The sequence below is a fragment of the Methylobacterium sp. UNC378MF genome (genome assembly GCF_900103195.1).
Taxonomy (GTDB): Bacteria; Pseudomonadota; Alphaproteobacteria; order Rhizobiales; family Beijerinckiaceae; genus Methylobacterium.
The window spans coordinates 1-56,024 of the sequence record NZ_FMWU01000010.1; the positions used below are offsets into that span (position 1 = coordinate 1).

Here is a 56,024-nt window from a genome sequence, read left to right on the forward strand (position 1 = left end):
GAGTTCGTTCTCGATGAGCGCCTGGACGTCCTGGGTGCGGCGGCCGGCGACCTTGATGCGGCCGGCATAGGGCACCGAGATGGCGCCGTCGCGCCCGACGGGCTGCTCGGGGATCAGGGCGGATTTGGACCCGGCCGAGAAGCGGTCGGCCACCAGCGGCCCGGAGAACAGGCCGCCGGACCCGGCTTCCCAGATGGAGACCGAGACCATGTCGCCGATGCCGATGACCGGCTCCGAGGAGGGACGATGGTCGCCGAAGGAGGCGAGCAGGCTGTCGAGCGGGCGGCCGCGCAGGGCCTCGACCACCGAGGGCGTGACGTCGATGATCTCGTAGCGGGCGAGAAGGCCGCCATCGGCCGTGGCCACCTCAGCCCCAGCCTGGATCGCACTCGCCGTCGGACCCGCCGCGGGCAGGTACGTGCAGCCACCGGCAGATCCGGCCGCAAGGGCGGCCATCAGGGCGGCGCACGCCGTCTTACGCAGCATCACAAAGATTTCTCCTCGCCGACCCCGCGCCATCTCTGGCCCGGGCCGGGACATCCAGTTTGACCGCCAAACGCTGCGATCGCTTTAACGGCCGCGCCGGAGCGGCGGCCGCCGCGCGGACGATCGCGCTATCCGTGCGCAATGCGTCACCAGCGTGGCACGGCTACGCTTATGGCGCGCAAGCTTAACCTTATCATGGCGGCGCAGCTTTGTCCGCAGGCACGGTGGCGAGCGTCCCGCGCAGCAGCCGACCGAGTTCGTCGGCGGCGATGTCGGACCGGCGCGGGGCGTCCGGCGGACGGCCGAAGCGGAACAGGGCGTATTCGGTCGTCCGTCCCCCGAATCCCGGCTTGCAGCTCGGCAGCGATGGCGCGTGGTCTCCGAAGGCGCAGAGCGTGATGGTCTGTTTCCGCTCGCGGGCGATGGCGTCGAGACCCGCGACGAGATCCTCCACCATCTGCCCGGTATGGGCGACGTGGTGAAGATACTGCGCCTGCGGGTCGTCGATGCCCGGCAGCCGCCCGGGCTTCCAGGGACCGTGATTCTCCATGGTCACGCAGAACAGGAACAGCGGCGTCTGCCGGGCCCGGACCTCCGCCAGAAGGCGCGCGCCGAGGGCAATGTCCCCGACATAGGGTCCGACGCGCGGCGCCTCTGCGAAGGCCTCGCCCATCACGAGGTCGGCGAAGCCGAAGGCCTCCATCACCTGCGCCCGCCGGAAGAAGTCCCGGTGAAAGGGGTGCAGGAACAGAGTCCCGTAGCCCCGTCTGTGGGCGAGGCGGGCGAGGCTCGTCGGCTCGTCGCCGCTGCGGGCCGTGTAGGGGTCGTACCGGCCGAAGCCGAGGCTGTCGGACGGCCGGCCTGTGAGCACCGCGTGCTCGCTGCGCATCGTGTAGGCGCCGTGCGCCGGCACCCGAAGGCGTCCGTATTGCGTGGCCCGGGTGCGGAACAGGTCCATCACCGGCAGCTTCGCGCCGCCGAGCCGCTCCGGATCGACGAAGGATTCGAGTTGGATCACCACGACGACGTCGTCGCCGGGCCCGTCGGGCAGCACGGGCGCCTCGGGCACCGGTTCGCCGCCCGCCATCGCCCGCGCGGTGTAGCCCAGAAGACTTGCCGGCAGGCCGACACGGGTCACGTCCGCCTCCAGAGCGGGCTGAGGAAACCAGCGGGCGATCAGCGCGGCGAGCGGCGGGTGCGGCGCAGCCTTGACCAGAAGCCAGAGCGCGAGCGGGAGACCGAGCAGGGCCAGGAGGCGCGGCAGGGTGGCCGCAGGCAGGATGGTCGGTTCGGTCCAGTACCACAGGGCGGTGGCCGCCAGGGTGAGCAGGACCGGCACGGCGATGCGCGGATCCCACAGCGGCGGGATATAGTAGAGTTGCGGATGCCGCGGCACCTGGGGCAGCAGGGCGAAATCGCTGAACAGCAGCGGCTCGCCGATCACCGAGCGCTTGGCGCGGCTGACGATGATGAGGATCGCCACCGTGATCACGCAGGTCAGCGCCGCGAGCCAGGGGCGCCAGGAGAATTCGAACCAGAACAGCAGGATCAACAGGTAGCCGAGCATCCGCAGGCCGAGATCGCGCGGTGCGAGGCTGGCCCGGGTGATCGAGTCGCCCGCGAAGACCTCCAGGGCGAGGCAGATGGCGAGCGCGAGACCGGTGGCGATGAGGAACGTCGTCAAGACTCGGACACTCGGATTGGAACGGACCTGCTCTCCGCCGGAATCCGGTCCGGCGGGAAACAGCGCGCAGGAGCAAGGGCTTGCGAGCCGTTCCTGATCCGGGATGGTCGGGATCGGCCCCGCGGCGTGCTGCTGACGGACGACTCTAGCAGCGCGGGCTATCGCTTTGGTGTCACATCAGAGTCTCGCGAAACCGGATTCCGCGCCGCCTCCGCTCTAGCGCGGGCCGCCTCCGGCCTCACGGCCGACGCCGCGCCGGCTACGCAGGGCCCGCACGACTGGATTGAGGAGGCCGTAGCGCGCGCGCATCACCAGATGGGCCGTCCGGCCGAGGGAGAGGGCGTTGCGTGGTGCCGCCGCCCGGGCCGCGCTGAGGCGGTCGAGGAGCTGCTCAGGGCTGCACGGCTTCATCGCTACGGGATCGAGGTAGCGCGAATAGAGAATCATGGCGCCTGCCACCAGCTCGTCGAGGCTCAGCCGGCGGCCGCGGTCGGCGCCCGGCGCGAGATCCTCCGACAGGCCCCAGCCCGAGTAGAACGGCCGGCCGTGGGTCGCCACGCTGAGCCCGCGGATCAGCGCCTCGAACCCGGCGAGCGACGTCATGGTCTCGACGTGATGCACCCGGTCGAGGAGGTCGACGATGCTGATGCCAGCCACGATCCGGTCGGCCAGGGTCAGGGCCTCCGCCTCCGGGATGATGCCGGGGCGGAACCCCGCCTCCACGTCGGGATGCGGCTTGTAGAGCAGGAACGCGTCCGGGTTGCGCCGCCGTGCGGCCTCCAGCAGCGCCCGGTTCGAGCGGACCAGCGGCGAGCCGTGACGCACCGAGGCGTCGTCCTCCACCTGTCCGGGCACCAGCACGATCCGCCGCCCGGCCGGCCAGTCGAGCGAAGCGGCGTCGAGGCCGACATTGTACTTGCTGAGCCGGCGGGCGACGACTTCCTCACGCAGGCGCCGCGCCCGGGCGACGAGGTCCGGGGTGAAGTTGGCCTCCGCCAGCAGCCGCTGCAGGCGGCTCTCCCGGCGCGGGTCGTAGTAGATGCCGAGATCGTCCACCACGATGGAGGCGCCGGGCTGAAGGCTGGCGCCCAGTCCGACGGAGCGCAGGAAGCCGTCCTCCACCCGGGCGAGGGGCAGGCCAGCCCGCGCGCAGGCCTCCTCGAGCTGGCCCGGTGCACGGGTCGCCCAGGCGAGGATGCGGCCCCCGTGCCGCTGCCCCGCGGCGATCGCCGCCTCGGTGGTCATGGTGTGGATCGGCCGGCCGGCGGGACCGGCGCCGAGGACGTCGAGGGCGGGCCGCTTCCAGCGCGACATCCCGACATAGATCACCCGCCGGTCGTTCTCGGCGAAACGTGCGGCGAGCCACGCCACCTGCTCGGCGCAGGTCGCGCGGTCGATCGGCGCTCGGGTCCAGGAGTCGAGGTAATGGACGCCGCCCTCCCCGCCGAGCGGCGCGCCGTCGAGGCTGATCCGCAGGGACGCAAAGCCGGCTTCCGGCGAGTCATACGGGCTCAGCAGCGGCCCGGCTGCGACCACGAGGCAGCGTCGGCCCGCCAGGCCCAGCAGCCGCCCGGCCAGGCTGCCCCTGCCCCAGGTCGCGCCGATGGCGCCGGGGCGCGCCGGCGCGAAGGCGAGGCCCGTCACGGTCTCGATCTCCGCCCGCAGGTGGCGGATCGTGCGGCCGGTCGCGTAGAGCGACGGGATCGGGTCAGCGGGCATGGTCGGCGCGTCCGGCTCCGGTCGGGTGAGGTGCGGAACCCGCCTGTAGCGCATTTTCGCCGGCATGGGATGGTGATGCAACGCGGGGACAACCTGAGCGCGCGTCGCCCTCGCCACGTCCTGGAAAGGATTTGGACATATCGTCGCCGCGATTGCCCGCCTAATCCGGAGGCTGAGCCGCAGAGGCGTGACCGTTGCAGACGGGCCACGCCGACGCGGAAATGCCATGCCTCGGCATGACTTCGGATTGCGGGCCCTCCGGGCGCCGTGTCACCTCAAGAGTCTCTCGTTGGCTCGGTTCATCCGGCCCAGGGTCAAGGACAGAAGCGCCGCGGAATGCAACAGACCGCCCACGACGCCCTCCGCGACCGCCCCGCGACCTTCCTCTTCCTGCAGGGCATCGCGACGCCGTTCTTCTCCGATCTCGGAACGGCGCTGCGCAGTCGGGGACACAACGTCCGGCGCATCAATCTCTGCCCTGGCGACTGGCTGTTCTGGAGCGGCGCCGCCGACAATTACCGCGGCCGCCGGGAGGCCTGGGGCGAGTATCTCGAGGCCTATGTCGACCGCGAGGCGGTGACCGACATCGTGCTGTTCGGCGATTGCCGGCCGTTCCATAAGGCGGCCCGCATGATCGCCGAGTATCGCGGCCTGCGGGTGCACGTGTTCGAGGAGGGCTATATCCGCCCGAACTGGATCACCTGCGAACTTGGCGGCGTGAACGGCTTCTCGTCCCTCCCCCGGACGGCCGCCGAGATCCGGGCCCTGGCGCGGCGCCTGCCGCAGCCCGGCCGGGCCATGCCCTCGACCGGCGACATGGCCCGCCGGAGCGTCTGGGATGTCGGCTACAACCTCGCCAACGTCCTGTTCCCCTATCTCTTCCCGCACTTCCGCAGCCACAGGCCGACCCATATCGCGGCCGAGTATGCCGGCTGGATCAAGAAGTTCGCCCGGCGCGCCCATACCCGTCGCGAGGCGGCGCGCTGCGACGAGATCTACCGGGCGGTCGGCTGCGACTACTTCCTGCTCCCGCTCCAGCTCGACAGCGACTACCAGATCCGGGTCCACTCGCCGTTCCTCGGCGTCGAGGGCTTCATGGATCGGGTGATCAAGTCCTTCGCGGACGCCTCGTCGGCGCCGACCCGGCTCCTCGTGAAGCTGCACCCGCTGGACAGCGGCCTGATCAACTGGCGCAAGTTCGCCCGCGCCTCGGCACGCCGCCACGGCGTCAGCGACCGTCTCGACTTCATCGACGGCGGCGACCTCCCGGCTCTGATCAAGGGCGCTCGCGGTGTGGTCATCGTGAATTCGACGGTGGGGATGCTGTCCCTGGAGATGGGCTGCCCGACCCATGCGGTCGGCACCGCGATCTACAACATGGCCGGCCTGACCCATCAGGGCGATCTCGACGGATTCTGGAAGAACCCGACGCCGCCGGAGATGGACCTGATGGCGGATTTCCGCCGCGTGGTCCTGCACCGGACCCAGGTCAACGGCGGCTTCTTCTCCAAGGAGGCGATCGACCGGGCGGTCGCCGGCTCGGTGCCGCGGATGGAAGCGGCCCTGCCCGATTCGATGTTGGCGGCTGCGCGGGAGGCCGTCGAGGCGGCCGAGCGGGACGGCGAACTGGCGCCGGTCTACTGACCGGGCGCGCCCAGGCGTCGTCATTCGGCGGTCGTTGATACGGCTTTCGCCGCCGGTGAGCCCTTCCCGGCCTTGATCTTTGCCTGCGCGGCGGCGTAACCCGCCGCATGCCCCGCATTCTGATCACCGGCGCGTCGAGCGGCATCGGCGCCGCGCTGGCGCGCCACTACGCGCAAACCGGCGTGAGCCTCATTCTCGTCGGCCGCGATGCCGAGCGGCTGGAGACGGTCGCCCGGGATTGCCGCGCCAGCGGCGCCACCGCCGAGACCGCCCGCCTCGACACCCGCGACAGGGCCGCCGCCATAGCGCTGGTGCACCGGTCGGATGCCGAAGCACCCCTCGACCTCGTCATCGCCAACGCGGCGGTGAACGGCGGCAACCAGGAGGGGCAGGTCGAGGCCGAGGACGTGGCCTTCGAGACCGCCGACATCAACTACACCGGTACGCTCAACGTGATGCTGCCCGCCCTGACGCTGATGCTCCAGCGCGGGCGCGGTCAGATCGTGCTGCTGTCGTCGCTGGCGGCCTACGCGCCGCTCCAGGACGCGCCCGCCTATAGTGGCGCCAAGGCCGCGCTCGTCGCCCACGGCCTCGCCCTGCGCCAGAAGGTCGGGCCCCGGGGCGTGAAGGTCAACGTCGTCACGCCCGGCTACGTGAAGACGCCGATGGGCGGCGAACTCAAGGGCTGGCGCCCCCTTGAGATCAGCGCCGAGGAGGCGGCCGTGCGCATCGCCAAGGGCATCGCGGCCAACCGCGACCTGATCGCCTTCCCGTACATCCTCACGGCGCTCGCCCGCACCGTGCTGCTCCTGCCCGAGAGCGTCCGCAAGGCCGGCCTCTACGCCTTCCGGTTCCAGCGCCGGAAGCGGCGCTGATGAGCCGGCCCCGGATCGCGCTCTTCGTCCTGGAGGCGCTGCCGAATGCCCGCGTGGTGCGCCGGCTCGTCGCCGATCACCGGGCCGACATCGCTCTCGTGGGGCTCTCCAACGCCGAGCGGCCGTCGAGCGGCGGTCTCACCGGTCAGATCCGGCGGCACCTCGCGCGCTCGGGCACCGGGATCCTGCCGTATCTGGCGGTCAATTTCGGCCTGCCGGACCTGTTGCGTCCCCTGGCGCCCCTGACCCAGGCGGCGTCTGGCAGCGGCGACGCGCCGGAGGCGACGCCGCTCAAGACCCTGTGCCGCCGCCTCGGCATCCCGACCGTGACGGTAGACGACGTCAACGGTCCGGAAATCGCGCAGACCCTGCGGGACACGGCGCCGGACCTGATCCTGACCTACCATTTCGACCAGATCCTCAAGCCCGAGACCATCGGTCTGGCGCGGCTCGGCGGCATCAATGGGCATCCCGGCCTGCTGCCGCGCCACCGCGGCCCTGTGCCGACGATCCACGCTCTCGCCGACGGGCCCGGCAGCTTCGGCATGACCCTGCACCGGCTGGCGGCCACGATCGACACCGGGGCGATCCTCGCCCAGGAGGCCGTGCCGCTGCCCGCCGGCACCACCGCCACCCGGGCCGCCGTAGCGCTGCACGCCCATGGCCGCGGAATGCTGGACGGGCTGCTCGACACGATCGCCCGCAGCGGTGCCCTGCCGGAAGGTCGAACCGAACCGGTGCTGCCCTACTGCCCCTTCCCGGACCGTGCGATGCTGGCCTCCATGCGCCGTCGCGGGTTGCGGCTGACCGACGGGCAGGATCTCCGCGAGGCGCTGAGCCTCTCCGCCCGGGCGGCTTAACCGCCGGTTAAGGCTGTTCGGCAAGGACTCGTTCAGTCCCTCGCAGCCGACAGGGTACGCGCATGCCCGACACCAGCGCCCTCCATTCGGCCTCCGACGCACTGGCCGCCGGCCGGCAGGTGCAGAGCGGGAGGATCCGCGCGATCTCCGAGAACCTTGCCAACGCCGATTCGGTCCCGGATACCCCCGGCGGCACACCCTATGCCCGCAAGATCGCGGTCTTCGCCCCCGTGGTTGCCGACAGCCCGGGCGACCCCGTCGGCCGGATCGTCCGCGACACCAGCGACTTCAAGAGCCGCTACGACCCGACCAGTCCCGGCGCCGACCTCAAGGGCTATGTCCGCCTGCCGAACGTGAACATCGCGGTGGAATCGGCCGATCTGCAGCAGGTGATCCGGAACTACGAGCTGAGCATGAGCGCCTCGGCCTCGATCAGCACGCTCACGCAGGCGACGATCAACCTGATCAGCTGAGCCGCGCGTGCCGCCGGCCGTAGCCGGCGTAGATCGCGAGGCCGAGTACCAACCAGATCGCGAGGCGGATCCAGGTATCGGCCGGAAGCGCGGCCATCAGCGTCACGCAGGACAGGATCCCGAGTCCCGCCGTCAGCGTCGCCATTGGGACGCGGAACGGGCGCGCCCGATCCGGGTCGGTCCGGCGCAGGATCAGCACCGTGGCGCAGACGAGGCAGAACGCCAGGAGCGTGCCGATGCTGACGATCTCGCCCAGGATCTCGATGGGCACGAGCCCCGCCACAGCCGCGGTGAACAGGCCGATCACCAGCTGGCTCGCCACGGGGGTCCGCGTCACCGGATGAACCCGACAGAAGATCCTCGGAAGGAGGCCGTCGCGGGCGATGGCGAAGAAGATCCGGCTCTGCCCGTAGAGGGCGGTCAGCGCCGAGGTGGTCAGACCGATCAGGGCGCCGACCTTGATGAGCGTCGAGAAGCCCGGAAGCCCGATGGCGTCGACCGCCTTGGCCACCGGGTCGGCGACGTTCAGGTCGCGGTAGGGTACGAGGCCGGTGAGGACGGCTGCCATCGCCACGTACAGGATTGTGGTGATCAGCAGCGACCCGATCAGTCCCACCGGCGCGTCGCGCTGCGGCGCACGGCACTCGCCCGCGGCTGTCGCCACGGTCTCGAAACCCACGAAGGCGAAGAACACCACGGCGGCCCCGCGGAACACCCCGCTCCAGCCGTAGGCGCCGAACGTCCCCGCATTCTCGGGCACGAAGGGGTGCCAGAGTTCCGGCCGGAGATGGGCGGTGCCGACGCCCACGAAGGCCAGGATGATCGCGACCTTGCAGGCGACCAGCAGTCCGTTGATCAGGGAGGCGTCCTTCGTGGGACGCATCAGGAGGGCGCTGAGCAGCAGCACGATGCCGGCGGCCGGCAGGTTGACGAGGCCGCCGTCGCCGGGCGCCCCGGCCAGTGCCGGGGGCAGATGCAGTCCGAATTCCGCAGCGAGGGATTGCGCGTAGCCCGACCAGCCTACCGCGACGGTCGCCGCCGCGACGGCGAATTCGAGGACGAGGTCCCAGCCGATGATCCAGGCGGGGAAGCGGCCGAGGCTGGCGCGGGTGTAGGTGTAGGTGGATCCCGCCTCCGGGATCATGGCGGCCAGCTCGGCGTAGCACAGGCCGACGAGGCCGCAGGCGATGCCGCCGATCACGAAGGAGAGGCTGAGCGCCGGGCCCGCATACTGCGCCGCCGCCGTTCCGGTGAGCACGAAGATGCCGGCGCCGATGGTTGCGCCCAGGCCGATGGCGACGAGGCCTGGAGCGGTGAGGCTCCGGGCGAGGTCGCGGCCCTGCCCCGCCTCCCCGCGATGCCCAGTCGTCACCGCCGAATCCGCCATCGTGTCCTTCTCCCTCGCCCGGAGCGTCACCCGGCACATTCCATGCCCGGAATCGGATCGTGGCCGGAACGGCCTAACGCCGCACCGCGCCGGCGGGCTCGTCTGGAGGATTCCGATCGCCCCGAGTGGATGGAACCGGCGCGGCGGCCGTACCGTCGATCAGCCGGGTATCCGTTCGGAACACCCTGGCGACGAGCGCGCAGAAGCGGATGAAGGCGCTGCCCTGCGGGGTGATGACGTAACCGTCGGCCATCCGCGCGACGTTGCCGGACGCCTGCTGCTCGGCCAAGCGCCGATCCATCTGCCGGAACGCGCCGAGATAGACCGTCTCGAACACCCTGCGCGCGCGCTCCGGTGTGAAGCGTTCCTCAGGATGGGCAGCCATCTGCCCGAGCAGGAACACGCTGATCGAGCGATCGACCGTCACCGGTAGGATCACGAAGACGCTCAGGTTCAGCGATAGCGACAGGATGCAGGCCCCGAGGGCGTCCCGGCGGCGCAGCCCCCAGGCCCGACCGAGGCCGGCCAGCCCTGCCATCGCCGCCAGGGTCAGCAGGAAGGCGACACCGAGCAGGATCAGGCCGCGGTAGAACAGGATCGTCACGCCGGACCAGAGATCCGTTTGGAACAGCAGCACGAAACAGCCGAAGCCGAGAAGGACGGCGCCGGCCTGGAGCAGCGCCTGGGCGCAGAGCCAGCGCAGGACCTGCGCCGCGCGGCGGCCTGGCGGGGGCGCGGAGCCGGGCTCAGCCATCGAGGTCCTCGATCCGCAGGATCCGGACGAGCGGATCGGCATAGACGGCGTGACTGCGCCAGACCCAGGAATCCGGTCTGCTCCAGGGGGCGTCCTGCGCGGTCACGACCAGGGCGCCGATCCCGGCCGCGGCGGCGCGGCGGCGCACCTCAACCCCGTCCAGCTGCGCGCTGAAGATCGGCGCGACCGCGGCGAGGCGCGCCGCCACGGCCTCGGGCGGGGCACCGAACAGCCGCGCCTCGGCGTCGGCCACTCCCGTCGGCTGCAGGCCGTAGAGCCCGAAATCGAACACCCGCTTCGGCCGGGGCGATTGCTGCAGGACCAGATCCCGGGGCAACTGCGTGCCGGCCCAGGCATAGGCCGCGCGCAGCGACCGATCGATGTCGGGGCGGCCGTTCAGGAACGCGAAGGCGGGTCGCCCGGAGACGGCATAGGCGCGCATCCCGACGAAGCCGTAGAGGGTCGTCGCGTAGCCGAGGACCAGGAGCACGGCGAGCACGCCGGGGAACCGGAGCCGCCGCGCCTCCGCCAGCCCGGTCAGGGCCACCACGGTCCAGACGAGGGCGGCGACCTGCGCGAGCAGGACCACGCGCGCGCCGAGATCGTTGTTGAGGATCGCCGAGCGCAGGAAGCCGCCGAGGAGCAGGCCTGCGGTCGCGCAGAGGGTGAGCAACCGCCCCGCCTCCCGGCCGTGCGCGACGCGGCGCGGCACGCGGCGCCAGAACAACAGTGCCCCGGCCGCGAGCACGCCCAGAGCCACGTAATAGTTGAGCGGAAGCAGGATCAGCCGGAGCACGCTCAGGGCCGGCTCGTCGACGAGCCCGTCCAGGGGACCGAATCGCCGGACGGCGAACCGGATCGGCGCGCCACCATCGGTCCGGTTGGCCAGGAGGCTCAGCAGATACGGCGCCGCCAGGACGGTGCTGAGCAGGCCGGCGGCCGCCAGCCGGCCCGCGGCGCGCCAGCGGCGCTCCAGCCCGAGCAGCGCAAGCCAGACCGCCGCCGCGCTCGCCGTGCCGAGGCAGACCCAGACCGACAGGCTCGCGCAGGCCGCGAAGGCCAGACCCGCGACGCCGACCGCCGCGGCCTCCGCGCGCGGGTCCGGCCGCGTCCGGTCTGCGAGTTCGGCCAGCGCCAGAAGGCCGAGCCATCCCGCCAGGGCGCCGGCCACGTGGTGCGGCACCCAGACCAGGGAGGCGGGCCAGTTGACGACCTGCTCGTTCAACCATTCCGGAATGGGTAGCCAGGTTCCGGAGGTTGCCCGGTCCCCCAGGGCCAGCAGGATGTCGAGGCCGCCGGCCGGCAGCAGCAGCAGGACCGCGCGACGCACGAGTCGGGGCGCGGCGTCGCCGATGAGGCCGGTCGCGGCCAGCAGCCGGTCCAGCAGGCCGAAGAGCGCGAGACCGGTCCAGAATGCCAGACCCGCGAAGGCGGTCCGGCCGTCGACCAGCCGTCCCCCGGCCCAGTCGACCAGGGCGGTGAGCGCGTAGAATCCATAATAGTAGCCCGCCCGCTCGGGCCGGGCGAAGAACGGGTCGACGGGCGGCAGCCCGTGCTCGACGATCGCGCGGGTTAGGGCGGCGTGCTTGACAAGGTCGATCACCGTCACGGGCTGGTAGAGGGCGGTGCCGGTGTCGATGTCGATCAGCGCGTAGGCAACGACGCAGAGCCACAGGGCGGCGAGCGCCAGGGTTGTTCGATCGAGGGATGCCTGCAGGCTCCGCCGGGCCGACCGCAGCCCGGCGAGGCCCAGGGCGCCGGTCGCGAGCGCCGCGACCGGGACGCCGGCGCCCTGGATCAGCAGGCTGTCGAGAGCGGGCAGGAGTCCGAGTCCGAGGAGCGCCGCACACAGGAGACGGTCGCCGGGTGCGAGCGTGCGGAAGCCGAGGATGCCGGTCAGTCCGCCCAGGGCGTAGCCCGGCAGGAGGACGAGGGGGATGCCGAGCAGCGTCGCGACCACGACGCCGCACGCATCCGAGAAGGTGCCGTTCATCGCCGAGCCGCGTTTCGTGCGCGATCCCGGGTAGCACGGGGGCGTTAACCGTTCCCTCGCAGGCACTGGAAGGCCGTCAGCGGCGAGGGTTCGCGGCTTGTTCGGGCACCGGATCCTGGACTGCGTGCCTGACGCGCGGCGTCGCCTCCCGGCCGCAAGCCGCGCTGGCGGGATGCGATCCGGGATCCGCCACGACACGGCCGTGATGCGGTTCGACCGCGACCCGGCCACCTCGGGACTGGCATAACCGGCGGTTTCGTGTATGGATCGCGCGGCCTCGACCCGGGTTACCGGGCGGGGCTTGAACCGCTTGGCGCTGTGACCGTGCTGGACGACATCCCGGCACCGGCCGAACGCCGAGCCCGCGCGCGCCCGGATGGGGCGCCGCATCCGACCAGCACAACCCGAAAGGCATGCGATGTCGATTACGGCAGAGCGCAAGACCGCGCTCATCAAGGAACACCGCAAGGACGCCAAGGACACCGGGTCCCCCGAGGTCCAGGTGGCGATCCTCACCGAGCGGATCACCAACCTGACCGGCCACTTCAAGACCCACGCCAAGGACAACCATTCCCGGCGCGGCCTCCTGAAGCTGGTCTCGCAGCGCCGCTCGCTGCTCGACTACGTCAAGCGCAAGGACGAGGCCCGCTACCGCGCCCTCATCGAGCGTCTCGGCATCCGCCGCTAAGGCGCGTTTCACGCGGTTCCGGGCCCGGCCCGGGGCCGCGTTTCACCATCGCGGGCTGCCGGAATGGGTCCGGCCTCCCGACAACGGGCCGCTTCGAGGCGCCGGCATCGGGGCAGGATCGCGAGACACTCACGCTGCGGAGTGTCTCGCCGTCTTGCCCCCGGGCGGCGCCGGGCTGGGCCCGCCGCAGGCAAGGAAGAGATTGAGAATGTTCGACGTACAACGCGAAGAGCTGATGTGGGGCGACCGCAAGCTCGTCCTCGAGACCGGCAAGGTCGCCCGGCAGGCCGACGGCGCCGTGGTCGCCACCTACGGCGAGACCTCGGTGCTCGCCACCGTGGTCGCCACGAAGGAGCCGAAGCCCGGCATCGACTTCATGCCGCTCACCGTGAACTACCAGGAGCGCGCCTACGCGGCCGGCCGCATCCCGGGCGGCTACTTCAAGCGCGAGGGCCGTCCCTCCGAGAAGGAGACCCTGGTCTCCCGCCTGATCGACCGCCCGATCCGCCCGCTCTTCGTCGAGGGCTGGCGCAACGACACCCAGGTCGTCGTCACCGTTCTGACCCACGATCTTGAGAACGATCCCGACATCGTCGCGATGGTGGCCGCTTCCGCCGCCCTGACCCTGTCGGGCGTGCCGTTCATGGGCCCGATCGGTGGCGCCCGCGTCGGCTACATCAACGGCGGCTACCGGCTGAACCCGCTGGTCACCGAGACCAAGGAAGAGTCGAGCCTCGACCTCGTCGTCGCCGGCACGCAGGACGCGGTGCTGATGGTCGAGTCGGAGGCCAAGGAGCTGTCCGAGGACGTGATGCTCGGCGCCGTGATGTTCGGCCACAAGCATTTCCAGCCGGTGATCGAGGCGATCATCCGCCTGGCCGAGAAGGCCGCCAAGGAGCCGCGCGACTTCAAGGCGCCCGAGAACGCCGAGGTCGAGAAGGCCGTCCTCGAGGTCTGCGAGACCGAGCTGCGCGCCGCCTACACCAAGACCGTCAAGCAGGAGCGCTACGCCGCCGTCGACGCCGTCAAGGCGAAGGTGATGGAAGCCCTCTGCCCCGAGGGTGCCGAGAAGTATCCGGCCGAGAAGGTCAAGGCCGCCTTCAAGGAGGCCCAGTCGAAGGTCGTGCGCTGGAACGTGCTCGACACCGGTTCGCGCATCGACGGCCGCGACCTGAAGACGGTCCGCCCGATCGTCTCCGAGGTCGGCGTCCTGCCCCGCGCCCACGGCTCGTCGCTGTTCACCCGCGGCGAGACCCAGGCCCTCGTGGTCGCCACGCTCGGCACCGGCGAGGACGAGCAGTTCATCGACTCGCTCGACGGCACCTACAAGGAGCGCTTCCTGCTCCACTACAACTTCCCTCCCTATTCCGTCGGTGAGACCGGACGGATGGGCTCCCCGGGTCGTCGCGAGATCGGCCACGGTAAGCTGGCGTGGCGGGCGATCCGCCCGGTCCTGCCGCCGGCCCATGAGTTCCCCTACACGATCCGCGTCGTGTCGGAGATCACCGAGTCCAACGGCTCGTCCTCGATGGCCTCGGTCTGCGGCGGCTCGCTGTCGCTGATGGATGCCGGCGTGCCCCTGCGCCGTCCGGTGGCCGGCATCGCCATGGGCCTCATCCTCGAGGGTGAGCGCTACGCGGTCCTGTCCGACATCCTGGGCGACGAGGATCACCTCGGCGACATGGACTTCAAGGTGGCCGGCACGGACGAGGGCGTGACCTCGCTCCAGATGGACATCAAGATCGCCGGCATCACCGAGGAGATCATGCGGGTCGCCCTCGATCAGGCGAAGGAGGGGCGTGCCCACATCCTCGTCGAGATGGCCAAGGCCCTCACGGCGGCCCGTCCGGAACTCGGCGAGTACGCGCCGCGCATCGAGACGATGCAGATCCCGACCGACAAGATCCGCGACGTGATCGGCACCGGCGGCAAGGTGATCCGCGAGATCGTCGAGAAGACCGGCGCCAAGATCAACATCGAGGATACCGGCGTCGTGAAGATCGCCTCGGCCGACGGCAAGGCGATCAAGGCGGCCTACAACTGGATCCGCTCGATCGTGGCGGAGCCGGAGGTCGGCGTGATCTACGACGGCACGATCGTGAAGTGCATGGAGTTCGGCGCCTTCGTGAACTTCTTCGGCGCCAAGGACGGCCTCGTCCACATCTCGGAACTCGCCGCCCAGCGGGTCGCCAAGGTGCAGGACGTCGTCAAGGAAGGCGACAAGGTCAAGGTGAAGTTCCTCGGCCAGGACGACCGCGGCAAGATCCGCCTGTCCATGAAGGTCGTCGACCAGCAGACCGGCGAGGACATCACCGAGAAGGTGAAGGCCCAGCGGGACGCCGACCGGTCCGAGCGTGGTGACGAGCCGCGCGAGCCCCGCGAGGGCGGTCGCCATCGTGGCGAGCGCCGCCGCGAGGCGGGCGAGTAAGGGCGCCCACAGCCCCGGCGTCGCCTCCGGCCGGCGCGGGCTTGGCACGACAGGCGCGGTCCCCATGGGGCCGCGCCTTTTTCTTTGCGCCTGCGCGGGCGACCGCGTGGTCCGGGAACGGGGCGCCGGATGCCGCGTTCCTCCGCGACTTCCCAACCGGAGACACACATGGCCAACGACATGATGCACGACATCTTCAGCGGACAGCCGAACCTGTCGACGACGGAGCGCGCCGTCTCGGTGGCTTTGGGCCTCGGCATCGCCGCCGCTGCCGCGCAACCCCGTCCCAACAAGCTCCTGAGCCTGCTCGCGCTCGTGGTCGGCGTCGGCCTTGCGGTGCGCGGCGCGACTGGCCACTGCGCCGTGAAGGCCGCCTCCGAGCATTTCTGACGCCGGCCGCTTCGGTGGCCGGGCGATGCCGTCTTGGCGTGCGAAGCGTAGCAATCCAGGCAGCGCTACGCTTACCGACCACGGTTAGCCCTGGGTCACTTCGCGTCGCTCGTGATGACGGGATTTTGCTGTGACCCGCGCCATGGAACGCAAAAAAGGGGCGCCCCTCGGGGCGCCCCTTGTCGTTTCCGGACTTGCCGGAAGGATCAGTAGGTGGTGGTGCGGCGGCCGGCGATCAGGCCGTAGATGAACAGCACGACCACGGCGCCCACGATGGCGCCAATGAAGCCCGCGCCCTGGTTCGGTCCGTACCAGCCGATGGCTTGGCCCAGGAAGGTCGCCACGAAGGCGCCGACAATGCCGAGGATCGTGGTCAGGATGAAGCCGGCGGGCTCGTTCGGGCCTGGCATGAGAAACTTGGCGATGACGCCGGCAACAAACCCGATAATGATGGTCCAGAGGATACCCATGACAAACCCCAAGGCGTGACTGTCGATGGCGGCAGAACGCTTCGAGGCCCGCGACGGTTGCCCGCACCCTGCCCTGTGATGACGATTTTCCTCGGGTTCCCGCGTCGCGTGCGCGCGTGGCCCTTTACGGCTAAGCCGGTGCGGCGGCAGATACGCCGATTCTCAAGGGTATGGAGACCGGTATGGACATTCAGCGGATCGAGCCGGGCAAGCGGATGTCGCAGGCCGTCACCTTCGGCGACATGGTCTATCTCGCCGGGCAGGTCGCCGCGGACACGGTCGGCACCGGGGTCACGATCCAGACCCAGCAGATCCTGTCGGAGATCGACCGGCTCCTGGCCGCCGCCGGCAGCGACAAGGCGCGCATCCTCTCGGCCACGGTCTATCTCGCCGATATCGCCACCTTCGCGGAGATGAATGCTGCCTGGGACGCCTGGGTTTCCCCGGAGAACCCGCCGGCCCGCGCCACCGTCGAGGCCAAGCTCGCGGCGCCCGAGTATCTCGTCGAGATCGTGGTCGTGGCTGCGAGGAGCCGGTGAGCGGCCGCCGTCGCTCGATGTTGGCGGCGGTCGCGGCCGCCCTTCTGGCCAGCGTCATCGGGAGCGCCCTGGCGGCCCTCCCCCTCGCGCGGCCGGCCTCGGCCGCCGAGGAGCGGGTCCTCAACATCTACAACTGGTCGGATTATATCGACCCGAAGGTGCTCGAGGCCTTCACCCGCGAGACCGGGATCAAGGTCGTCTACGACACCTACGACAACAACGAGATCCTGGAGACCAAGCTGTTGGCCGGCCGGTCGGGCTACGACATCGTCGTGCCGTCGGGGCCCTACCTGCAGCGGCTGATCCGCGCCGGCGCCTTCCTCCCCCTCGACAAGTCCAAGCTGAAGAACCTCGGCAACCTCTGGCCCGAGGTGACCAGCCGGCTCGCGGCCTACGATCCCGGCAACACCTACGCCGTCGACTACATGTGGGGCACGACCGGCATCGGTTACAACGTCGCCGCATTGCGCGAGCGCCTGGGCGCCAACGCGACGGTGAATTCCTGGAATGTGGTCCTCAATCCCACCTCGGCGAACAAGCTGAAGGAATGCGGGATGATGATGCTCGACAGCCCCGAGGACCTGATCCCCAGCATGCTCCCGGCCTTCGGCGCCAAGGCGGATTCCAGGCGCTGGGACGACATCACCCTGGTGACCGATGCCCTCTACAAGGTGCGCGGCGCCGTGCGGAAGTTCCACTCGTCGGAATACATCCAGGCACTGGCCAACGGCGATATCTGCCTGGCCGTCGGCTATTCCGGCGACATCATGCAGGCCAAGCGCCGTGCCGAGGAGGCCAAGAACGGGATCGACATCGCTTACGTGGTCCCGAAGGAGGGCGCGCTGATGTGGTTCGACACCTTCGCGATCCCGAAGGATGCCGCCCACCCGGCCGAGGCGCTGGCCTTCATCGATTACATGATGCGGCCCGAGGTAGCGGCGGCCAACACCAATTTCGTATCCTATGCCAGCGGAAACCTCGCGGCGAAGAAGTTCGTGAAGCCCGAGATCCTGAGCAATCCCGGTATCTACCCGGACGAGGCGACGATGCAGCGCTTGTCCATCAACACCGCCTGGGACGACCGCACGCAGCGCTACGTCACCCGGCTCTGGACTCGGGTCCGCACCGGGCGCTGACGCAGCTTCCCGCCGGGGCCTGTCAGCGCCCCGCATCCGTGGGGATGCCGAGGCCGTCGGGCCAAGCGGCGGCCCGCCGCCCGGGTCTGCCGCGCCGCGTCGTTGACCAGGCGATCGGGGGGTGAAGCAATACGGCTGGAGGATCTTCTGCTGCGTGGTGCGTAAGGTCGGATCGGGTCCGCCTCGAGCAGTCTCGGAGCCCACGGCTTGGCCGCGCGGACCTGCGCTGGCGCGTGCAGCAGCGCGTTACCGGTGTTATCGACCCGGCTCCGCGCTTGCCTGCAGCGGCAGCGTGATCTGCGTCTCCCGGCGATTCTGGACGGGGCGCCACAGCGGCGTCCGATGACTGCGGATGCTGGCCGGGTCAACCAGCGCGCCGTTCCGCAGCAGGATCTCAAGATCGTCGGCCGTATAGGTCAAGACATCGCCGCGAAGGCCGGTGAAGACCTTTGCGGCGATGCTCCGAGAAGATCCGACGGATGTTCTAGTGCTTCAGATCGTCCGGAACCTTGCCGCCATTCTCGGCGAGTTTCTGCATGACCTGCTTGTGCAGCCAGATGTTCATGCTCGCCGAATCCTCCTTGTCGCCGGTGTAGTGCAGCTCGTCGGCGAGCTGCTTGCGTGAGGCGAGGCCGGAATCGAGACCCAGAAGCTTCATCAGGTCGACGATCGAGTGGCGCCAGTCGAGCTTCTGCGGGGTCTTCTCGGCGAGGCTGGTGAGGACCGCGGCCACGTCTACGGGCTCGCTGCCGCCGGCGGTTCCGGGGGCGGCCGGGGTGGACGGGGTGCTCGTGCCGGCCGGGCCGCCGGAGCCGGCGCTGGGCGCGGGGGCGGCGTCCGCGGTCCCTCCGCCGAACGGATGGAGGATCTTGCTGACGATGCTGCCGAGGAGGCTCATGGATCCGCTCCGAAATTCGAGGCCCGATCTCCGCGTCGGGCGGCCATTCAACTGGCTGTGAGGCGGGGCGTTCCGAGATCAGCACGCCGTCGGGCGGTCGGCCCCGCGCTGGCATGGACGTTCAGGAGGATGTCCAGAGGGCGGCGATGAGCGCCATCCGCTCCTCCGCGGGCGTGCCAAGCGGCCCAGGGCGGCCGGCGCGCCCGTACCAGTAGCGCGCATTGCCGTCGTCACCCTCGATCCGGTGGAGATGGGCATGCACCCAGGCGGCGTCGGGACCGACAGCGTTCTGAACGAGGTGGTGCGCCCGGTCCCAGGCCACGGAGTCTGATTGGGACGTATCCCGGGCGAGCCACCAGAGCGCGGCGAGCGAGGCGGGCCAGCCGGCCGGCGGCTCGGGTGCGGTGAGTGTCGTGGCGAAGGCGGCGGGCAGGCTCTCGGTCACGGCTGTCTCTCCTTCCACGGCTCCTTCTTCAGCGTCCGGCGGCGCGCTCCAATTGCCAGCGGCCGCGGCGCTGCCGGGCGGACCACGCGTAGCGGGCATCACCGTCGAGGCAGTCGAGATGGTCGGAGAGGCGGTTGCGTTCAAGCCAGGACAAGGCCGCTTCCAGTTCGGGCAGGGTCATGGTCGCGCGGCCCTTGCCGAGCACGCGTTTGAGCACGGCGTTGTAGCGGTGGGCGAGATTGCCGCCGCGGGGCACGCGCAGGGAGGTCTCGTCCTCGACCGCCTGGGCCGCGACCGCCGCGGCGAGCCGCTGGCGCAAACTCCGCTCGGTGACGGATGGCGGTTCGGGCGCAGGCGCCGTCGGGACGGGTTCGGGAAGGCGTGGACGCAGCAGGGCGTAGCGCAGCCCGATCGCATTGCTCTCCAGGGGCGTGATTCCGGCCGGCTCGTCGTCGCGCCAGCGGGTCCGCTCGGGCACGACGGCGCTCGCCGGCCGCTCCCGAGGTGGCCGGACACTGCTGCCCTGCTCGGTCTCGAGTTCCAGGCGGAACCGGGCGAAGAGCGGGTCGTCGGGGTGGAAGATCAGCGCCTGCTGCCCGTCATAGGAGCCCGCATGCGGATCGACCCGGGTGGCCCGGGCGAGCATCTGCTCCAGCCAGGGCCGGGACCGGATATGGGTCAGGGCCGCGACCACCGCGACCTCCGGGGCGTCGAGGCCCTCGTAAGCCATGGCCACCGTCACCAGCACCGCCGGCTCCGGCGTGAGGCGGAACGCCGCCAATGCCGCGTGGGCGTCGCCCTGGCCGGAGGTCGCGAGGCGGACGTCGCGCTCGCCCTGCCCGGCCGGCATCCATTCCCGAAGGGTCGTCAGGTACGCGCGTGCGCTCGCTTGGTCGGGGGCTACCACGAGGAGCTTCCCGAGTCCCCGCGCCGGCTCGCCCGGCGGGACGTTCCGCTCGGCCCGGCGCCGGGCGCGCAGGCGCTTGGTGGCGAAGAAGGCCTCGCTCAGCAGGTCGCGGGCGAAACCGGTCCGCAGGGCGGTGAACAGCGCCGGCCGCGTGGTGATCCGGACCGAGCCCGCGCCGAGCCGGTGCGGCCCGACCCGCGGGCTGTCGCCGGCGATCCGGCCGCCTTCCAGCCAGCTCGCCTCGCCGTCGATGGCGCCGAACGTCACCGGCAGCACCGCCCGTTCGGCCAGCGCCTGCGCCCGCGAGTAGCCGATCACCGCGAGGCCGGGAGCGTCGAGGTCGAGTTCCGGCCCGCGGCCCGGCAGGGCGGGCCGATAGGGCAATCCGAGGATGCGCCGCCCGTCGGCCCGCTCCAGCGTCCCGGAGAGGTAGAGTCGAAAGGCGGCCGCCTCCATGACGGGCAGCATCGCGCGGGACCACGCTCCCGCCTCCGCGTCCTCGGCGGCGGTCTCGTCCGCTCCCGGGCGTCCGGGCACCGGCAGGTGATGGACCTCGTCGACGACCAGCAGGGTCCGGTGCGCCTGGGCTTCGGCGAGGTGGAGCGCCGGGGCGGCGGCCACCGCCTGATAGGTGGTGATGTAGCCGGCCAAGCCCCGCGCGGGGTCGCGCTCGTTGTCGGCGGCCCGCACGCTGAGGGCGTGCCCGAAGGTGGCGCGCCACAGCGGATCCGCGAAAGCCTCCTCGGCCTGCAGCCGGAGAGAATCCCGCGGCACCACCCAGACCACGCGTTCGACGAGCCCTGCGGCGATCAACCGGTGCGCGGCAATCACCGGCAGCAGCGACTTGCCGCCGCCGGGCGTGACCGCGGCCAGGATCTTCCGGACATGGGCCGCCTCTCCGCTCGCCATGGCCGAGACCAGGGCCATCAGCGTGCGCTGGTGCGACCGCAGGGACGGGGCGGGGCGGGTCAAAGGCCGGCGAAGCAGGGTGACATCCGCGCACCGTGGCCGATCCGGATTCCTTTGTGAATCCCCGGAGTCGCGGAACGTTCGCGTTTTCGTCCTGGCGCCGGACGGTAGAGGTTGTCCAGCTGAGCGGCTCGGCTCACCATAAGCGTTGACACCCGGCCGCCCCCTCACCATAAGGGCGCCGCGGGTGACAAACCCGCCTTGGGGGAATGTCCCGAGCGGCAAAGGGGGCGGACTGTAAATCCGCTGCGTAAGCTTCGTAGGTTCGAGTCCTACTTCCCCCACCAAGTTCTTCCCGATCCCGTCAGCCCTGTTTCGCCAGCGCGGCCTCGATGCGCGCGGCGGCGGCCGCTGAGAAGCCCTTTCCTTCGAGACCCTGTCCCGCAGCCGCCTGGCCGGTGAGCGAACGGCGCTTGCCTCCCGGCACGTGCGCCTGTCGCAGGGCATGGGCGTCCCGGTGGCTGGCATGGGTGATCGCGATGGCCAGCGCGTCGGCCGCATCGGCGACCCGGAATTCGGCCTTCGGCAGCAGGAAGCGCACCATCGCCTGGATCTGCACCTTCTCGGCATGGCCGGAGCCCGCCACGGTCTTCTTGATCAGGTTCGCGGCGTATTCGAACACCGGCAGCCCGGCGAGGGCCGGCACCACCAGCGCCATCGCCCGGGCATGGCCGAGCTTGAGCGTCGCCTGCGCGTCCTTGTTGACGAAGGTCTCTTCCACAGCGACCTCGTCGGGCCGCACGGTTTCGACGATGCGGCTGATGCCCTCGAACAGCTCGCGCAGGCGCAACGCCAGCGGCAGGTCGCCGTCGGAGGTCACGACCCCGCAATCGCCGTAGGTGAGCTTGGTACCCTGCGCGGTGATCAGGCCCCAGCCGGTGCGGCGGAGCCCGGGATCGATGCCGAGGATACGGATGGGGCTGGTCATGACGCTCCGCGGCTCGGTGAATGGCCCGACGCTGCCGTACGTATCGTGAACGCCCGGTTACACCAAGGTGCCCGAAGCCGATGGATCGGCGCGCCGGACGCGCCTGCGCCAGGGACTGCCGTGCCGGGCTTAGCCCCGGCGGCCGAGGAGGATGAGCGCCGTTCCGATCAGGCAGACCACGCTGCCCGCGAGGTCCCAGCGGTCGGGCCGCTGACCCTCAGCAAGCCACAGCCACAGGACGGAGGCCGCGACGTAGACCCCGCCATAGGCCGCGAAGGCACGTCCGGCCGCCGGGCTGTCCACCAGGGTCAGGAGGACCGCAAACGCCGCCAGGGACGCAAGCCCCGGCAGTACCCAGAAGGACGACCATCCGAGGCGCAGCCACGCCCAGAACGCGAAGCAGCCGGCGATCTCGGCGAGGGCGGCGGCCGCGTAAGCGAGGAGGCTCATCGGATCAGCTTGGCACGGCGTGCCGCGCCGGACGAGCCCGACCAACGGCGCGGCACTGGGAACCGCATTAAGCTCCCGGCAAGGATCATCCGGTCGATTGGTGCCATGAGCACGCATGCGAGCACGCACGAGGCCGAAGGCGACCGGTTGCTGGTTCCGGGCGATGCCTGCCTTCATGATGCCGTCCGGGCCTGGACCGAGGGACTGGCGCGCGAGCGGCGGATGTCGCCCAACACCGTCGAGGCCTATGGGCGCGACCTCCGCCAGTTTCTCCACCACCTCGCGTCGCGGCAGGGCACGCCGACGATTCCGATGCTCGTCGGATTGAAGGTGCGGGACATCCGCGCCTTCATGGCGGCACGTCGGGCCGACGAGGTCTCGGGGCGCTCGCTGATGCGCATGCTCGCGGGCCTGCGCTCCTTCGCGCGCTTCCTCGAACGGGAGGGCTTCGGTACCGTCTCGGCGCTCGGCGGCGTGCGCTCGCCAAAAGTCCCGCGGCGCCTTCCGCGCCCCCTGCCCGTCTCCGCCGCCGTGGCGCTGACCGATACCGCGATCCGCGCCGGCGAGGAGCGCGAGCCCTGGATTCTCGCCCGGGATGCCGCCGTGCTGGCCCTCCTCTACGGCGCGGGCCTGCGCATTTCCGAAGCCCTGGGCCTGACCCGCCGCGACGCGCCCTTGCCTGGGATCGATCAGGTCACCGTGCTCGGCAAGGGTGGCAAGCAGCGCATGGTGCCGATCCTGCCCGTGGTGGCGCAGGCGGTGGCCGACTACGTCGCCGCCTGTCCGCTGCCGCTGATGGCGGAGGGGCCGCTCTTCCTCGGCGCCCGCGGCGGCCCGCTCTCGCCGCGGATCATCCAGTACACGGTGGCCCGCGCCCGCGGTGCCCTCGGCCTGCCCGAGAGCGCAACGCCACACGCCCTGCGGCACTCCTTCGCCACGCATCTTCTGGCCCGCCAGGGGGAATTGCGCGCGATCCAGGAACTCCTCGGCCACGCCTCCCTGTCGACGACCCAGCTCTACACGCAGGTCGACGCCGCCCGTCTCATGAGCGCCTACGCGGCGGCACATCCCCGGGCGGGTCGCTGATCACATTTGCTGGAAACTTCTGCTTCGAGGCAGCTCAACACCGGCAATAGGCGCATAGTCCGATTGCCGCAGTGCACTGACGTGATCTTTAAGAGCTTCGTCACGATCTCCGGCCAATATCTACGTCGGACATGGGATCGGCTGGGCGGGCGTCATGGAGCTTGAGGTCGGGAGGGCGCCGGCACGTGTCGTGATTGCCGATTGCGATTCGGCCCGCCGCAGCTCTCTGAGAGAGATCGTCCTGCGCTTTGATCCCCATGCCGTGATCGACGAGGCGACGTCCGGTCAGGCTCTCTGTGACATCCTGCTCCGCCACCGCCCGACTCTGGCCTTCGTCGGGCTTCAGCTCGACGACCTCAGCGGACCCGAAGCGGTCGCGGTGGCGCGCCGGGCGGGCGCCGAGCCTCCCTGCCTGGTGCTGGTCGCGACCCGCGTCCTGCCGCACTGGCAGGACATCGCAACAAGCCTCGGGGCCTACGAGGTTCTGAAGACGCCCCTCGATCCGAGTCATATCGAGCAATTGCTGCATGCCGATGCCCGCCGCCGTGCACCGACCCGGGCCTTGCTCGCCTGCTCGACGCCGGCGGGGCGCTCGGCCATCAGCCGCGTCGTGGCGCGCAGCGGTTTCGCCATCGAACTCGACGAGACGGATGACGGCCGCCACGCCCTCAAGCAGCTGAAGCTCGCCGCCTACGACTTCGCCTTCATCGACGTGAAGCTCGCCGGCATCGACGGGATGGAACTCGCCTGCCAGATCCAGCCGCTGGGTTTGTCCACGCGGATCACTCTGCTGACCACGTCCGAGCTGGAGCCGATCGCCCAGGCCGGGCGCTATTTCGGGGTTGATGCGGTGCTGCGGATGCCGTTCTACGCCCGCGATATCGACCTCGCCCTTCACAATGCCTTGGGCTTGCGCAGGCCGTATCTGCTCAACGCCCTGACGGCCCCGCCGGCGCCGAGCGCGCTCCTGCGGATCGCCGACCTGCCGAACGCCCGGCGCAAGATCGCGTGATCCTGCGCCGGGACGGGGTGCCCGTCAGACGTGGATCGCGCGCTTGTTCACCGCCAGCGCGGCTTCCTTCACCGCCTCGGTGAGGGTCGGGTGTGCGTGGCAGGTGCGGGCGATGTCCTCCGACGACGCGCCGAACTCCATCGCCACCGCCACCTCGGCGATCAGGTTGCCGGCATCGGCGCCGACGATGTGGACGCCGAGCACCCGGTCGGTCTGGGCGTCGGCGAGCACCTTCACGAAGCCGTCAGTGGTGCCGTTGGCCTTGGCCCGGCCGTTGGCCGTGAAGGGGAACTTGCCGGCATTGTAAGCGATGCCGTCCTTCTTCAGTTCCTCCTCGGTCTTGCCGACCGAGGCGACCTCCGGGAACGTGTAGACCACGTTCGGAATCACGCCGTAATTCACGTGGCCGGACTGACCGGCCAGCATCTCGGCGACCGCCACGCCCTCATCCTCGGCCTTGTGGGCCAGCATCGGACCGGCGATCACGTCGCCGATGGCGTAGATGCCGGTGACGTTGGTGGCATAATGCGAATCCGTCAGGATTCGGCCCTTGTCATCCCGCTGGACGCCGACCGTGTCCAGGCCCAGGCCCTCGGTGTAGGGCACCCGGCCGATCGCCACGAGAACCACGTCGGCCTGCAGGGTCTCGGCCTCGCCGCCCGCGGCCGGCTCGACCGTTACGGTCGCGCCGCCCTTCTTGCCGACCTCGACGCCCGTCACCTTGGTGGACAACTTGAAGGCGATGCCCTGCTTGGTCAGGATCCGCTGGAACTGCTTGCCAACCTCGCCGTCCATGCCGGGCAGCACCCGGTCGAGGTACTCGACCACGGTGACCTCGGCGCCGAGCCGGCGCCAGACGGAGCCCAGCTCCAGCCCGATCACGCCGGCGCCGATCACCAGGAGCTTCCTCGGCACCCGGTCGAGCTCGAGGGCACCCGTGGAGGAGACCACGACCTTCTCGTCGATGGTCACGCCGGGCAGGCGCGTCACGTCCGAGCCGGTGGCGATGACGATGCTCTTGGTCTCGAGCATCTGGTTGCCGCCATCCTCCGCGATGACCTCGACGCGGCCGGCGCCGGCGATCCGGCCGGTGCCGTGGAAGGTGTCGACCTTGTTCTTCTTGAGCAGGAACTCGACGCCCTTGGTGTTGCCGGCCACACCCTCGGCCTTGAAGGCCATCATCTTCTTCAGGTCGAGCTTCGGGGTGCCGACATCGATCCCGAGATCGGCGAAGTGCTTGTTGGCCTCCTCGAACGCCTCCGAGGCGTGGAGCAGCGCCTTCGACGGGATGCAGCCGATGTTGAGGCAGGTGCCGCCGTGCGTCGCGCGCTTCTCGACGACGGCGGTCCGCAGGCCGAGCTGCGCCGCGCGGATGGCGCAGACGTAGCCGCCGGGGCCGGTGCCGATGACGACGAGATCGTAGGACATGGAGGTTCGCTTCCGCTCGGTCGTGCCGCGTGCGAGACGGGCAGGGAATGTCAGATGGGGCTTGGCCTCAGCGGCCGCCGCCGATGTCGAGGATGGCGCCCGTGGTGTAGGAGGCCTCGTCCGAGAGGAGCCACACGATCGGCGCGGCGACCTCCTCGGCGGTGCCGGCCCGGCCCATGGGGACGCCGGGTCCCAGGCGCTCCACCCGGTCGGGCTCGCCGCCGCTGGCGTGAATCTCGGTGGCGATGATGCCGGGCGCCACCGCGTTGACCCGGATGCCCTCGCCGGCGACCTCACGGGCGAGCCCGATCGTCAGCGAGTCGATGGCGCCCTTGGAGGCGGCGTAGTCGACGAACTGGCAGGGTCCGCCGAGGCGCGCCGCCACCGAGGACAGGTTGACGATGGCGCCGCCGGCGCCGCCGCGCTTGGTCGACATGCGCCGGACCGCCTCGCGGGCGCACAGGAAGCTGCCGACCACGTTGGTGGTCATCATCCGCTGCAGGCGCGCGACGCTCATGTCGGCGACGTCGGACTTCACGTCGACCACGCCGGCATTGTTGACGAGCGCCGTCAGGCGGCCGAGCCCGTCGGCCGCCTTGAACAGGGCGAGGACATCGGCCTCGCTGCCGACGTCGCCCTTCACGGCGAGCGCCTGTCCGCCCTTGACCGCGATCGCGTCCACCACGCCCTGCGCCGCGGCGGCGTCCGACACGTAGCTCAGGCAGACCGCGTAGCCGCGCTCCGCCAGGAGCAGCGCCACCGCGCGGCCGATGCCGCGGCCGCCGCCGGTGACGATCGCGACCCTGTTCTCAGCGCCCGACATGACAGCCTCAGAGGTCCAGCACGAGGCGCGCCGGATCCTCCAGCGCCTCCTTGACCCGCACCAGGAAGGTCACGGCCTCCTTACCGTCGACGATGCGATGGTCGTACGACAGAGCGAGGTACATCATCGGCCGCGCCTCGATCTTGCCGGCGCGGACCACCGGGCGCTCCTCGATGCGGTGCATGCCGAGGATGCCCGATTGCGGCGCGTTGAGGATCGGCGTCGACATCAGCGAGCCGTAGATGCCGCCGTTGGTGATCGTGAAGGTGCCGCCCTGCATGTCCTCGATGGAGAGCTTGCCGTCGCGGGCCTTCTTGCCGAAGCCGGCGATCTTCTTCTCGATGCCGGCGATCGACAGGTCGTCGGCGTCGCGCACCACCGGCACGACGAGGCCCTTATCGGTGCCGACCGCGATCCCGATGTGATAGTAGTTCTTGTAGACGAGGTCCTGGCCGTCGATCTCGGCGTTGACCGCCGGCACATCCTTCAGGGCGCCGATCACCGCCTTGGTGAAGAAGCCCATGAAGCCGAGCTTCGTGCCGTGCTTCTTCTCGAAGATGTCCTTGTACTGGCTGCGCATCGCCATCACGGCCGACATGTCGACGTCGTTGAACGTCGTCAGCATCGCCGCGGTGTCCTGCGCGTCCTTGAGGCGGCGCGCGATGGTCTGGCGCAGCTTCGTCATGCGCACGCGCTCCTCGCGCGCGGCGTCGTCCGGCGCCGAGGGGGCGCGCGGCAGCGTCGGGCGGGCCTCCTTGGCGGGCGCGGAGGGGGCCGGGCCCTTGGCGATGGCGCCGAGCATGTCGCCCTTGGTGACGCGGCCGTCCTTGCCGGAGCCGTTCACTGACGACGGGTCGACGCCCGACTCCCGGGCGAGCTTCGCCACCGCCGGGCCGTTGTCGCCGGCGGGGCGCTGCTGGGCCGCGGGGGCGGCGGCATCGCCGTGGTTGCCGTAGCCGGCAGAGGATTCCTGGGCCGGCGCCTCGGCCTTCGCGGGCGCGGCGGCCTTCGGGGCCTCGCTCCGGCTCTCCGCCTTGATCTCGGCGGCCTCCTTCGGGGCCTCCTTCGGGGCGGCCTTCTTGGCCGTGGCACCGCCGGCACCGGCCTCGACGATCGAGCCGAGCAGGGCGCCGGGCTCGACGGTCTCGCCGTCCTTGACCAGGATCTCGCCCAACTCGCCGGCCGCCGGGGCGTTGACCTCCAGGGTGACCTTGTCGGTCTCGAGCTCGACGATCGGCTCGTCGGCCGCGACCGTGTCGCCGGGCTTCTTGAACCAGCGGCCGATGGTGGCCTCGCTCACGGATTCGCCGAGGGTCGGGACGAGGATGTCGGTTGCCATGCTCTCTTCTGCCCCGCGGGGGGCCTCCTCTGGATGTCGGGCCGCGACGTCAGCGCCGCAGGATCAGGGATGGAACGGGCGAGACGGTGTATCGGAAGCCGGCCTGCGCCATCAGGACGGGATCTGCGTCACCGAGCGCCTCGGCCTGTGCCGCGTCGGCGGCCTCGACCAGGGCGAGGCCCCAGGTGCCGCCGGGCTCGAAGACCGGCCCGACCGCAATGGCGGCTCCCGCCTCCGCCTGCTCCATCCAGTATCCGGAATGCGCCGAGAACAGCGCCTTCTCGGCCTCCGTCGCGTCGAACGGGAAGCTCGGGCGGGGCGGTTCCAGACGGAGCAGGAAGTAGGCCATGGCCGGACGCTCAGACCGCCAGGGCCTCGTTGAGGAAGGCCTGGAGCTGCGCCTGGTGCTTCGACATCTGGCCGACCGCCGTGGAGGCGGAGGCCGGACGACCGACGTAGCGGGCGCGCTTCACCGCGGAGCCGGCCTGGCCGAGCACCCACTCGAGGTAAGGCTCGACGAAGGACCACGCGCCCATGTTCTTGGGCTCCTCCTGGCACCAGATCACGTCGGCGTTGCGGAAGCGGGCCATCTCGTTGGCCAGTGCCTTCAGCGGGAACGGGTAGAGCTGCTCGACGCGCATCAGATAGATGTCGTTGAGGCCGCGCTTCTCCCGCTCCTCCAGCAGGTCGTAGTAGACCTTGCCGGAGCAGAGCACGACCCGGCGGATTTTGTCGTCGCGCACCAGCCTGTTCTGCGCGCCCTCCTCCTCGGCGTCGTCCCAGAGGACACGGTGGAAGGTCGAGCCCTCGGCCAGCGCGTCGAGGTTGGAGACCGCCCGCTTGTGGCGCAGCAGCGACTTCGGCGTCATCAGCACCAGAGGCTTGCGGAAGTCGCGCTTCAGCTGCCGGCGCAGGATGTGGAAGTAGTTCGCCGGCGTCGTTACGTTGGCGACCTGCATGTTGTCCTCGGCGCAGGCCTGGAGGTAGCGCTCCAGGCGGGCGGAGGAGTGCTCGGGCCCCTGCCCCTCGTAGCCGTGCGGCAGCAGCAGCACGAGGCCGGACATGCGCAGCCACTTGCGCTCACCGCTGGCGATGAACTGGTCGATCACCACCTGGGCGCCGTTGGCGAAGTCGCCGAACTGCGCCTCCCACAGGACCAGGGCGTTGGGCTCGGCCAGCGAGTAGCCGTACTCGAAGCCGAGCACGGCCTCCTCGGAGAGCATCGAGTTGATGATCTCGATGGAGGCCTGCCCCTCGCGGATGGCGTTGAGCGGCGTGAAGCGCTGCTCGTTCTCCTGATCGATCACCACCGCGTGGCGCTGCGAGAAGGTGCCGCGCTCGACATCCTGGCCGGAGAGGCGGACCCGGTTGCCGTCGAGGAGCGTCGCCCCGAAGGCCAGGGCCTCGGCCGTCGCCCAGTCGACGCCGACCCCCGTCTCCACCGCCTTGGCGCGGTTGTCCATGAACCGCTGGATCGTGCGGTGCAGGTGGAAGCCGGGTGGCACCTGTGTGATCTTCCGCCCGATCTCCTGAAGGGTCTCGGCCGGCACGGCGGTGCGGCCGCGGCGCGGGTCGTCCACGTCCTCGTGCACGGCCTTCACGCCGGACCAGCGGCCGTCCAGCCAGTCGGCCTTGTTCGCCTTGTAGTTGTTGGCGACGTCGAGCTCGGTGTCGAGCAGACCGCGGAACTCGGCCTTGCGGACGTCGAGCGCCTCCTGCGTGACGGAGCCGTTCTCGACGAGCTTGCGGCCGTAATTCTCCAGCACCGACGGGTGCTTGCGGATTCGCTGGTACATCTTCGGCTGCGTGAAGGCCGGCTCGTCGCCCTCGTTGTGGCCGAAGCGGCGGTAGCAGAGCATGTCGATCACGACCGGCTTGCCGAACTTCTGCCGGTACTCGACGGCCACCTTCGCCGCGAAGGTGACGGCCTCGGGGTCGTCGCCGTTGCAGTGGAAGATCGGCGCCTCGACCATCTTGGCGACGTCGGACGGGTAGGGCGAGGAGCGCGAGAAGCGTGGATCGGTGGTGAAGCCGATCTGGTTGTTGATGATGAAGTGCACCGAGCCGCCGGTGCGGTGGCCCTTCAGGCCCGACAGGCCGAAGCACTCCGCCACCACGCCCTGGCCCGCGAAGGCGGCGTCGCCGTGGATCAGGAGCGGCAGCACCGTGCGGCGCTCGATGTTGGGCTTGGCCCACTGGTCCTGCTTGGCGCGGACCTTACCCAGCACCACCGGATCGACGATCTCCAGGTGCGACGGGTTGGCGGTGAGCGACAGGTGGACGTTGTTGCCGTCGAAGGCGCGGTCCGAGGACGCGCCCAGGTGGTACTTCACGTCGCCCGAGCCCTCGACCTCGGCCGGGGAGGCCGAGCCACCCTTGAACTCGTGGAACACCGCCCGGAAGGGCTTCGCCATCACGTTGGTGAGCACGTTGAGCCGGCCGCGATGGGCCATGCCGAGCACGATCTCACGGACACCGAGCGCGCCGCCGCGCTTGATGATCTGCTCCAGCGCCGGGATCATCGCCTCGCTGCCGTCGAGGCCGAAGCGCTTGGTGCCGGTGTACTTGAGGTCCAGGAACTTCTCGAAGCCCTCGGCCTCGATCAGCTTGTTGAGGATCGCCCGGCGGCCCTCGGGGGTGAAGGAGATCTCCTTGTCCTTGCCCTCGATGCGCTCCTGGATCCACGCCTTCTCGGCGGGATCGGAGATGTGCATGAACTCGACGCCGAGCGTCTGGCAGTAGGTCCGCTCCAGGATGTCGACGATCTCGCGGATCGTGCCGAACTGGAGGCCGAGCACGTTGTCGAGGAAGATCGGCCGGTCCCAGTCGCTCTCCTGGAAGCCGTAATGCTGCGGGTGCAGCTCCTCGTGGTCGCCGCGCGGGGCGAGACCCAGCGGGTCGAGCTTGGCGTGCAGGTGGCCGCGCATGCGGTAGGAGCGGATCAGCATGATCGCCCGAACCGAGTCCTTCGTGGCCTGCTCCACCGAAACGCCGGTGGTGGCGGTGACGCTGTCCTGCGGCTTGCCGGGCTTGGCGTCCTTGGCCTCGCGGGCGACGATCTTGTCGCCGATCGCCTTCTCCAGTGCGCCCCAGTTGCCGTCGAGCGCCGAGACCAGCTCGCCGTTCAGCGGCACCGGCCAGTTCGGCCGCTCCCAGGAAGCGCCGGCGGCGTTCTTCTCGACCAGAGTCTCGTCCTCGCCGAGCCCCTTGAAGAAGGCCTGCCACTCCGGATCCACCGAGGACGGGTTGCGGGCGTAGGCCGCCTGCAATTCCTCGATGTAGGCGGCGTTGGCGCCGTAGAGGAACGAGGTTTCGAGGAGCGCTTCGTTCACGTCCTGGCGTGCCATGGTGCGTCCATCCTGATCGCGCGGGCAGGCTCCCCTGCCCTTCGGGCTCCCCGTCCGCGCGGCGGATCGCCCTCAAACCGAAACGGGGCGGGTGACCGCCCCGCTGAAATCATCTGCACGCCCGATATGGGCGTTGCGGCCCTGCGATGGCCGCAACGCTGGCGCGCTGGGTGTTCGAGCACCGCACCGGGAACCGGAGCCGGTCCGATGCTCGAACCTTCGATCGGCATCATCTTTCCCGAAAGCCAGAGGCCACCTTTCGGGATGATGCTCAGCCCTTCAGCACCTCGACGAGCGTCGAGCCGAGCCGAGCCGGTGACGGCGACACGCGGATGCCTGCGGCCTCCATGGCGGCGATCTTGTCCTCGGCGCCGCCCTTGCCGCCCGAGATGATCGCGCCGGCATGGCCCATGCGGCGGCCCGGGGGCGCCGTGCGGCCGGCGATGAAGCCGACCATCGGCTTCTTGCGCCCGCGCTTGGCCTCGTCACGCAGGAACTGCGCCGCCTCCTCCTCGGCCGAGCCGCCGATCTCGCCGATCATCACGATCGACTCGGTCTTCGGGTCGGCCAGGAACAGCTCCAGCACGTCGATGAACTCGGTGCCCTTCACCGGGTCGCCGCCGATGCCGACGGCCGTGGTCTGGCCGAGGCCGGCATTGGAGGTCTGGAACACCGCCTCGTAGGTCAGCGTGCCCGAGCGGGACACGATGCCGACGGAGCCGGGCCGGAAGATGTTGGCCGGCATGATGCCGATCTTCGACTCGCCGGCCGTGACGATGCCGGGGCAGTTCGGCCCGACGAGGCGCGACTTCGAGCCCGTCAGCGCCCGCTTCACCCGCACCATGTCGAGCACCGGGATGCCCTCCGTGATGCAGACGATCAGCGGCACCTCGGCGGCGATCGCCTCGCAGATCGCGTCGGCGGCGCCCGGCGGCGGCACGTAGACCACCGAGGCCTCGGCGCCCGTGGCCTCGCGGGCCTCCGCCACCGTGTCGAAGACCGGCAGGCCGAGATGGCTGGAGCCGCCCTTACCGGGGCTCGTGCCGCCGACCATCTTGGTGCCGTACGCGATGGCCTGCTCGGAGTGGAAGGTCCCGTTCTTGCCGGTGAAGCCCTGGCAGATGACCTTGGTGTTGGCGTCGATCATCACCGACATGATCAGGCTCCCTTCACGGCGGCGACGATCTTCTGGGCGGCGTCGTCGAGGTCGTCCGCCGGGATCACGTTGAGGCCCGAGTTGCGGATGATGGCCTTGCCCTGCTCGACGTTGGTGCCCTCGAGGCGCACCACCAGCGGCACCTGCAGGCCCACCGCCTTCACGGCCGCGATCACGCCGTTGGCGATCACGTCGCACTTCATGATCCCGCCGAAGATGTTGACGAGGATGCCCTTCACGTTCGGGTCGGCGGTGATGATCTTGAACGCCGCCGTGACCTTCTCCTCCGAGGCGCCGCCGCCGACATCGAGGAAGTTCGCCGGCTCCTCGCCGTAGAGCTTGATGATGTCGAGGGTCGCCATGGCCAGCCCGGCGCCGTTGACCATGCAGCCGATCGTGCCGTCCAGCGCGATGTAGGCGAGGTCGTATTTCGACGCCTCGATCTCCTTGGCGTCCTCCTCGGTCTCGTCGCGCAGCGCGACGATATCCGGGTGGCGGTAGAGGGCGTTCGAGTCGAAGGCCATCTTGGCGTCGAGGCACTTGAGGTGCCCGTCGGCGGTCAGCACCAGCGGGTTGATCTCCAGCAGGCTCATGTCCTTGGCCACGAAGGCCGCGTAGAGTTTTTCCGTCAGCGAGGCCGCTTCCTTGGCCTGATTGCCCGTGAGGCCCAGCGCCTTGGCGACCGCGCGGCCGTGATGGGGCATCACGCCGGTCGCCGGATCGACCGCGATGGTGTGGATCTTCTCGGGCGTGTCGTGGGCGACCGCCTCGATGTCCATGCCGCCCTCGGTGGAGACCACGAAGGCGACGCCGCCGGTGGTGCGGTCGACCAGCATCGAGAGGTAGAATTCCTCGGCGATCTGGGCGCCTTCCTCGATGTAGAGGCGGTTGACCTGCTTGCCGGCCGGGCCGGTCTGGATCGTCACCAGGGTCTGGCCGAGCATCTCGCCGGCATATTGCTTCACCTCGTCAATCGACTTGGTGACGCGCACGCCGCCCTTGGCGCCCTCGGGCGCGCCCTTGAAGGTGCCCTTGCCGCGGCCGCCCGCGTGGATCTGGCTCTTCACGACCCAGACGGGGCCGCCGAGTTCCTTGGCGGCGGCTTCGGCCTCCGACGGGTTGAAGATGGCCACGCCGCGGGAGACGGGCAGGCCGAACTCCTTCAGCACGGCCTTGGCCTGATATTCATGGATATTCATCGGAGCCTCGTAGGGAGGAGCGAATAGGTGGCAGCGGACGGCGCGTAGAGAAATCGAGCGATTGGGATTCGAATCTCCGAACGCTACGCGCTGCCCGGTATCCGCTTACCGGTCAGGCGAGGTTGCTGTCGACGCCCTTGCAGGCCTCGATGAGTCCCGTCACCGAGGCGACCGACTTCTCGAACATCGCCTTCTCGGCGGCGTCGAAGGTCACCTCCAGGACGCGCTCCACGCCGTTGGCGCCGATCACGATCGGCACGCCGATGAACATGCCCTTCACGCCATACTGGCCGTCGAGATAGGCGGCGCAGGGCAGGACCCGCTTCTTGTCGCGCAGGTAGCTCTCGGCCATGGCGATGGCGGAGGCGGCCGGCGCGTAGAAGGCCGAGCCGGTCTTGAGCAGGTTGACGATCTCGCCGCCGCCCTTGCGGGTGCGGTCGACCATGGCGTCGAGCTTCTCCTGCGTGGTCCAGCCGAGCTTGACGAGGTCGGTCAGTGGCACGCCCGCGACCGTGGAGTAGCGGGTCAGCGGCACCATGTCGTCGCCGTGGCCACCGAGCACGAAGGCGGTGACGTCCTCCACCGAGACCTTGAACTCCTCGGCGAGGAAGTGGCGGAAGCGGGCCGAGTCGAGCACGCCGGCCATGCCGACGATCTTGTTGGTGGGGAGGCCGGAGAACTTCTGCAGCGCCCACACCATCGCGTCGAGCGGGTTGGTGATGCAGATCACGAAGGCGTCCGGCGCGTAGGTCTTGATGCCCTCGCCCACCGCCTGCATGACCTTGAGGTTGATGCCGATCAGGTCGTCGCGGCTCATGCCGGGCTTGCGCGGCACGCCGGCGGTGACGATCACGACGTCGGCGCCCTTGATGGCACTATAATCGCTGGCACCCGCGTAGGTCGCGTCGAAGCCCTCGACCGGGGCGGCCTCGGCGATGTCCAGCGCCTTGCCCTGGGGCACGCCGTCGACAATGTCGAACAGCACCACGTCCCCGAGATCCTTCAGGCCGGCCAGAAGGGCCAGGGTGCCGCCGATCTGGCCGGCACCGATGAGCGCGATCTTGTTGCGAGCCATGTCGGATTCGTCTCCGCTGCGTGTCGACTAGACGGGTGTTTTGCGCGCGGCTGTGAGGTCACGTCCGTCCGGGTTCGGGGCCGGATTCGCCGCTCTGAAATCTGCGCGGCTGTGTGGCCGAAAAGCACCGTGGCTTCAACCCGAGCTGGGGTGCATGGGTGGGTCGGCCGGAGCACCCCGCACTCGCTGTGGGGCTCGGCGACCCGCCCGAATCCTCAACGTCGGGAAGGTTTTAGGTGCAGTGCACTCGGCTTCGCCAGCGCTGGGAAGCCGCGATGACAGATCGGAAAAGCTGTCATTTCGAGCTTCGTGGTATGGGCCGGATCGATCGCGACGCGGAAACGAAAGAGGCCCGGACAGAGGGTCCGGGCCTCGCAGGCGCGTGGGTGCCTAGGCGCTATGGTTCAGAGAATGCCGGACCGCAGGACCCGCTGGATCGCGTGGATGACGGCCCCGAACCGGGCCTCGATCAGGTCCCGCGGTACTTCGGCATCGTGCTGGATCGCCAGGGGATGCGTGAAGCGGTAGCTCGCATCGAAGATGTAGGCGATCGCCCGTTCCCGGTCGCGCGCCGAGAAGATGCCGGAGGTGATCCCCTCCTCGACCACGCGTTCGACCAAGCTGCGCAGTCGAACGCGGTGACGCCGGGCGATCGGCCGGGCCGACACGGTGGCATCGAGATGCACTGCGAACAGATTCGGCTCGTCGAACAAAGCATCCCGCTGGACCGTCGCGAGGGCGGTCAGCAATCGCTCGATCTTGTCGTCGGCGGGATCCGGCGCGTCGGCAATGCCGGCGAGCCGGGCTTCGACCTCGCGCAGCCATCGCCCCGCGACCGCGTCGAGGAGCGCGTCCTTCGACGGGAAGTAGCGGTACACATTGGCGTGCGTCATGCCGGCCTCGGCAGCGACGGCCACGACCGTCACGCGCTTGGGCCCGAGCCGCGAGAGATGCTCGGTGGCAATACCGAGCAGCCGCACATCGGCTGCAACCGGAGCCCGGGGCCGCGACGGACTGGCCGCGTCGCCGCTTTCGCGGAGCGCACCGGGTTCGGCGTCGGCGACGGTGAGCTTGGCCTTGGCGCTGAGCGCCTCTTCCCTGGACCCGTCAGACTCTGGTTTGAGGAAAGGAAGCGGAAGGCGGGAAGTGGACAGGTGGTAGGGCGAGACGGACCCCCATCATACCGGCTGAAGCGTCCCGGCGCTTCGCGTTGACGTTGCGGCTTCCCCCCGGGAGCCCGGTTACCTCAGCGGATTAGGACCGCTTAAAGACTCGTATGTGTCAGTTTGCCTTGAGAAGGCAACAAATTTTTCTGGTTATCACCTGCGTCAGAAGCGGTTCTTCCACGCCCGCAAGGCGACGAACACCGCCTCGGGATCGCTTTCCGGCGGTAGGTTCACCGACCGGGCCAAGGCCGGCTGCCCGCTGCGCAGAAACGGATTGGTCGCGCGCTCCGCAGCCATGGTGGATGGAATGAGGAAGCGACCCTCCGCCTTGGCCCGTTCGGCCTCGGCGTAGCGCGCCTTGAGGTCCGGATTGTCCGGGTCGGCCGCCAGGGCGAAGCGGGCGTTGGAGAGTACGTAGTCATGGCCGCTGAACACCTGCGTCGCGTCGGGCAGGTCGTCGAAGCGCCGCAGCGACCGGTACAGGGTCTCGGGCGGACTCTCCATCACCCGCCCGCAGCCGAGGGTGAACAGCGTGTCGCCGGCGCAGACGAGGCCCGCGTCCGTAAACCAGTAGGTGACGTGGTCGGCACAGTGACCCGGCGTCTCCCAGACCTTGGCGTTGAGCCGACCGACCGCGACGGTGTCGCCCTCCCGCACCGTGAGATCCACCTGGGGAACCGCATCGCCGGCCTTGACCGGGGCGACAACCCGGGCCCCGGTCGCCTGCTTCACCGCCGGGATGCCCTCGACATGATCGCCGTGGCGGTGCGTGACCAGGATGTCGGTCAGCCGCCAGCCGGCCTCGTCGAGGGCCCGCAAAACCGGTTCGGCCTCCGGCACGTCGATCGCCGCGCAGGCGCCGGTCGCCGGATCCCGGATCAGCACGCCGATGTTGTCGCTGCGGCAGAGGAAGGTGCGAATCTCGGTCTCGGCGGCCATCGGACAGGGGCTCCCAGGAGCGCGAAAAGGCGCAAAGCGGCGCGAAATCTGTTGCCGTGAACAGGTGATGGTCCGGCCGGGTTCCTCCGGCGCTTGCCGCGCGGCGCGCGGCTCACCATTGAGTACGACGACCGTTCCGTCCGCGATCTCCTGTCCCCCCATGCGTCTCGACGTCAACGGCTTGCGGGCCTTCTATGCCAGCCCCCTGGGCCGCACGACGCATCGCGTGGTCGGCCGCGCGCTCCACGACTTCCTCGGCTCGGTCTCGGGACTGCGCGTCCTCGGGATCGGCTACGCGACGCCATATCTCGGACCGGTTCACTATATTGCCGAGCGCACACTCGCCTTCATGCCGGCCTCGCAGGGTGTGGTGAACTGGCCGAGCACCGGACGCTCCTGTGCGGCTTTGGCCGATCCCACGATGATGCCGCTGCCCGAGGCCGCCATTGACCGGGTCATTCTGGTCCACGCCCTCGAATCGGTGGAAAGTCCGACGGAGCTGCTGCAGGAAGTCTGGCGGACCCTCACGCCGGGCGGCCGCATGATCCTGGTGGTACCGAATCGCCGGGGCGTGTGGGCCCGCCGGGAGGCGACGCCTTTCGGCCACGGACAGCCCTACAGCCGCTCGCAACTCGGGCGGCTGATGCGCGATACGCTGTTCTCTCCGGTGAGTTGGGCCGAGACCCTGTACATGCCGCCGGTCCGCTCGCGGCTGATGCTGCGCACCGGTCCTGCCTGGGAGTGGCTCGGGACCAGCCTGTCTCTGCCCTTCGCCGGCCTGCACGTGGTCGACGCGACGAAGCAACTCTATCGCCCGGTGGCCGTGCAGCAGGTGCGACGCGCGCGCCGTCTCGCGCCGGCCCGGGTGCTGGTGCCGGCCCCCTCCCCGGGCTGATCCGGCTGCGCGAACGGCACCCGAAGCGTTCGATGGTTCAGGACAGCGCGCCACACGGCCGGCCCCGATGAGCATTGAGTTCACCACCCAGCAATTCCTGCTCGCCCTATCGGGCCTGTTCTCGATCGTGAATCCGATCGGCGGCGCGTTCATCTTCGCGCAGGTGACGAGCGCCTTCAGCCACGCCGATCGCGTTCTGCTGTCACGCCGCATTGGCCTCTACGCCGCCCTGGTGATGCTCGGCGCCCTCTGGGCGGGCACGCCGATCCTCAACTTCTTCGGCGTCACGCTGGGCGCCCTGCGTATCGCCGGCGGCTTGGTGGTCATGTCGTCGGCCTGGACGCAGCTGAACCGGCCGGAGGCCCGCGAGGCGCGCAAGCAGGCCGAGGCATCCGGCTCGGCGGATCGTGGCGCGGCCCCGACGGAGCCTCAGAGCGATCCGGCGCCCGGTCCCCTCTCCGACATCGCCTTCTTTCCCCTGACGCTGCCGTTCACCACAGGCCCGGGCACGATCGCGGTTGCCATCACCCTGGGGGCAAATCGCCCGGCGGCCTATGCGGAGCGGTTCAGCTTCTACATCGGGGTCACGCTGGCGGCTCTCGCGGTCGCTGGCACGGTCGCGCTGCTCTATGCCTCCGCCGACCGTGTTGTGGCCTTCATCGGCCCGGCCCGCGCCCGGGTGATGGGCCGCCTCTTCGCCTTCCTGCTGCTGTGCGTCGGCACCCAGATCTTGGTGAACGGCCTCATGGAGGTGTTCGCTCCCCTCGCTGCGGCGCGATGACGTCAAGGTGACGGTGACGGCCCCCGCGACGGGCCGGATAAAGCGGTGACCTCGGTGCAACACAATGGATCGCGGCCGCGTGCGCCCCTGGCTAGGGGCCGCCCCGGTTGACCCGCGCGCGATCATCGATCGCGGAAGGACGACGCCCGCTCCTGTTCAGACCGCCTCGGCGGCCGCCGCGCCGATCGGCTTCGGTCGCGCACCCGCATGGCCTGGAAGCACCCTTTAGAATACTCCACCTCTGAAATTCTGTATGCTGACAAATATACTGTTCATAATTCCTGAAGTTCGTTATTTACGGCATTTGTAGATGTAAAATTCGTGTGACTACACAATATAAGATTTTTAACGATGGACGATAAAGCAATGATTTACGAGGATAACCGATAAGATAAGGCTTGCATCCTGAGAGTCGTCGCGCAACGTCTTGCCGGAACTCGGGTGCAGCGGACGACATGTTTTGAATCAACCCGCCGGCGAAACAGATCCCGCAACGCAGTGTGCCCCGTGGCGACGGACGCCGTTCCGAGGATCGGATGGCGGAGCGCTCCGCATTCCATCCGCGGTTGGTCTGTCGCGGGGTTTCTGGACCCGCTGCACGGAGGCCGCGACCGCGCGGCGGCCTCTCGGCTGCTGCCGGCGCCGGCCTGATCAGGTGCCGCGCTTGAGGGGGCCCGAATGCCCTCCGCGCCGCCGGGCGATCCCGCGCTGTGTCGCGGCTCCGCGACTCGCCCGGGCGGCCCGCATGCCCTCAGACCCGACATCCCGCAGGTCCGCTGTCGCGCGTCGCGCCGAGGCGGCCCTGCATGCATCAGCACGGAGGCAGCACATGACCGATACGACGCAGACCAAGGTTCCCGCCTGGTACAGCCCGGACGAGATCCAGGACATCCAGCGCGACCTTCTGGGGGCCGCCGCGAAAGTCCTCATCCTGTGCCTCGGCGGCAAGGGCGGCGTCGGCAAAACCACCATCGCCCTGCAGCTAGCCGATCTCTGCGCCGAGGTCGGTCCCGTCCTGGCGATCGACACTGACCCGGCCAACCGCCATTTCCACACGGCAATCATGCAGGAGACGAGCCCCGGGAGCGACACCTTCGTTCCGCGCCGGCCCGGCATCACCGGCTTCCGACAGCGCTTGCGCGCCGAGGACAGCACGGGCCGGGTCGACCCGACTCTTTGCCAGGACATGATCGAGCGGGTGATCGAGACCGCCGAGCGCTTCATCGTGGTCGATTTCCCGGCCGGCGATACCGAGACGACCCGCCGCTGCGCCGAGATCATCGTGGAGAGCTGCCGGGAGGCGAATATCCGTCTCGCCGTGGTCGTCGCGGCCGGAGCGGTCGATCCCACCGCCCTGGAGGTGCTCAAGGAACTCCGTCCGATGCTGATCGAATGCGATCGGGCGATCCTGGCGAAGAACACCGCCCAGGCGACCAACTTCGATTATCTGGAATCGTCCGATCTCGTGCGGTCGCTGCGCAAGCAGTCGAACTTTCGCGTCATCGAGATCGAGCGGATCGGCGAGCGGCTGATCGAGGCCCTGCGGGTCCAGCACATGACGTGGCAGCTCCTGGCGAACAGCGCGCCGATGCGCCTGCGCGTCGAGGGACGCCGTCTGCGGCGCAACTTCCACACGGCGTGGCGGGATGCGCTCCGGCCGTGACCAATCTCGAGCGGTTCTACCGGTCGGTCCACGGCCGCGATCTCCAGCCCTGGGAGCGTCAGCTCGCGGTGCGGATCGCGGCCGCCCTGAACACCACGACGGACGACGATTTCGTCGTCCACCTGCTTCTGGTGTACATGTCCACCAACGCTATCACCAACATGTACAACGAGCTTGTGGCGGCCCGGAACAGTCTCGCCGAAGACAGTCGGGATCTGATTCAGGCGCTCACGGCCGATCTGCGGCGCAACAGGCTGATGACCTGTGTGTTGCTCGGCGTGGCAGCCCTCGGCATTCTCGTGAGCGCGGGCATCCTCGGCACGGTCCTCAGCCAGTCTCAAGGCTCCGCCGCCAACGAGGCGCGCCTCGCGGCCGCACTGGAAGCCTGCGAGCCACGCGGCTCGGCCGGCTCGCCGCGCGGGCTCGGGATCGGTCGCTGATCGACGCCGGCCGCAAGGTTGGCGCCGCCACAGATTGGTGCCCCGTGGCTGGATCCGCCCCGTCGCACCCGCAACCGGGCTGCCGGATCATTCGAGCCGGACGGAGACGCTGTCACTGGCACCGGTCGCATCCAGGACCGAGATCCGGGCGAAGCCTGCGCCGCCCGGAAGCCACTCGGCGCGACGGCGCGGCGACTGTATGACCGGCTGACCATCGACCAGCCATGTGAGCGGTGGCACACCGCCCAGGGCTTTCAGGGCGAGTCCCGGGCTTCCCTCCGCCGTGTGGTGCCCGTCCGCCGCGAGGCCGAGATCGATCCGCGACCCGTCCGGCGGATAGGCGATCCGCAGCGCCGGTCCCCCCGCCTCGGCCGACTCGCGGCGCAGGTGCCGCAGTGGCGGCGGCAGGCCGCCCTGCCCGACGACCAGAGCATTCCGGGGCTGCGGGACCGGCTCGGGCTCGATCCCGAGGCGCGCGAAGGCGTCGAACAGGATCGGCGCCGCGACCGTGCGGCCCACGAGCCCCGGCACCGCGGCGCCATCCGGCCGCCCGGCCCAGACGACGATCGTCACCTGCCGGTCGAAGCCCGCCGCCCAGGCATCGCGGTACCCGTATGAGGTGCCGGTCTTGTAGGCGATGCGGTTCGGCAGGGCGTTGTCCGGCGGGGGGGTTCCGCGCAGGATGTCGGCGACGTACCAGGCAGCCACGGGCTCCGTGACGCGGTGCTGAGATTCGGCCGAAGCCCGCTCGGCGCGGCGGACGAGGTCCGGCACCGACCCACCGCGGGCGAGGCCGGCATAGAGCCGAGCCAGATCGGTGAGGGTGATGCCGAGGCCGCCCAGCGCCACCGGCAGCCCCGGCGCCGCTTCCCGCGGGAGCTGGATCGCGGCCCCGGCGGCGCGCAGCCGGGCGATGAAGCGGGCCGGACCCACGGCATCCATCAACGCGACCGCGGGCACATTGAGCGAGAGTTGCAGCGCCCGCCGGGCCGTGACCGTGCCCTGGAAGGTCAGGTCGAAATTCTCCGGGGCGTAGCTCGCCGAGAACCGCGCCGGCCGGTCCTCCAGCAACGTCTCGGGATGCGCGAGCCCATCCGCGAAGGCCATGGCGTAGACGAAGGGCTTCAGCGCTGAGCCGGGGGAGCGCACCGCCAGCGTCATGTCGATGGCGCCGCGCCGATTCGAGTCCAGATAGCCGGCGCTGCCGACCTGAGCCAGGATCCGTCCGTCACGGTTGTCGAGGACGAGGATCGCGGCCGAGAGGTCCGGGCCGACGGCGGCGGCGCGCTCGGCCGCCAGGGTCTCCAACCGCTCCTGCAGGCGCCCGTCGATGGCCAGGCGAATCGTGGCGGCGGCGGGATCGGCCGCCACGGCCTCTTCGGCGGCGTGCGCCGCCAGCATCGGGAACGGTCTGCGCGCCGTCGGCACCGGCTCGGCCCGAGCGGCCGCAGCCTCTGCCGGTGTGAGGATGCCCTGGGCGCTCGCGACCGCCAGGACCCGGTCGCGGGCGGCGCGGGCGCGCTCCGGGAACCGGTCCGGGCGGCGGGTCTCGGGCGATTGCGGCAGGGCGACGAGCAGCGCCGCCTGCGCCGCACTCAGCCGGACCGGCTCCCGCCCGAAATATGCGACGCTCGCCGCGCGCACGCCCTCCAACGGCCCGCCATAGGGGGCCAGTGCCAGGTAGAGATCGAGGAGGCCGGATTTTCCGAGGTGCCGCTCCAGCGTGACTGCCCGCACCATCTGGCGGAGCTTGGCCTCGAGCGAGCGCTCGCGCCGCGGCTCGACGAGGCGGGCCACCTGCATCGACAGTGTTGAGGCGCCGGACACGATCCGGCCCCGAGTCAGCCACTGGACGGCGGCGCGCAGCACGGCAGCCGGGTCGATGCCGGGATGATCGGCAAACCGGCGATCCTCGTAGGCGAGCAGCATTGCCCGATAGCGCGGATCGACCGTCTCTGCGGTGACCGGCAGGCGCCAGCGCCCGTCCGCCGTCGCGAACGGCCGCAGGAGCGTGCCAGACCGGTCGAGCACGACCGTGGAGCGCGCCATCGCATCGGTGAGGTCGAGGGGCGGCAGCGCCGTGGCGTAGCGCCAAAGGGCGCCGGTACCGATCACCAGGAGGCTGAGCCCGAGCACCACCGCTCCGGGCACGAGGCGCAGCTTCGCGCGTCGTGCCCGCAACGTCACCGGCCCGCTCGAACCCCACCCGTCGTGTGGCACGTATCCTCCCGGCTTCGGCGTCAACACCACAGGATTGATTGTTCCTGTGCGGTCGACAAGTGCCCGGGTAAGCAGGGTCCCCGACGATGGGCGTCTGGCTGGCCCCGACTGGATCCTACGCCGTGCCGACGCCCCGCAGGTCTTCGAAGGCGGGGCGATCCGGGCGGTTCAGCCGAATCGGGAAGGGCACGATGTTGGAGGGCGCCGGAGCGGCGTGGGCCGCGGGAGGCGGCGCCGCAGCGCGTGCCTTGCCCGGCCTCGTCCAGCGCTCGATCCGCTTGAAGTAGGTCCGCCTCGCCAGCCAAGCCGGAACTCGTCTGCCCTTCCGCATGATCTGCCCCTCGCCGATGTGACGCGCGACCCCCGCAGTCCCGCAACCCGAACACAGCAAGCATTTCGAATCGCGGCTGTATCGGCGATACGAGCGGATCCCGAACTGCGCCGCATCCCCCGTTTGGATGACGCGGGGCGCGGAGGGTTGCCGGTCAGGCCGCCGCATCCTCCTTCGCCCGCTCCAGCGCGAGCTTGGTGACAGCGACTTGGTCGATCTTGCCGGTGCCGAGCATCGGGATTGCCTCCAGCACCACCACCTCGGCGGGGATCGCGAGGTCGGAGGCGCCACGGCTCTTGGCGAAGTTCTGGTAGGCGGCGCGCGTGGCGCCCTTCTCCTGGGTGAACAGGATCAGGCGCTCGCCCTTGCGCGGGTCCGGCACCGCCGCGACCGCGCTTAACCGATCCGGCCAGAGGTCGGCGGCCAGCGACTCGATGCCCGCGAGCGACACCATCTCCCCAGCGATCTTGGCGAAGCGCTTGGCCCGACCCTTGATCGTCACGAAGCCCATCGGGTCGATCACCACGATATCGCCGGTGTCGTGCCAGCCCCCCGGCGGCGGCTCCAGCACGCCGGGCTTTTCGGCGCGCAGGTAGCCCAGCATGATGTTGGGTCCGCGCATGGAGAGGCGGCCGCCCTCCTCGATCCCCGGCACCGGCTCCAGGCGCGTCTCGATGCCCGGCAGGATCCGCCCGACCGTGCCGAAGCGGTTGAACATCGGCGTGTTGAGCGCCACCACAGGCCCGCACTCGGTGACGCCATAGCCCTCCAGGATGCGCAGGCCGAATTTCTCCGCCCAGGTCCTCCGAGTCGTCTCCTTCACGGCCTCGGCGCCGGCCACGACATAGCGCAGGGAGCGCAGATCGTAGGAATGGGCGGCCCGGGCATAGCCCGTCAGGAACGTGTCGGTCCCGAACAGCACCGTGCTGTTCGAGCCGTAGATCAGCTCCGGCACGATCCGGTAATGCAGCGGCGACGGGTAGAGGTAGACCGGCACGCCCGAGACCAGCGGAAGGACCAGCCCGGCCGTCAGGCCGAAGGCGTGGAACACCGGCAGCACGTTGAACACCTTGTCCATTGGCCCGAAGTCGATCCGGGCCGCCACCTGCGCCACGTTGGCGAGCATGCAGCGGTTGGCGAGCACCACGCCCTTCGGCGTGCCTTCGCTGCCCGAGGTGAACAGCACCGCGCCCGGATCCTCGCCCGAGCGCGCCACCAAGGGGCGCCGCGGGGCGAGGAAGCCCCGGATCTTGTCCCCGGTCGTGATGGTGGCCCGCACATCCTCCAGGTAGATGAGTTCGACCGATCCGCGGATCGCCTCGACGAGCGACCCGAGCCGCCCCTTCTCGATGAAGGCCCGGGAGGTCAGGATCTTGCCCACTTCAGCCGCCCGGCAGGCCGAGAGCACGTTGGCGGGCCCGGCCGAGAAGTTGATCATCGCCGGCACCCGGCCGGCGGAGGCGAGGGCGAACAGCGTCACCGCGGCACCGTTGGCGTTCGGCAGCATGAGTCCGATCCGCCCGCCCTCGGGCGCCAGCGGCATGAGCTTGCGGCCGAGGATGTTGGCGCCCATGACCAGGCGGCCATAGCTGAGGCGCCCGCCGACGGGATCCTCAAGGGCGTTCCGGCGCCAACCGTGGCGCTCGCCGGCCTCGATCAGAGCCGCCATCAGGCCGCGGTCGATATCCGCGGTGCGGAACACGAGGTCCGACATGATCCCGTAGAGGGCCGCGCCCGCCGCCTGCCGCCGGGCCTTGCCCTTGAGCGCGGGATCGACGGCGAGGCGCACCGGGGGCATCACCGTCACGGTCACCTTGGGCCACCAGCGGCGGCGCACCTGCCCGCGCGACAGCCGCGAGAAGACGGTGCGTTCCAGGCCGTCGAGCTTCACCGCCACGACCATGGCGTCCGACTTGTCGGCGATCAGCCCGGCGCCGTCATACACCTTCATCAGGCTTCCGGTGACGGTCAGCCGGCCCTCGGGGAAGATGATCAGGGTTTCGCCGCCCTTGACCGCGTTGATCAGCGTCCGGGTGGCGAGGGGGCGCGTCGGGTCCAGGGGCATCGCCTTGGTGACCCGCAGGAACGGCCGCACCCACCAGCGCTGCGCGATGCCGCTGTCGATGGCGAAGACCGGCTCCTGCTCCAGGAGCGACAGGGCCAGCGGTGCGTCGAGGAACGACACGTGATTGAGGGCGACGATGCAGTTCGGCCCGGCCGCCGCGATGTTGTCGAAGCCACGGACCTCCAGGCGGTAGAAAGCCCGGAACAGGATCGACAGGGCATCGCGGAACGGGCTGGTCGGCAGGGTCGCGAACACGATCGCGCCGACGAGCAGGTTCAGCACCGCCACCACGGCGAGCAGACTTGCGATCGTCAGGCCCGCGCCCTGCAGCGCCGCCAGCGCCAGGGTGCCGGCCACCATGAAGGCCGCCGTCATGACGTTGACGGCGCCGATGATCCGCGCGCGCATCGCCTTCTCGGCCCAGGCCTGCACGGCCGCGAAGGACGGGACGATGTAGAGGCCGCCGGAGATCGCGAGCCCCAGGAAGTCGATCCCGGTGCGCAGCCCGTGACCGGTCCGCAGGAAGGCGAGCGGGCCGATCGGCTCCGCGGGCGGCGACGGCAGGTGTCCGATCGTCCAGGCGAGGTCGAGGCCGAACAGGCCCATCAGCACCGCGCCGACCGGCGTCGGCAGCAGCACGATCCGGCCGCTGGCGAGCCACGAGGCGAGGCCGGAGCCCAGCGCGATGCCGATGGAGAACAGAGCCAGCAGCAGGGTGATCACCGTCTCGGTGCCGTTGAAGGCGCCGCGCACCAGCACGGGCAGCAGCGAGAGCACCACCACGCCGACCAGCCAGAACCAGCTCACCGTGAGCGAGCCGCGCCAGAGGCGCGTATCGGCCCAGAGGTCGCTCAGCAGCGCGTAGGTCGAGCGCAAGACGTTCGGGTCGACGTGCAGGTCCGGCGCCCCCTCTCCGGTGGCCGGGATCATGCGGGCCGAGAGCCAGCACAGGATGGCGAAGCCCATCACCAGCACGCCGAACAGCAGGCCCGAGCCGCCCATCGCCGAGGCGGCCCCGGCCGCAATCGTGCCGAGCAGGATCGCCAGGAAGGTCGCGGCCTCGACGAGGGCGTTGCCGGCGGGCAGTTCCTCACGTCGCAGATGGTCCGGCAGGATCCCGTACTTGATCGGGCCGAACAGGGCCGCGATTGTCCCGAACAGGCCGAGCGCCACGAACAGCACCGGTACGGAATGCAGGAGGAAGCCCAGCACGGCGGTGCCAGCCGCAAAGATCTCGGCGAATTTGAGCCGCTGCGCCATCAGCGCCTTGTCGTACCGATCGGCCCACTGACCGCCGAGGCCTGACAGGATGAAGAACGGCCCGATGAACACGGCGCTCGCCAGGGTCACCAGGACGCCGGCATGGGCATCTGCCTGTCCGCCGATCCCGAACAGGATCAGGAAGGCGAGCGCGTTCTTCAGGAAATTGTCGTTGAACGCCGAGAAGAACTGGCACCAGAACAGCGGCGCGAAGCGCCGCGCAGTCATCAGGCTACGGAACATGGCGATCTCTCGGTTCCGAACCTGACTGGCCCACGAGAGACGGTCAGGTCAAATCGGACCGAGGCGAACGCACAGGGATCACGGTCACAGGGTTATCGCCCCGTGTGGACCGGCACCCCCTTTGCGCGACTGTTGGCGACCCTCAGGCCTTCCGGACGAGACGGCCGTGCCGCCCGGCAGAAGCCCCGGTGCGCCGGGCGATGAGGGCGTGCAGCGAAGCGCCGAGGTCGTAGGACCAGTAGATGTGGGCCGCCAGCGTGGTCACCACGAAGAGCGCGGCCCCGGCCGCGCAGGCGGGCAGGAGCAGCAGGAACGTCAGGACCATCCCGACCGCGGTCCGCTCGGCCAGAGAGGCCTGCGGCCAGGGATCGATCGGCAGGGAGAAGTGTCGTCCGGTGCGCATGGCTTCGACCCTCGGTGGTTCGGCCTATCGCGGTACAGCCAGTCAACAGCGGCAACCGTCGGACGTTGCGTCGCCAGATCCGATAATCGCCCCCCCGTGACGTTCCGGCCCGATGCGTGGGCGCAACCGCGGTCGCCGAACCGTGTTGCCGGTTGGATCCTTCGACGATTTGAGGTGGGTATGGCACGGGTTGCGGTCGTTACCGGGGGCACGGCCGGAATCGGGCTTGCCACGGCGCATGCGTTCGCCGCGGGCGGATGGTCGGTGGCCGTGGTCGCGCGCGATCCGGACCGTCTCGCGGCGGCGGAGCGGGCCCTCGCCGCCTACGGTCAGCCTGTCCTGGCAATCCGCGCCGATGTCGCCGATCCGCAGGCCGTCGACGCGGCCGCCGAGCGCGTGGAGCGGGAACTCGGCCCGATCCGTGCCTGGGTGAACAACGCCATGTCGACCATCGTGAACCCGGCCGACCAGATCACCCCGGACGAGTACCGGCGCGTGACCGAGACCACCTATCTGAGCCAGGTCTACGGGACGCTGGCGGCGCTCCGCTTCATGAAGCGGCGCAACCGCGGCGCGATCATCCAGGTCTCGTCCGGCCTTGCGATCCGCGCGGCGCCGCTGCAGGCGCCCTATTGCGCGGCGAAGTTCGCGGTCTCGGGCTTCACCGACGCCCTGCGCTGCGAGCTGCTCCACGACCGGGTCGATGTCAGCCTCAGCGTCGTCTACCTGCCGGCGGTGAACACGCCGCAATTCAACTGGGCGCGCAACCGGACCGGGCACCGGCAATACGCGCCGGATCCGGTCTTCGACCCGCGGCTCTGCGCCGAGGCGATCCTGTACGCCGCCGAGCACCCGCGCCGGGAGGTCTGGGTCGGACGCTCGTCGATGATGATGGCCGCCGCCCAGGCTCTGGCGCCGGCGCTTGCCGACCGCAAGGCCGCCTCGATGTGGTCGGCGCAGCTCTCCGACGAGACCATCCCCGAGATGGAGGGCAATCTCTACGAGGCCGTGCCCGGTCCGGTCGGGATCGACGGACGCTTCATCGGCCGGACGAAGGCAAGCCGGGCCGAGTTCTGCACGAGTCGCACCCGCGATCTCGTGGTCTGTGGCCTCGCCGGGCTGGCGCTGATCGGGCTCGCCGGTACCGTCCACGCCGCCCGCTCGGCGCGCCGCCTGCCAGGGCGGACGTGACGGCTGCGCGCGGTCGCGCAGCCTATTACATCAGCCGCCCCGAGGAAGGTCCGAGACGATGCCCGGCTATCTGCCCTTCGCGGGCGCCCTGAAGCTGCCCGCCTATACCTGCGACAATTGCGGGTTCTGGCAACGTCATTTCGAGACGCCGGCTACCTGCCCGATGTGCCTCGATGCCCGCCACGTGGTGCCCCAGGACGGCTGGCGCTTCCGCACGGCCCGCGAGGCGCAGGACGCCTTTCCCTGCCACTGGCAGGAGCTGGAGCCGGGCGTTTGGCGGTTCTGGAACGAGCCGGTTTCCGGCATCGGCCCCTCCGCCTACCTGATCCAGACCGAGCACGGGAATATGGGCTTCGAGGGCTGCCCGGTCTTCAGCGAGGCCGCCCTGGAACAGATCGCCCGGCTCGGCGGCATGGCGGTGCTCTCGGCCTCGCACCCGCATTCCTACGGTGCGCTGCCGCAGCTTCAGGACCGGTTCGACCCGGAGCTGTGCCTGCCGGCCGCCGACTTCACCTGGAGCGCGGCCCTGCAGGTGAGCTGGCCCTATGACGACTTCCTCGAGCCGCTTCCGGGCCTCGAACTGCACCGCACCGCCGGCCATTTCGACGGCCACGCCGTCCTCTACGACCGGTCGCGAAAAATCTGCTTCTGCGGCGACGCGCTGAAGTTCGAGCTCGACCCGGCGGATTTCCGCCGGGCAACCACGATCTCGGCCCACAAGGCCTTCGTGCGCGGGGTGCCGCTCACCCCGAGCGAGCTGCGCCGCTACCGCGACGTGTTCGAGCGTCTCGACTTCGTCCAGACCTGGACGCCGTTCGAGCCCGCGCGCAATTGCGGGCGGCCGGAGGTTCTGGCGCTGCTCGACCAGCTGATGAGCGGCCGGTCCCACGCCGCTCCTGTCCCACTCGACGGGCTTCGGTCTCAGGGCCGGTAGAGCGGGTCGTTCTCCAGGCGGATCGGTTGACCGTGGGGCGTTGCCTCGGCGGCCCGCAGGAACGCCTCGGTCCGCGCCGCGACGCTCTCGGGTCCGGCGACGCCGCGCTCGGCCAGGATCGCTTCCAGCGTCGTCAGCCACGCGCCGTAATCCGCCGTCCGCTCAGGACCGTCCGCGGGACGGATCTGCCGGCCGAGACGGTCCGCCCATTCCGACCACGTGAACAGCCCAGCCTCCCGCAGAGAGACCACCAGCGCGAAGACCTGCGCCTCCCAGGGGGCCGCGAAGTTGGTCGGCGACGGATCGGTCACGCGGGGTCCAGATAGGGTTCGAAGGCCGCTACGGTCACGAGACCGCCTGGATCGCCGCTCTCGCCCCACAGCTCCTGGGCGGTGAAGGCGACCGTGTACAGCCAGGTCGGATTCTCGCCCGTCCGGTAGGCGTTGGTGTCGGGGAAGACGAAGACCCCGTCGACGCGCACGATCCGTCCCCGTCTGCCGCGCACGTAGCGCGGCAGACGCGTATGACCGGTCGGATGGATGTTGCGCGCCAGGACCGAGTCGCCGACGGCGAAGCGAGCGGGCGCATCAGCGGCGCGACTGCTCGGAAACCCGGCCCGGAAACGCGCCTCCAGGCCGTCGCGGGCCAGGACCCGGGCGACGGGCTTTGCCGGCTCCGTGGACTTGCCGGTCTCGATCTCGGCCTGCGTCGCCAGCCCGGTGGCGGCAACCTGCTGCTCCAGTGCCTTCAGCCAGATCTCGTAATAGCTCGACGACAGATACTCGGCGGGCGGCAGCGACTCGCGGGTGGCGCGGCTGCCGTCGAGGTTCCAGGCACCGGTGTAGCCCATGGCCATCGCCATGGCGAAGACACGACGCTCCCACGCGGCATGGAAGACCGGCTCGTCCGGCTCCGGCGCCACCGGCCCGAAGCCGTGCGCGCCGCCGAGATCCTGCGCGCCGTTCATACCGGCATCTCCAAGGGCGTGGTCGGGATGCCCTTGGGAAGGCCCGTGCCGATCATGGAATCGCGTGTGACGAGGGCGGCGAGCGCCTCCTCGGAGAAGCCCTCGGTTTGCGCGGGTCGCATCGGCAGAACCATGTAACGGGTCTCGGCGGTCGAATCCCAGACGGTGATGCGGGTGGTTTCCGGCAGTGTCACCCCGAAATCGGCGAGCACGCCGCGTGGGTCGATCACCGCCCGAGCCCGATAGGGCGGCGCCTTGTACCAGATCGGGGGCAGGCCGAGCACCGGCCAGGGATAACAGGAGCAAAGGGTGCAGACGACGAGGTTGTGGATCTCCGGCGTGTTCTCGACCACCACCATGTGCTCACCGCCCCGGCCGCCGATACCGAGCTCGGCGATGGCCGGCGTGGCGTCGCCCAGGAGCCGAGCCCGGTAGGCGGGATCCACCCAGGCCCTGGCCACGACGCGGGCACCGGCATGGGGGCCGACCTTGGTCTCGTAGAGTTCGATCAGGGCGTCGAGGGCCGCCGGGTCGACATAGCCCTTTTCGGTGAGCAGGGATTCCAGGGCGCGGACACGGGCCTCCACGGGCGAGATCTCGCTGCCGTGATGGTGATCATCGTGGTGTCCATGCTCGTGATGCGCGTGATCGTGGCTCATCCCGGTCTCCTGAGGCGCACAGTCTGCATCCCCCGCCATCCGGCCGCCAGTCCCGGAACGGGGATCCGATGGACGTTGTCACTCCGGACGCTCTGCCTAAATTTCCTGTCATATTCGGGAGCGTTTGGCATCGGTTCAGAATTTTCCCGCTACCGACGTTAGAGCAATTCCAGTATACCAACGTTGGAGGCGGAAACGTTCATGATCGAGGACGCTGCGGACCGGTCAGATGCAGACGCGGGTACCCGGGACGGGACCAGCTACGCCGCAGCCATCGGCCAGCATCTCGCCCTGCCGATCCGAGAGTATTTCAGGATCGTGGAGCAGGAGCCGCTGCCGGCGCAACTCTCTGCCTTGGTGACCCGCTTCGAGGCGGCAGTGACGGCGCACGGCGAGACGGTGCCCTTTGACTTCCGCGGTGACATCATCAAGGCCCTCCCGGCTCTGCGCACCTTCGCGCTGTCTCTCGTCGGGGATGTGAGCCGCGCCGACGATCTGGTGCAGGAGACATTCGTGAAGGCCTGGGCGAACCAGGCACGCTTCCGGCCCGGCACGAATTTCACCGCGTGGTTGTTCACCATTCTGCGCAACCAGTTCTACACCGACCTGCGCAAGACGCGGCGGGAAGTGGAGGACGTCGACGGAACGCATGCCGGTCAGATGACCAGCCCGTCCGACCAAGAGGATGCCAGCACCCTCAAGGTCGTCTGGGAGCGTCTCGGTGATCTGCCCTCGGCGCAGCGGCAGGCGCTGCTGCTGGTCGGGGCGGAAGGCCACACCTACGAGGAGGCCGCCCTGAAGCTCGGCTGTCAGGTCGGCACCGTGAAGAGCCGGGTGAGCCGGGCCCGGTCGTCGCTCCTCGATACGCTGGGCGTCGTGGTGGCGGGCCAGGCACCGGCTGTCTGAACGGGCGGGTCGGCGGCTGCGTCCCCTTCTGCTGAGCCGGCCGGTAAGCTGGTGACCGATCCGGCCAAGCGCATCCGGAGGCGCCCTGCCCTCACACCGGCGGCCGTCGCAGGTGCCACTCGGTCACCCGCTGGTACGCCTGTCCGATTCGCAGCGCCGTCGTCTCGTCGTAGCCGCGGCAGACGATCTGCAGCGACAGCGGCAACCCGGATGCGGTGAAGCCGTTCGGTAGCGCCAGGGCACAGAGATCGAGCAGGTTCCCGAAACGGGTGAATCGCGACGGCAGGTGCGCCTCGTCCACGGCGGCAAGCGCCACCGCCGCACTCTCCGTGGTCGGCGTCAGAAGGGCGTCGATGCCTTCGAGGGCAGCCGCGTATTGCAGCTTCATTGCGGCCCGGCGGTGAAGCGTGCCGAGGTATTCCTGGGCCGTGACGTTCGCGCCGGCCAGGATCCGGGACCGCACGGCGTCGCCGAGCTGCGCGGTCGGATCCTCCGCCAAGGCGCCGTTGACGAAATAGGCCTCGGCGTTGGTGATCTGGCTCATCGCCAGACAGTCGCTGAACCGGAACGGCAGGACGACGTCGACGATCTCAGCCCCCTGTCCGGCCAGCAGGTCGAGGGCGGCGTCGTAGGCCGCCAGCATGTCGGAGGCGACGCCCTCGCGCTCGGCGGCCGGCATGCGGCCGAGTCGCAGGCCGCGCACGCCGCGGTTCAGAGTGAGTCCGAGGGCGTCCGGTGTGATGCCGCGGGTCGTCGGATCGAGGGGATCGGGGCCGGAAATCGCCTCGTAGAGGAGCGCGGCGTCCTCCACGGTGCGGGCGAGCGGTCCGGGCGTGTCCAGCGTCGTCGAGAGCGGCACGATTCCCCAGGTCGATACCCGCCCGACCGTGACCTTGAGTCCCGTCAAGCCGCAGAAGGCGGCGGGCAGACGCACCGATCCGCCGGTATCGGTCCCGATGCCCCAGGGGGCCATCCGAGCAGCCACCGATACGCCGGTCCCGCTGCTCGAGCCGCCGGGCGTGCGTGGGGTCTCGGGATCCCAGGGGTTCCACGGCGTGCCGAGATGCTGGTTGGTGCCCCAGCCGCCATAGGCAAACTCCACCGTGTGCGTCTTGCCGAGGACGATCATGCCCTGCCCGATGAGGCGCTTGGCGATCGTCGCGGTGCGCTCGGCCCGGCGGACACGGTGGGCGGCCGAGCCGCCCATGGTGATCCGGCCCTGCAGATCGATCAGATCCTTGAGTACCACCGGCACGCCGTGGAGCGGCCCCACCGCGTGGCCGGACCGGATCGCCCGGTCGGCCCCTTCGGCGGCGAGGCGGGCATCGGCGGCGAAAACCTCCGTGAAGGCCTGGAGCTTCGGCTCCAGCCGCTCGATCCGGCCGAGCAGGGCATCGACGGCGTCGACCGGGGAGAGGCTCCGCGCCTGGATCGACCGGGCAAGTTCGGCCGCGGTGGCGTGTACGGGATCGATGTCGGACATGGATTCTACTGCACGCTGACGAGGGTGAGGTCGACGAACCAGGATTGCGGCGAGACGAAACCGTGGACCTTCTTGGACATCCCGCGGGGATTGAGGTCGTGGACGACGAACAGCCAGGGTGGATCATCCACGAGGCGCTCGTGGGCGATCTTGGTCTGCGCGTCGATCACCTTGGCATCGGTCGTCTCGGCAAGTGCCTTGAGGGCCGCGTTGAACGCGTCGTCCTTCCAGTTCGGGAAGTTGAAGCCGTTCGGCGGGAATCGGTCGCCCGCGAAGTAACGGGCCATGACGGCGGCATCCGAGGAGGGCGAGGAGACGTTGAGCGCCATCGCGCCCTGGAGACCCGGCGCGTCCGGCAGTGCCCGGGCCGAATTCAGCAGAACCTGCCACTCGACCACGTTGAAGCTGACATCGACGTTGCAGGCCTGCTTGAGATTCTCCTGGAGGTACTCGTTCATGGGCATCGGCAGCATCTGACCAGAGCCGGAGGACGAGATCATCACCTTGAGGCTCAGCGGCTTCTTCTCGGTGAAGCCGGCCTCGGCGAGCAGTGCCTTCCCCTTGGCTGCGTCGAACGTGTAACGATTCTTCGGCGCGCCGAAATTCGGATCCCGGTCGTTGAGCCACCCGGTCGCCGGCTCCGCCGTGCCGTTGAGCAGTTCGACGATGCCGGCCCGGTCGATGCAGTAGTTCAGGGCCTGCCGAACGCGCACATCCTTCAGCGGGCTGTCCTTGGCGCCGATGTTGAAGAGGTAGGGCCAGACATGCGGGTATGAGCCCGTGGTGATGGTGAAGCCCGCCTGCTTGAGCGACGGAATCGCGTCGGGCGCCGGCACCTCGACCCAGTCGACCTGACCGGCCCGCAACGCTGCGACGCGCGCATTGGCCTCCGGGATCGGCAGGAGCCGGACCCTGTCGACCTTGGCCATCCGGTTCGGGTCCCAGTAGCCGTCGAACTTGGCGAGATCGACCGCCTCCCGCGGTGCGACGCGGGTGATCCTGAAAGGACCTGTGCCGGCCGCCGGCAGAGCGGCCACCTTGCTCCAGTCGCGACCGGCCTTCTCGAAGGACGTCGGCGAGGTGAAGAGCAGGTAGACCGCCATATAGGGGAAGTACGACGCCACCTGCGTGGTGGTGATCTGGACCGTGGTGTCGTCGATCTTCTTATAGCTCCCGACCAGCGGCGCTCGGGCTCGACTGATGCCGGCGCCCTGCGCTTCGAATTGCGGGCTGTCGTTCTTGAAGTAGCGGTCGAGGTTCCAGATCACCGCGTCGGCGTTGAACGGCGTCCCGTCATGGAACGTCACGCCCTGACGCAGGTGGAAGGTCCAGACCGCCTTGTCGTTCGGGTCCTGCTCCCAGCGCTCGGCCAGCGCCGGGATGATGCCGGCGAGCTTGGTGGTGCTCTTGAGGTCCCACTGCACCAGACCCTCGAAGATCGGGTAGCCGAGGAAGCGCATCCCCTCGAAGCCGTTGTTGGGCATGCCCGTCGTGGTGGGGATGTCGCTCGCCGTCATGGCGATGCGCAGGACGCTCTCGGCACTGGCCGATCCCGTCAGGGCCACGGTACCCGCCAGGGCGGCGGCAATCAGGCGGCGAGATGTCATCCGGATCCCAATCGTCGAAGTTGCGGCGCGCCGGGCGCAATTCCTGCGCCACGCTCAGGCTTAGGCCCTGCGTCCGGCGAACAGAAGATGCCGGACGTCGCCCCTTGCGCGTGGCGCCGGCTGCGCCACGATAATAAAAAATTCGAGTCGCCAGCCGGGACGGCCGGCCCGTGTAAGGAGACGCCCGTGACCGACGAGACGCCGCGCGCCATGAACGGGGCCGAAAGCCTGGTCCGGACCCTGGTGGAGGGCGGGGTCGAGGTCTGCTTCACCAATCCCGGCACCTCCGAGATGCACTTCGTCGCCGCCCTCGACCGGGTCGAGGGCATGCGCTGCGTGCTGTTCCTGTTCGAGGGCGGGGCGACCGGCGCCGCCGACGGCTACGCCCGCATGGCCGGCAAGCCGGCCTCGACCCTGCTCCATCTCGGGCCGGGTTTGGCCAACGGATTGGCCAACCTCCACAACGCCAAGAAGGCGCGCACCCCCGTCGTCAACATCGTCGGCGAGCATGCAACGTATCATCGGGAATACAACGCGCCGCTCACCTCGGACATCGAGGGGCTGGCCCATCCGATGTCCTCCTGGGTGCGGACCGGAATGAGCGCGGCTGAGATCGGATCCGACGGCGCCGCCGCCATCGCGGCCGCCCGGACCGCCCCCGGGCAGGTCGCGACCCTGATCCTGCCGGCTAACACCGCCTGGGATCCGGGCGCCGGCCCTGCGCCCGTGCCGCCGATCCCCGAGCGGGCGCGGGCGAGCGACGACGCGGTCGCGGCGGCCGTGAAGGCCCTGCGTAGCGGCGAGCCGGTGCTCCTGCATCTCGGCGACCAAGCCGTGCGGAGCGAGGGCCGGGTGATCGCCGACCGGATCGCCCGCAAGACCGGCGCCCAGCTGATGGCGATGACGTCCAATTCCCGGATCGACCGCGGCGCCGGCACCGTGCCGATCGAGCGCCTGCCCTACCCGATCGACCAGGGCATCGCGGCGTTGAAGGACTTCCGCCACATCATCCTGATCGGCGCGACCCCGCCGGTGGGCTTCTTCGCCTATCCGGGCAAGCCGAGCCTGCTGGCGCCGGAGGGGAGCACCACGATCACGCTGGCCGCGCCCGAGGAGGACCAGATCGACGCCCTCGAGCGGCTCGCCGAGGCCGTCGCGGCCGCGCCGGCCGAGTCGGTCGCCGTCCGGCCACGCCCGAAGCTCCCGACCTCGGGTCCCCTCGATCAGGACACGATCGGGCAGGTGCTCGGCGCGCTGATCCCGGAGGGCGCTGTGATCTGCGA

At 69.8% G+C, this 56,024-nt stretch carries 51 protein-coding genes and 1 tRNA gene (1 of these 52 running past the window's edge); 20 read left to right on the plus strand and 32 right to left on the minus strand.

The window, feature by feature from the left end:
• The 3 genes from BLT59_RS11930 to BLT59_RS11940 all read right to left on the minus strand — a co-directional run.
• The coding region (locus tag BLT59_RS11930; protein ID WP_175544002.1) for a polysaccharide biosynthesis/export family protein at positions 1-486 on the minus strand (486 nt) is incomplete at its 3' end.
• Between the two features lie 193 nt (positions 487-679).
• On the minus strand, positions 680-2,170 hold the full coding sequence (locus tag BLT59_RS11935; protein WP_091779761.1) for an LTA synthase family protein: 1,491 nt from the start codon (positions 2,168-2,170) through the stop codon (positions 680-682).
• A 216-nt stretch (positions 2,171-2,386) separates the two neighbouring features.
• The gene (locus BLT59_RS11940) at positions 2,387-3,889 is read right to left on the minus strand and encodes a capsular polysaccharide export protein, LipB/KpsS family (protein WP_091779763.1); all 1,503 of its coding nucleotides are present in this window, start codon (positions 3,887-3,889) and stop codon (positions 2,387-2,389) included.
• 336 nt (positions 3,890-4,225) lie between these two features.
• Between BLT59_RS11940 and BLT59_RS11945 the strand changes: the two genes are divergently transcribed.
• From BLT59_RS11945 to BLT59_RS11960, 4 genes are all read left to right on the plus strand, one after another.
• Complete coding sequence (locus tag BLT59_RS11945) at positions 4,226-5,533, plus strand: capsule biosynthesis protein (protein WP_091779765.1); 1,308 nt, start codon at positions 4,226-4,228, stop codon at positions 5,531-5,533.
• Between the two features lie 107 nt (positions 5,534-5,640).
• Positions 5,641-6,408 (plus strand): SDR family NAD(P)-dependent oxidoreductase, encoded by a 768-nt coding sequence (locus tag BLT59_RS11950; protein WP_091779767.1) that lies wholly within the window; start codon positions 5,641-5,643, stop codon positions 6,406-6,408.
• Positions 6,408-7,268, plus strand: a complete 861-nt coding sequence (locus tag BLT59_RS11955) for a formyltransferase family protein (protein ID WP_091779770.1) — start codon at positions 6,408-6,410, stop codon at positions 7,266-7,268. The genes BLT59_RS11950 and BLT59_RS11955 overlap by 1 nt, the downstream gene beginning before the upstream one ends.
• 62 nt (positions 7,269-7,330) lie before the next feature.
• Positions 7,331-7,741: a flagellar basal body rod protein FlgC gene (locus tag BLT59_RS11960; protein ID WP_091779771.1), complete on the plus strand. Its 411-nt coding sequence runs from the start codon at positions 7,331-7,333 to the stop codon at positions 7,739-7,741.
• On the opposite strand, the gene BLT59_RS11965 is transcribed toward BLT59_RS11960, so the two are convergent.
• The 3 genes from BLT59_RS11965 to BLT59_RS11975 all read right to left on the minus strand — a co-directional run bounded on the left by BLT59_RS11965 (position 7,734) and on the right by BLT59_RS11975 (position 11,875).
• Positions 7,734-9,128, minus strand: coding sequence for an amino acid permease (locus tag BLT59_RS11965; RefSeq protein WP_091780235.1), 1,395 nt, complete (start codon positions 9,126-9,128; stop codon positions 7,734-7,736). The two genes, BLT59_RS11960 and BLT59_RS11965, sit on opposite strands and share 8 nt — an antisense overlap.
• Positions 9,129-9,201: 73 nt before the next feature.
• Positions 9,202-9,882 (minus strand): hypothetical protein, encoded by a 681-nt coding sequence (locus BLT59_RS11970; protein WP_091779773.1) that lies wholly within the window; start codon positions 9,880-9,882, stop codon positions 9,202-9,204.
• Positions 9,875-11,875, minus strand: a complete 2,001-nt coding sequence (locus BLT59_RS11975) for a hypothetical protein (RefSeq protein ID WP_091779775.1) — start codon at positions 11,873-11,875, stop codon at positions 9,875-9,877. The genes BLT59_RS11970 and BLT59_RS11975 overlap by 8 nt, the downstream gene beginning before the upstream one ends.
• A 418-nt stretch (positions 11,876-12,293) precedes the next feature.
• Between BLT59_RS11975 and rpsO the strand changes: the two genes are divergently transcribed.
• From rpsO to BLT59_RS11990, 3 genes are all read left to right on the plus strand, one after another.
• Positions 12,294-12,563, plus strand: a complete 270-nt coding sequence (rpsO, locus tag BLT59_RS11980) for a 30S ribosomal protein S15 (RefSeq protein WP_010685305.1) — start codon at positions 12,294-12,296, stop codon at positions 12,561-12,563.
• A gap of 208 nt (positions 12,564-12,771) precedes the next feature.
• Positions 12,772-14,991, plus strand: coding sequence for a polyribonucleotide nucleotidyltransferase (gene pnp, locus BLT59_RS11985; protein ID WP_091779777.1), 2,220 nt, complete (start codon positions 12,772-12,774; stop codon positions 14,989-14,991).
• Positions 14,992-15,159: 168 nt separating this feature from the next.
• Entirely contained in the window at positions 15,160-15,381 is a 222-nt protein-coding gene (locus BLT59_RS11990) for a YgaP-like transmembrane domain (protein WP_012317941.1), read from the plus strand.
• Positions 15,382-15,587: 206 nt separating this feature from the next.
• On the opposite strand, the gene BLT59_RS11995 is transcribed toward BLT59_RS11990, so the two are convergent.
• Entirely contained in the window at positions 15,588-15,851 is a 264-nt protein-coding gene (locus BLT59_RS11995; RefSeq protein WP_091779779.1) for a GlsB/YeaQ/YmgE family stress response membrane protein, read from the minus strand.
• 182 nt (positions 15,852-16,033) lie between these two features.
• Between BLT59_RS11995 and BLT59_RS12000 the strand changes: the two genes are divergently transcribed.
• A complete protein-coding gene (locus tag BLT59_RS12000) occupies positions 16,034-16,390 on the plus strand; it encodes a RidA family protein (protein WP_091780238.1) in 357 nt (118 codons plus the stop codon).
• 17 nt (positions 16,391-16,407) lie between these two features.
• Positions 16,408-17,526, plus strand: a complete 1,119-nt coding sequence (locus tag BLT59_RS12005) for a polyamine ABC transporter substrate-binding protein (protein ID WP_091779781.1) — start codon at positions 16,408-16,410, stop codon at positions 17,524-17,526.
• Between the two features lie 255 nt (positions 17,527-17,781).
• Here BLT59_RS12005 and BLT59_RS31270 read toward each other — a convergent pair whose 3' ends face one another.
• From BLT59_RS31270 to BLT59_RS12020, 4 genes are all read right to left on the minus strand, one after another.
• Positions 17,782-17,946 (minus strand): hypothetical protein, encoded by a 165-nt coding sequence (locus BLT59_RS31270; protein ID WP_175544003.1) that lies wholly within the window; start codon positions 17,944-17,946, stop codon positions 17,782-17,784.
• A gap of 64 nt (positions 17,947-18,010) precedes the next feature.
• Positions 18,011-18,424 carry a DUF3597 domain-containing protein gene (locus BLT59_RS12010; RefSeq protein ID WP_091779783.1) on the minus strand — a complete coding sequence of 138 codons (414 nt, stop codon included), beginning with the start codon at positions 18,422-18,424 and terminating at the stop codon, positions 18,011-18,013.
• A 121-nt stretch (positions 18,425-18,545) separates the two neighbouring features.
• Positions 18,546-18,869: a hypothetical protein gene (locus tag BLT59_RS12015; protein ID WP_091779785.1), complete on the minus strand. Its 324-nt coding sequence runs from the start codon at positions 18,867-18,869 to the stop codon at positions 18,546-18,548.
• Positions 18,870-18,897: 28 nt separating this feature from the next.
• On the minus strand, positions 18,898-20,748 hold the full coding sequence (locus BLT59_RS12020) for a DEAD/DEAH box helicase (protein ID WP_091779787.1): 1,851 nt from the start codon (positions 20,746-20,748) through the stop codon (positions 18,898-18,900).
• 200 nt (positions 20,749-20,948) lie between these two features.
• On the opposite strand from BLT59_RS12020, the gene BLT59_RS12025 reads away from it, so the two are divergent.
• Positions 20,949-21,032, plus strand: a tRNA-Tyr gene (locus tag BLT59_RS12025).
• Positions 21,033-21,049: 17 nt separating this feature from the next.
• On the opposite strand, the gene ruvC is transcribed toward BLT59_RS12025, so the two are convergent.
• Entirely contained in the window at positions 21,050-21,673 is a 624-nt protein-coding gene (gene ruvC / locus BLT59_RS12030; RefSeq protein ID WP_091779789.1) for a crossover junction endodeoxyribonuclease RuvC, read from the minus strand.
• A gap of 129 nt (positions 21,674-21,802) precedes the next feature.
• Entirely contained in the window at positions 21,803-22,123 is a 321-nt protein-coding gene (locus tag BLT59_RS12035) for a YnfA family protein (RefSeq protein WP_091779791.1), read from the minus strand.
• 105 nt (positions 22,124-22,228) lie between these two features.
• Here BLT59_RS12035 and BLT59_RS12040 point away from each other — a divergent pair, with 105 nt between their 5' ends.
• Together BLT59_RS12040 and BLT59_RS12045 are read left to right on the plus strand one after the other, a co-directional pair.
• The gene (locus BLT59_RS12040) at positions 22,229-23,209 is read left to right on the plus strand and encodes a tyrosine recombinase XerC (RefSeq protein ID WP_091779793.1); all 981 of its coding nucleotides are present in this window, start codon (positions 22,229-22,231) and stop codon (positions 23,207-23,209) included.
• Positions 23,210-23,399: 190 nt separating this feature from the next.
• Entirely contained in the window at positions 23,400-24,221 is an 822-nt protein-coding gene (locus BLT59_RS12045; RefSeq protein ID WP_244513956.1) for a response regulator, read from the plus strand.
• A gap of 24 nt (positions 24,222-24,245) precedes the next feature.
• Here the strand turns inward: BLT59_RS12045 and lpdA are convergent, their stop codons facing one another.
• The 10 genes from lpdA to gloB form a co-directional block, all read right to left on the minus strand.
• Positions 24,246-25,649, minus strand: a complete 1,404-nt coding sequence (lpdA, locus tag BLT59_RS12050; protein WP_091779798.1) for a dihydrolipoyl dehydrogenase — start codon at positions 25,647-25,649, stop codon at positions 24,246-24,248.
• 67 nt (positions 25,650-25,716) lie between these two features.
• Positions 25,717-26,472 (minus strand): SDR family oxidoreductase, encoded by a 756-nt coding sequence (locus BLT59_RS12055; RefSeq protein ID WP_091779800.1) that lies wholly within the window; start codon positions 26,470-26,472, stop codon positions 25,717-25,719.
• Positions 26,473-26,479: 7 nt separating this feature from the next.
• On the minus strand, positions 26,480-27,811 hold the full coding sequence (gene odhB, locus BLT59_RS12060) for a 2-oxoglutarate dehydrogenase complex dihydrolipoyllysine-residue succinyltransferase (protein ID WP_091779802.1): 1,332 nt from the start codon (positions 27,809-27,811) through the stop codon (positions 26,480-26,482).
• A gap of 49 nt (positions 27,812-27,860) precedes the next feature.
• Positions 27,861-28,160, minus strand: a complete 300-nt coding sequence (locus BLT59_RS12065; RefSeq protein ID WP_091779804.1) for a YciI family protein — start codon at positions 28,158-28,160, stop codon at positions 27,861-27,863.
• A gap of 10 nt (positions 28,161-28,170) precedes the next feature.
• Positions 28,171-31,158 (minus strand): 2-oxoglutarate dehydrogenase E1 component, encoded by a 2,988-nt coding sequence (locus tag BLT59_RS12070; protein WP_091779806.1) that lies wholly within the window; start codon positions 31,156-31,158, stop codon positions 28,171-28,173.
• Between the two features lie 271 nt (positions 31,159-31,429).
• Positions 31,430-32,314 (minus strand): succinate--CoA ligase subunit alpha, encoded by an 885-nt coding sequence (gene sucD / locus BLT59_RS12075; protein WP_091779808.1) that lies wholly within the window; start codon positions 32,312-32,314, stop codon positions 31,430-31,432.
• Between the two features lie 2 nt (positions 32,315-32,316).
• Positions 32,317-33,513, minus strand: coding sequence for an ADP-forming succinate--CoA ligase subunit beta (gene sucC, locus BLT59_RS12080; RefSeq protein WP_091779810.1), 1,197 nt, complete (start codon positions 33,511-33,513; stop codon positions 32,317-32,319).
• A 112-nt stretch (positions 33,514-33,625) separates the two neighbouring features.
• A complete protein-coding gene (gene mdh, locus BLT59_RS12085; protein WP_091779812.1) occupies positions 33,626-34,588 on the minus strand; it encodes a malate dehydrogenase in 963 nt (320 codons plus the stop codon).
• A 404-nt stretch (positions 34,589-34,992) separates the two neighbouring features.
• Positions 34,993-35,568: a TetR family transcriptional regulator gene (locus BLT59_RS12090; RefSeq protein WP_012317921.1), complete on the minus strand. Its 576-nt coding sequence runs from the start codon at positions 35,566-35,568 to the stop codon at positions 34,993-34,995.
• A gap of 348 nt (positions 35,569-35,916) precedes the next feature.
• On the minus strand, positions 35,917-36,693 hold the full coding sequence (gloB, locus tag BLT59_RS12095) for a hydroxyacylglutathione hydrolase (protein ID WP_091779814.1): 777 nt from the start codon (positions 36,691-36,693) through the stop codon (positions 35,917-35,919).
• Between the two features lie 160 nt (positions 36,694-36,853).
• Between gloB and BLT59_RS12100 the strand changes: the two genes are divergently transcribed.
• The 4 genes from BLT59_RS12100 (at position 36,854) to BLT59_RS12115 (ending at position 40,472) form a co-directional block, all read left to right on the plus strand.
• Positions 36,854-37,588, plus strand: a complete 735-nt coding sequence (locus tag BLT59_RS12100; RefSeq protein WP_091779816.1) for a class I SAM-dependent methyltransferase — start codon at positions 36,854-36,856, stop codon at positions 37,586-37,588.
• A 67-nt stretch (positions 37,589-37,655) separates the two neighbouring features.
• The gene (locus BLT59_RS12105) at positions 37,656-38,369 is read left to right on the plus strand and encodes a MarC family protein (RefSeq protein ID WP_091779818.1); all 714 of its coding nucleotides are present in this window, start codon (positions 37,656-37,658) and stop codon (positions 38,367-38,369) included.
• Positions 38,370-39,198: 829 nt separating this feature from the next.
• A complete protein-coding gene (locus BLT59_RS12110; RefSeq protein WP_091779820.1) occupies positions 39,199-40,032 on the plus strand; it encodes a nucleotide-binding protein in 834 nt (277 codons plus the stop codon).
• Positions 40,029-40,472 (plus strand): hypothetical protein, encoded by a 444-nt coding sequence (locus tag BLT59_RS12115; protein ID WP_091779822.1) that lies wholly within the window; start codon positions 40,029-40,031, stop codon positions 40,470-40,472. Before BLT59_RS12110 ends, BLT59_RS12115 begins: the two co-directional genes overlap by 4 nt.
• 87 nt (positions 40,473-40,559) lie before the next feature.
• Here BLT59_RS12115 and pbpC read toward each other — a convergent pair whose 3' ends face one another.
• The 4 genes from pbpC to BLT59_RS12135 all read right to left on the minus strand — a co-directional run bounded on the left by pbpC (position 40,560) and on the right by BLT59_RS12135 (position 46,994).
• Positions 40,560-42,623 carry a penicillin-binding protein 1C gene (pbpC, locus tag BLT59_RS12120; protein WP_244513965.1) on the minus strand — a complete coding sequence of 688 codons (2,064 nt, stop codon included), beginning with the start codon at positions 42,621-42,623 and terminating at the stop codon, positions 40,560-40,562.
• Positions 42,624-42,807: 184 nt separating this feature from the next.
• Positions 42,808-43,023, minus strand: coding sequence for a hypothetical protein (locus BLT59_RS12125; protein ID WP_091779826.1), 216 nt, complete (start codon positions 43,021-43,023; stop codon positions 42,808-42,810).
• Positions 43,024-43,177: 154 nt separating this feature from the next.
• The gene (locus tag BLT59_RS12130; protein ID WP_091779828.1) at positions 43,178-46,591 is read right to left on the minus strand and encodes an acyl-[ACP]--phospholipid O-acyltransferase; all 3,414 of its coding nucleotides are present in this window, start codon (positions 46,589-46,591) and stop codon (positions 43,178-43,180) included.
• A gap of 142 nt (positions 46,592-46,733) precedes the next feature.
• Positions 46,734-46,994, minus strand: coding sequence for a hypothetical protein (locus BLT59_RS12135; protein WP_091779830.1), 261 nt, complete (start codon positions 46,992-46,994; stop codon positions 46,734-46,736).
• A 180-nt stretch (positions 46,995-47,174) separates the two neighbouring features.
• Between BLT59_RS12135 and BLT59_RS12140 the strand changes: the two genes are divergently transcribed.
• On the plus strand, positions 47,175-48,185 hold the full coding sequence (locus BLT59_RS12140) for an SDR family oxidoreductase (RefSeq protein ID WP_091779832.1): 1,011 nt from the start codon (positions 47,175-47,177) through the stop codon (positions 48,183-48,185).
• Positions 48,186-48,243: 58 nt separating this feature from the next.
• Positions 48,244-49,119, plus strand: coding sequence for an MBL fold metallo-hydrolase (locus tag BLT59_RS12145; RefSeq protein ID WP_091779835.1), 876 nt, complete (start codon positions 48,244-48,246; stop codon positions 49,117-49,119).
• Here BLT59_RS12145 and BLT59_RS12150 read toward each other — a convergent pair.
• Genes BLT59_RS12150 through nthA form a run of 3 tightly spaced genes read right to left on the minus strand, consistent with a single transcriptional unit; the run spans position 49,107 to position 50,745 of the window.
• Positions 49,107-49,430, minus strand: coding sequence for a nitrile hydratase accessory protein (locus tag BLT59_RS12150; protein ID WP_091779837.1), 324 nt, complete (start codon positions 49,428-49,430; stop codon positions 49,107-49,109). The genes BLT59_RS12145 and BLT59_RS12150 overlap by 13 nt on opposite strands.
• A complete protein-coding gene (nthB, locus tag BLT59_RS12155; RefSeq protein ID WP_091779839.1) occupies positions 49,427-50,086 on the minus strand; it encodes a nitrile hydratase subunit beta in 660 nt (219 codons plus the stop codon). The genes BLT59_RS12150 and nthB overlap by 4 nt, the downstream gene beginning before the upstream one ends.
• Positions 50,083-50,745 (minus strand): nitrile hydratase subunit alpha, encoded by a 663-nt coding sequence (nthA, locus tag BLT59_RS12160; RefSeq protein WP_091779841.1) that lies wholly within the window; start codon positions 50,743-50,745, stop codon positions 50,083-50,085. Before nthA ends, nthB begins: the two co-directional genes overlap by 4 nt.
• 201 nt (positions 50,746-50,946) lie before the next feature.
• Here nthA and BLT59_RS12165 point away from each other — a divergent pair, with 201 nt between their 5' ends.
• A complete protein-coding gene (locus BLT59_RS12165) occupies positions 50,947-51,651 on the plus strand; it encodes a sigma-70 family RNA polymerase sigma factor (protein WP_091779843.1) in 705 nt (234 codons plus the stop codon).
• A 91-nt stretch (positions 51,652-51,742) separates the two neighbouring features.
• Here the strand turns inward: BLT59_RS12165 and BLT59_RS12170 are convergent, their stop codons facing one another.
• A complete protein-coding gene (locus tag BLT59_RS12170) occupies positions 51,743-53,134 on the minus strand; it encodes an amidase (protein WP_091779845.1) in 1,392 nt (463 codons plus the stop codon).
• Positions 53,135-53,139: 5 nt separating this feature from the next.
• A complete protein-coding gene (locus BLT59_RS12175) occupies positions 53,140-54,741 on the minus strand; it encodes an ABC transporter substrate-binding protein (protein WP_091779847.1) in 1,602 nt (533 codons plus the stop codon).
• A 210-nt stretch (positions 54,742-54,951) separates the two neighbouring features.
• Between BLT59_RS12175 and BLT59_RS12180 the strand changes: the two genes are divergently transcribed.
• Positions 54,952-56,024, plus strand: the 5' portion of a protein-coding gene (locus BLT59_RS12180) for an acetolactate synthase large subunit (RefSeq protein ID WP_091780242.1). It continues 472 nt past the right edge of the window; the window shows 1,073 of its 1,545 coding nt (coding positions 1-1,073); its start codon is at positions 54,952-54,954; its stop codon lies beyond the right edge, outside the window.

Excerpts from the sequence above, each read along its gene's own strand:
- BLT59_RS12000 (WP_091780238.1), top strand. The coding sequence starts at position 16,034 with ATGGACATTCAGCGGATCGAGCCGGGCAAGCGGATGTCGCAGGCCGTC.
- BLT59_RS12145 (WP_091779835.1), top strand. The coding sequence starts at position 48,244 with ATGCCCGGCTATCTGCCCTTCGCGGGCGCCCTGAAGCTGCCCGCCTAT.
- BLT59_RS12170 (WP_091779845.1), bottom strand. The coding sequence starts at position 53,134 with ATGTCCGACATCGATCCCGTACACGCCACCGCGGCCGAACTTGCCCGG.
- BLT59_RS12065 (WP_091779804.1), bottom strand. The coding sequence starts at position 28,160 with ATGGCCTACTTCCTGCTCCGTCTGGAACCGCCCCGCCCGAGCTTCCCG.
- BLT59_RS12040 (WP_091779793.1), top strand. The coding sequence starts at position 22,229 with ATGAGCACGCATGCGAGCACGCACGAGGCCGAAGGCGACCGGTTGCTG.
- BLT59_RS12035 (WP_091779791.1), bottom strand. The coding sequence starts at position 22,123 with ATGAGCCTCCTCGCTTACGCGGCCGCCGCCCTCGCCGAGATCGCCGGC.
- BLT59_RS12175 (WP_091779847.1), bottom strand. The coding sequence starts at position 54,741 with ATGACATCTCGCCGCCTGATTGCCGCCGCCCTGGCGGGTACCGTGGCC.
- BLT59_RS12140 (WP_091779832.1), top strand. The coding sequence starts at position 47,175 with ATGGCACGGGTTGCGGTCGTTACCGGGGGCACGGCCGGAATCGGGCTT.
- BLT59_RS11990 (WP_012317941.1), top strand. The coding sequence starts at position 15,160 with ATGGCCAACGACATGATGCACGACATCTTCAGCGGACAGCCGAACCTG.
- BLT59_RS11960 (WP_091779771.1), top strand. The coding sequence starts at position 7,331 with ATGCCCGACACCAGCGCCCTCCATTCGGCCTCCGACGCACTGGCCGCC.
- BLT59_RS12010 (WP_091779783.1), bottom strand. The coding sequence starts at position 18,424 with ATGAGCCTCCTCGGCAGCATCGTCAGCAAGATCCTCCATCCGTTCGGC.
- BLT59_RS12165 (WP_091779843.1), top strand. The coding sequence starts at position 50,947 with ATGATCGAGGACGCTGCGGACCGGTCAGATGCAGACGCGGGTACCCGG.
- gloB (WP_091779814.1), bottom strand. The coding sequence starts at position 36,693 with ATGGCCGCCGAGACCGAGATTCGCACCTTCCTCTGCCGCAGCGACAAC.
- ruvC (WP_091779789.1), bottom strand. The coding sequence starts at position 21,673 with ATGACCAGCCCCATCCGTATCCTCGGCATCGATCCCGGGCTCCGCCGC.
- BLT59_RS12005 (WP_091779781.1), top strand. The coding sequence starts at position 16,408 with ATGTTGGCGGCGGTCGCGGCCGCCCTTCTGGCCAGCGTCATCGGGAGC.
- BLT59_RS11945 (WP_091779765.1), top strand. The coding sequence starts at position 4,226 with ATGCAACAGACCGCCCACGACGCCCTCCGCGACCGCCCCGCGACCTTC.
- BLT59_RS12070 (WP_091779806.1), bottom strand. The coding sequence starts at position 31,158 with ATGGCACGCCAGGACGTGAACGAAGCGCTCCTCGAAACCTCGTTCCTC.
- BLT59_RS11965 (WP_091780235.1), bottom strand. The coding sequence starts at position 9,128 with ATGGCGGATTCGGCGGTGACGACTGGGCATCGCGGGGAGGCGGGGCAG.
- nthA (WP_091779841.1), bottom strand. The coding sequence starts at position 50,745 with ATGAGCCACGATCACGCGCATCACGAGCATGGACACCACGATGATCAC.
- BLT59_RS12100 (WP_091779816.1), top strand. The coding sequence starts at position 36,854 with ATGCGTCTCGACGTCAACGGCTTGCGGGCCTTCTATGCCAGCCCCCTG.
- BLT59_RS12055 (WP_091779800.1), bottom strand. The coding sequence starts at position 26,472 with ATGTCGGGCGCTGAGAACAGGGTCGCGATCGTCACCGGCGGCGGCCGC.
- odhB (WP_091779802.1), bottom strand. The coding sequence starts at position 27,811 with ATGGCAACCGACATCCTCGTCCCGACCCTCGGCGAATCCGTGAGCGAG.
- BLT59_RS11940 (WP_091779763.1), bottom strand. The coding sequence starts at position 3,889 with ATGCCCGCTGACCCGATCCCGTCGCTCTACGCGACCGGCCGCACGATC.
- sucD (WP_091779808.1), bottom strand. The coding sequence starts at position 32,314 with ATGTCGGTGATGATCGACGCCAACACCAAGGTCATCTGCCAGGGCTTC.
- BLT59_RS11970 (WP_091779773.1), bottom strand. The coding sequence starts at position 9,882 with ATGGCTGAGCCCGGCTCCGCGCCCCCGCCAGGCCGCCGCGCGGCGCAG.
- BLT59_RS12110 (WP_091779820.1), top strand. The coding sequence starts at position 39,199 with ATGACCGATACGACGCAGACCAAGGTTCCCGCCTGGTACAGCCCGGAC.
- lpdA (WP_091779798.1), bottom strand. The coding sequence starts at position 25,649 with ATGTCCTACGATCTCGTCGTCATCGGCACCGGCCCCGGCGGCTACGTC.
- BLT59_RS11955 (WP_091779770.1), top strand. The coding sequence starts at position 6,408 with ATGAGCCGGCCCCGGATCGCGCTCTTCGTCCTGGAGGCGCTGCCGAAT.
- BLT59_RS11950 (WP_091779767.1), top strand. The coding sequence starts at position 5,641 with ATGCCCCGCATTCTGATCACCGGCGCGTCGAGCGGCATCGGCGCCGCG.
- nthB (WP_091779839.1), bottom strand. The coding sequence starts at position 50,086 with ATGAACGGCGCGCAGGATCTCGGCGGCGCGCACGGCTTCGGGCCGGTG.
- BLT59_RS12135 (WP_091779830.1), bottom strand. The coding sequence starts at position 46,994 with ATGCGCACCGGACGACACTTCTCCCTGCCGATCGATCCCTGGCCGCAG.
- BLT59_RS12105 (WP_091779818.1), top strand. The coding sequence starts at position 37,656 with ATGAGCATTGAGTTCACCACCCAGCAATTCCTGCTCGCCCTATCGGGC.
- BLT59_RS12130 (WP_091779828.1), bottom strand. The coding sequence starts at position 46,591 with ATGTTCCGTAGCCTGATGACTGCGCGGCGCTTCGCGCCGCTGTTCTGG.
- BLT59_RS12125 (WP_091779826.1), bottom strand. The coding sequence starts at position 43,023 with ATGCGGAAGGGCAGACGAGTTCCGGCTTGGCTGGCGAGGCGGACCTAC.
- rpsO (WP_010685305.1), top strand. The coding sequence starts at position 12,294 with ATGTCGATTACGGCAGAGCGCAAGACCGCGCTCATCAAGGAACACCGC.
- BLT59_RS11975 (WP_091779775.1), bottom strand. The coding sequence starts at position 11,875 with ATGAACGGCACCTTCTCGGATGCGTGCGGCGTCGTGGTCGCGACGCTG.
- BLT59_RS11995 (WP_091779779.1), bottom strand. The coding sequence starts at position 15,851 with ATGGGTATCCTCTGGACCATCATTATCGGGTTTGTTGCCGGCGTCATC.
- sucC (WP_091779810.1), bottom strand. The coding sequence starts at position 33,513 with ATGAATATCCATGAATATCAGGCCAAGGCCGTGCTGAAGGAGTTCGGC.
- mdh (WP_091779812.1), bottom strand. The coding sequence starts at position 34,588 with ATGGCTCGCAACAAGATCGCGCTCATCGGTGCCGGCCAGATCGGCGGC.
- pnp (WP_091779777.1), top strand. The coding sequence starts at position 12,772 with ATGTTCGACGTACAACGCGAAGAGCTGATGTGGGGCGACCGCAAGCTC.